Source organism: Erwinia mallotivora (assembly GCF_000590885.1).
Classification (GTDB): Bacteria; Pseudomonadota; Gammaproteobacteria; order Enterobacterales; family Enterobacteriaceae; genus Erwinia; species Erwinia mallotivora.
Window position 1 is genome coordinate 173,015 of record NZ_JFHN01000053.1, and the last position, 57,671, is coordinate 230,685.

At 48.9% G+C, this 57,671-nt stretch carries 44 protein-coding genes, 3 tRNA genes and 1 pseudogene (2 of these 48 running past the window's edge); 13 read left to right on the forward strand and 35 right to left on the reverse strand.

Features of this window, described 5'->3' with window-relative positions:
* Positions 1–866 carry the 5' portion of a sensor histidine kinase gene (locus BG55_RS13310; RefSeq protein ID WP_034938378.1) on the reverse strand. The gene continues 562 nt to the left of window position 1, outside the view, so the window shows 866 of its 1,428 coding nt (coding positions 1–866); it begins with the start codon at positions 864–866; the stop codon falls past the left edge of the window.
* A gap of 688 nt (positions 867–1,554) precedes the next feature.
* The gene (gene purL, locus BG55_RS13315) at positions 1,555–5,442 is read right to left on the reverse strand and encodes a phosphoribosylformylglycinamidine synthase (protein WP_034938380.1); all 3,888 of its coding nucleotides are present in this window, start codon (positions 5,440–5,442) and stop codon (positions 1,555–1,557) included.
* A gap of 270 nt (positions 5,443–5,712) precedes the next feature.
* On the opposite strand from purL, the gene mltF reads away from it, so the two are divergent.
* Positions 5,713–7,173 (forward strand): membrane-bound lytic murein transglycosylase MltF, encoded by a 1,461-nt coding sequence (gene mltF, locus BG55_RS13320; protein ID WP_034938381.1) that lies wholly within the window; start codon positions 5,713–5,715, stop codon positions 7,171–7,173.
* An 8-nt stretch (positions 7,174–7,181) separates the two neighbouring features.
* Here the strand turns inward: mltF and tadA are convergent, their stop codons facing one another.
* From tadA to murQ, 3 genes are all read right to left on the reverse strand, one after another.
* On the reverse strand, positions 7,182–7,688 hold the full coding sequence (tadA, locus tag BG55_RS13325; protein WP_034938383.1) for a tRNA adenosine(34) deaminase TadA: 507 nt from the start codon (positions 7,686–7,688) through the stop codon (positions 7,182–7,184).
* A gap of 44 nt (positions 7,689–7,732) precedes the next feature.
* Positions 7,733–8,401, reverse strand: coding sequence for a phosphatidylglycerophosphatase C (gene yfhb, locus BG55_RS13330; protein WP_052018845.1), 669 nt, complete (start codon positions 8,399–8,401; stop codon positions 7,733–7,735).
* Between the two features lie 144 nt (positions 8,402–8,545).
* Entirely contained in the window at positions 8,546–9,445 is a 900-nt protein-coding gene (gene murQ, locus BG55_RS13335; protein ID WP_034938385.1) for an N-acetylmuramic acid 6-phosphate etherase, read from the reverse strand.
* Between the two features lie 353 nt (positions 9,446–9,798).
* Between murQ and BG55_RS13340 the strand changes: the two genes are divergently transcribed.
* On the forward strand, positions 9,799–10,638 hold the full coding sequence (locus BG55_RS13340; protein ID WP_034938387.1) for a MurR/RpiR family transcriptional regulator: 840 nt from the start codon (positions 9,799–9,801) through the stop codon (positions 10,636–10,638).
* Between the two features lie 218 nt (positions 10,639–10,856).
* Positions 10,857–12,143 (forward strand): O-antigen ligase family protein, encoded by a 1,287-nt coding sequence (locus tag BG55_RS13345; protein ID WP_034938389.1) that lies wholly within the window; start codon positions 10,857–10,859, stop codon positions 12,141–12,143.
* A gap of 144 nt (positions 12,144–12,287) precedes the next feature.
* On the opposite strand, the gene BG55_RS13350 is transcribed toward BG55_RS13345, so the two are convergent.
* The gene (locus BG55_RS13350; protein WP_034938395.1) at positions 12,288–12,611 is read right to left on the reverse strand and encodes a hypothetical protein; all 324 of its coding nucleotides are present in this window, start codon (positions 12,609–12,611) and stop codon (positions 12,288–12,290) included.
* Positions 12,612–12,974: 363 nt separating this feature from the next.
* Here BG55_RS13350 and BG55_RS13355 point away from each other — a divergent pair, with 363 nt between their 5' ends.
* A complete protein-coding gene (locus tag BG55_RS13355; RefSeq protein ID WP_034938397.1) occupies positions 12,975–13,232 on the forward strand; it encodes a YfhL family 4Fe-4S dicluster ferredoxin in 258 nt (85 codons plus the stop codon).
* A 37-nt stretch (positions 13,233–13,269) separates the two neighbouring features.
* Here the strand turns inward: BG55_RS13355 and acpS are convergent, their stop codons facing one another.
* From acpS to rpoE, 12 genes are all read right to left on the reverse strand, one after another.
* Entirely contained in the window at positions 13,270–13,650 is a 381-nt protein-coding gene (acpS, locus tag BG55_RS13360) for a holo-ACP synthase (RefSeq protein WP_034938398.1), read from the reverse strand.
* Positions 13,650–14,381 (reverse strand): pyridoxine 5'-phosphate synthase, encoded by a 732-nt coding sequence (gene pdxJ / locus BG55_RS13365; protein ID WP_034938400.1) that lies wholly within the window; start codon positions 14,379–14,381, stop codon positions 13,650–13,652. The genes acpS and pdxJ overlap by 1 nt, the downstream gene beginning before the upstream one ends.
* An 82-nt stretch (positions 14,382–14,463) precedes the next feature.
* Positions 14,464–15,198, reverse strand: coding sequence for a DNA repair protein RecO (gene recO / locus BG55_RS13370; RefSeq protein WP_034938401.1), 735 nt, complete (start codon positions 15,196–15,198; stop codon positions 14,464–14,466).
* A gap of 4 nt (positions 15,199–15,202) precedes the next feature.
* Positions 15,203–16,108 carry a GTPase Era gene (era, locus tag BG55_RS13375; RefSeq protein WP_034938403.1) on the reverse strand — a complete coding sequence of 302 codons (906 nt, stop codon included), beginning with the start codon at positions 16,106–16,108 and terminating at the stop codon, positions 15,203–15,205.
* Positions 16,105–16,785 carry a ribonuclease III gene (gene rnc, locus BG55_RS13380; RefSeq protein WP_034938404.1) on the reverse strand — a complete coding sequence of 227 codons (681 nt, stop codon included), beginning with the start codon at positions 16,783–16,785 and terminating at the stop codon, positions 16,105–16,107. The genes era and rnc overlap by 4 nt, the downstream gene beginning before the upstream one ends.
* Positions 16,786–16,907: 122 nt before the next feature.
* Entirely contained in the window at positions 16,908–17,861 is a 954-nt protein-coding gene (gene lepB, locus BG55_RS13385) for a signal peptidase I (RefSeq protein WP_034938405.1), read from the reverse strand.
* A 26-nt stretch (positions 17,862–17,887) separates the two neighbouring features.
* Entirely contained in the window at positions 17,888–19,687 is a 1,800-nt protein-coding gene (gene lepA, locus BG55_RS13390; RefSeq protein WP_034938406.1) for a translation elongation factor 4, read from the reverse strand.
* 302 nt (positions 19,688–19,989) lie between these two features.
* The gene (locus tag BG55_RS13395; protein WP_034938407.1) at positions 19,990–21,120 is read right to left on the reverse strand and encodes an ABC transporter substrate-binding protein; all 1,131 of its coding nucleotides are present in this window, start codon (positions 21,118–21,120) and stop codon (positions 19,990–19,992) included.
* Between the two features lie 275 nt (positions 21,121–21,395).
* A complete protein-coding gene (gene rseC, locus BG55_RS13400; protein ID WP_034938408.1) occupies positions 21,396–21,854 on the reverse strand; it encodes a SoxR-reducing system protein RseC in 459 nt (152 codons plus the stop codon).
* Positions 21,851–22,804 (reverse strand): sigma-E factor regulatory protein RseB, encoded by a 954-nt coding sequence (gene rseB, locus BG55_RS13405; RefSeq protein ID WP_034938409.1) that lies wholly within the window; start codon positions 22,802–22,804, stop codon positions 21,851–21,853. The genes rseC and rseB overlap by 4 nt, the downstream gene beginning before the upstream one ends.
* Entirely contained in the window at positions 22,804–23,454 is a 651-nt protein-coding gene (gene rseA, locus BG55_RS13410; protein ID WP_034938410.1) for an anti-sigma-E factor RseA, read from the reverse strand. Before rseA ends, rseB begins: the two co-directional genes overlap by 1 nt.
* A gap of 30 nt (positions 23,455–23,484) precedes the next feature.
* The gene (gene rpoE / locus BG55_RS13415; protein WP_034938411.1) at positions 23,485–24,060 is read right to left on the reverse strand and encodes an RNA polymerase sigma factor RpoE; all 576 of its coding nucleotides are present in this window, start codon (positions 24,058–24,060) and stop codon (positions 23,485–23,487) included.
* A gap of 483 nt (positions 24,061–24,543) precedes the next feature.
* On the opposite strand from rpoE, the pseudogene nadB reads away from it, so the two are divergent.
* A pseudogene (gene nadB / locus BG55_RS13420) lies at positions 24,544–26,145 on the forward strand (L-aspartate oxidase).
* On the opposite strand, the gene trmN reads toward nadB, so the two are convergent.
* Entirely contained in the window at positions 26,146–26,883 is a 738-nt protein-coding gene (trmN, locus tag BG55_RS13425; protein ID WP_034938412.1) for a tRNA(1)(Val) (adenine(37)-N(6))-methyltransferase TrmN, read from the reverse strand.
* A 132-nt stretch (positions 26,884–27,015) separates the two neighbouring features.
* Between trmN and srmB the strand changes: the two genes are divergently transcribed.
* Positions 27,016–28,347 (forward strand): ATP-dependent RNA helicase SrmB, encoded by a 1,332-nt coding sequence (srmB, locus tag BG55_RS13430; protein ID WP_034938413.1) that lies wholly within the window; start codon positions 27,016–27,018, stop codon positions 28,345–28,347.
* A gap of 128 nt (positions 28,348–28,475) precedes the next feature.
* Here srmB and tyrA read toward each other — a convergent pair whose 3' ends face one another.
* The gene (tyrA, locus tag BG55_RS13435) at positions 28,476–29,597 is read right to left on the reverse strand and encodes a bifunctional chorismate mutase/prephenate dehydrogenase (protein WP_034938414.1); all 1,122 of its coding nucleotides are present in this window, start codon (positions 29,595–29,597) and stop codon (positions 28,476–28,478) included.
* 2 nt (positions 29,598–29,599) lie between these two features.
* Positions 29,600–30,679, reverse strand: a complete 1,080-nt coding sequence (locus BG55_RS13440; RefSeq protein WP_034938416.1) for a 3-deoxy-7-phosphoheptulonate synthase — start codon at positions 30,677–30,679, stop codon at positions 29,600–29,602.
* A gap of 748 nt (positions 30,680–31,427) precedes the next feature.
* Here BG55_RS13440 and BG55_RS13445 point away from each other — a divergent pair.
* The 5 genes from BG55_RS13445 (at position 31,428) to BG55_RS13465 (ending at position 44,570) form a co-directional block, all read left to right on the forward strand.
* Entirely contained in the window at positions 31,428–37,871 is a 6,444-nt protein-coding gene (locus BG55_RS13445; protein WP_034938417.1) for a cysteine--tRNA ligase, read from the forward strand.
* Positions 37,872–37,928: 57 nt separating this feature from the next.
* On the forward strand, positions 37,929–38,924 hold the full coding sequence (locus BG55_RS22600) for a hypothetical protein (RefSeq protein ID WP_152542774.1): 996 nt from the start codon (positions 37,929–37,931) through the stop codon (positions 38,922–38,924).
* Between the two features lie 462 nt (positions 38,925–39,386).
* Positions 39,387–39,902 (forward strand): GNAT family N-acetyltransferase, encoded by a 516-nt coding sequence (locus BG55_RS13455; protein ID WP_034938420.1) that lies wholly within the window; start codon positions 39,387–39,389, stop codon positions 39,900–39,902.
* Between the two features lie 539 nt (positions 39,903–40,441).
* Positions 40,442–43,774 carry a M66 family metalloprotease gene (locus BG55_RS21465; protein ID WP_071995020.1) on the forward strand — a complete coding sequence of 1,111 codons (3,333 nt, stop codon included), beginning with the start codon at positions 40,442–40,444 and terminating at the stop codon, positions 43,772–43,774.
* Between the two features lie 103 nt (positions 43,775–43,877).
* Positions 43,878–44,570 (forward strand): CTP synthase C-terminal region-related (seleno)protein, encoded by a 693-nt coding sequence (locus tag BG55_RS13465; RefSeq protein WP_034938422.1) that lies wholly within the window; start codon positions 43,878–43,880, stop codon positions 44,568–44,570.
* 94 nt (positions 44,571–44,664) lie between these two features.
* On the opposite strand, the gene rplS is transcribed toward BG55_RS13465, so the two are convergent.
* From rplS to ffh, 5 genes are all read right to left on the reverse strand, one after another.
* Positions 44,665–45,027 carry a 50S ribosomal protein L19 gene (gene rplS, locus BG55_RS13470; RefSeq protein ID WP_034938423.1) on the reverse strand — a complete coding sequence of 121 codons (363 nt, stop codon included), beginning with the start codon at positions 45,025–45,027 and terminating at the stop codon, positions 44,665–44,667.
* Between the two features lie 45 nt (positions 45,028–45,072).
* Positions 45,073–45,843, reverse strand: a complete 771-nt coding sequence (trmD, locus tag BG55_RS13475; protein WP_052018847.1) for a tRNA (guanosine(37)-N1)-methyltransferase TrmD — start codon at positions 45,841–45,843, stop codon at positions 45,073–45,075.
* 35 nt (positions 45,844–45,878) lie between these two features.
* Positions 45,879–46,427: a ribosome maturation factor RimM gene (gene rimM, locus BG55_RS13480; protein WP_034938427.1), complete on the reverse strand. Its 549-nt coding sequence runs from the start codon at positions 46,425–46,427 to the stop codon at positions 45,879–45,881.
* A gap of 18 nt (positions 46,428–46,445) precedes the next feature.
* Positions 46,446–46,694, reverse strand: coding sequence for a 30S ribosomal protein S16 (gene rpsP / locus BG55_RS13485; RefSeq protein WP_034938428.1), 249 nt, complete (start codon positions 46,692–46,694; stop codon positions 46,446–46,448).
* Positions 46,695–46,829: 135 nt separating this feature from the next.
* Complete coding sequence (gene ffh / locus BG55_RS13490; protein ID WP_034938430.1) at positions 46,830–48,191, reverse strand: signal recognition particle protein; 1,362 nt, start codon at positions 48,189–48,191, stop codon at positions 46,830–46,832.
* A 160-nt stretch (positions 48,192–48,351) separates the two neighbouring features.
* On the opposite strand from ffh, the gene BG55_RS13495 reads away from it, so the two are divergent.
* The gene (locus BG55_RS13495) at positions 48,352–49,143 is read left to right on the forward strand and encodes a cytochrome C assembly family protein (RefSeq protein WP_034938431.1); all 792 of its coding nucleotides are present in this window, start codon (positions 48,352–48,354) and stop codon (positions 49,141–49,143) included.
* Between the two features lie 25 nt (positions 49,144–49,168).
* Entirely contained in the window at positions 49,169–50,461 is a 1,293-nt protein-coding gene (locus BG55_RS13500) for an HlyC/CorC family transporter (protein ID WP_034938433.1), read from the forward strand.
* A gap of 55 nt (positions 50,462–50,516) precedes the next feature.
* On the opposite strand, the gene luxS is transcribed toward BG55_RS13500, so the two are convergent.
* The 9 genes from luxS to alaS all read right to left on the reverse strand — a co-directional run.
* Positions 50,517–51,032: an S-ribosylhomocysteine lyase gene (gene luxS, locus BG55_RS13505; protein ID WP_034938434.1), complete on the reverse strand. Its 516-nt coding sequence runs from the start codon at positions 51,030–51,032 to the stop codon at positions 50,517–50,519.
* A 158-nt stretch (positions 51,033–51,190) separates the two neighbouring features.
* Entirely contained in the window at positions 51,191–52,747 is a 1,557-nt protein-coding gene (gshA, locus tag BG55_RS13510; protein ID WP_034938436.1) for a glutamate--cysteine ligase, read from the reverse strand.
* Between the two features lie 72 nt (positions 52,748–52,819).
* Positions 52,820–53,221, reverse strand: a complete 402-nt coding sequence (locus tag BG55_RS13515) for a YqaA family protein (RefSeq protein WP_034938437.1) — start codon at positions 53,219–53,221, stop codon at positions 52,820–52,822.
* A 23-nt stretch (positions 53,222–53,244) separates the two neighbouring features.
* Complete coding sequence (yqaB, locus tag BG55_RS13520; protein ID WP_034938439.1) at positions 53,245–53,811, reverse strand: fructose-1-phosphate/6-phosphogluconate phosphatase; 567 nt, start codon at positions 53,809–53,811, stop codon at positions 53,245–53,247.
* Positions 53,812–54,100: 289 nt separating this feature from the next.
* A tRNA-Arg gene (locus BG55_RS13525) sits at positions 54,101–54,177 on the reverse strand.
* Positions 54,178–54,391: 214 nt separating this feature from the next.
* A tRNA-Arg gene (locus BG55_RS13530) sits at positions 54,392–54,468 on the reverse strand.
* Positions 54,469–54,471: 3 nt separating this feature from the next.
* A tRNA-Ser gene (locus tag BG55_RS13535) sits at positions 54,472–54,564 on the reverse strand.
* 319 nt (positions 54,565–54,883) lie between these two features.
* Complete coding sequence (gene csrA, locus BG55_RS13540) at positions 54,884–55,069, reverse strand: carbon storage regulator CsrA (protein WP_004155916.1); 186 nt, start codon at positions 55,067–55,069, stop codon at positions 54,884–54,886.
* A 249-nt stretch (positions 55,070–55,318) separates the two neighbouring features.
* On the reverse strand, positions 55,319–57,671 hold the 3' portion of the coding sequence (alaS, locus tag BG55_RS13545) for an alanine--tRNA ligase (RefSeq protein ID WP_034938440.1). Its footprint extends 275 nt past the window's final position; only the last 2,353 of its 2,628 coding nucleotides appear in the window; the start codon falls outside the window, past its right edge — the gene reads right to left on this strand; its stop codon occupies positions 55,319–55,321.

The following is a 57,671-nucleotide window of genomic DNA, read 5'->3' on the forward strand; positions in this document are numbered from 1 at the left end:
TCATGCTGGTCGGCGGTTAAGGGACCAACCACCTCATCTGCCAGCAGGGCCGTACCTTCTCGCATACTTGCCAGCGGGGTTTTCAGCTCGTGGGAGAGATGACGCAAAAATTCATGGCGCTGAGATTCCAGCCAGGCAAGGCGCTCACTCAGCCACAGGATCCGCTGCCCCAGCGATCGCAGTTCACGCGGGCCTTTAAAAGCCAGGCTGTGATTAAGCGACCGCCCTTCTCCCAGACGGTTAATCATTCGCTCCACGGCTTTCACCGGCCCGATAATCATCCGGGTGAACAACAAAACCAGCCCAAGGCTGAGCAGAAAGAGTATCAGGGCCTGCCAGCCAAAATACTGACCACGTTCAGCGATTTCACGCTGTAACTGAAGCCCTCTGGAAAAAACCACCTCGCGCGTGGACTGTACCAGCTGAGCATTCGCGGCAGAAAATGCTTCCAGCGTGTCAGAAGCCGCCTTAACCGGATTGTTGTTGTCACAGGTCATTTTATTTAACTGCATCAGCGACTGACGCAATGAATCATAAATATGGGCGTCCGGCAGCACTGAAGCCTGGGCATCCAGCAACTGGGAATATTTGTTGCGCTGAGTCTGATAAAGGCTGGCCAGCATGGGGTCATCCAGCACGCAATACTGCCGGTAGCTGCGTTCCAGTTCCAGTGCGGTACGGGCCATCACCTCGCTGCGACGAACGTCAGTCAGGGTCGTCCGGTTGGTATCGGCCGCGCGATCGCTCAACGCCGACAGGCTTTCCCACGCCTGCCAGGCCAGGACCAGCAGCGGCAATAACACCAGCAGAAACGCCATCAGCACCAGCTGACGCAGGGAACGGGGGAAGATACGCCATGTTTTCAATCAACACTCTCCTCAACACTCTTTCGTCATGCTAACGGAGTACATCCGGGGAAGAAAGTGCTGGCGTTAAAACGAAAAATGGCAGATTCGCGGAATCTGCCATTCTGCTGTAACGGGATAAATCATTACAGTAAATGAGGTGGTGCCTGGCTCAACGTTGCGTCCGATGCTTGATAAAGCCACTGAAGGTCTGTTATCGGTTTTTTTGGACGGCAGGCACCGTTTTGTGCGTCATTCGGGTTGTTAAGAAGCACTTGACCGCTTTCGCAGGGCTGTCTTAACCAGGTGAATGAGCCACTGCGAACATTTAAGCAAAAAATATGCCATAATTCAAAAAATATTTTATCCCACTGTTTTTACTCATAAAAATAATCCTGCCATCCCTCGTATACGCCCGCATCGCTTTAATGCTGTCTGTAAACGTCGTCAGAAGGAAACAGTAAATGGGCATGAGAGGCATATTCTTTTAAATCAATAAATTAAATGTCACCTTTTAACGACATACTGACCAGGAAAATGTCGTGAAATTGCAACATCCACACTAATCCTCTGATAAGAAAAGTTTTTAACCAGCACTAAAAAGACAACCCCAAAGGGTTGCCTTTTGCACTGACGTGCTATCAGGCTGACATTAATCTCACCACCCGGTCTGCGCTGACATTATCGCCGTGCGAGACCCGTGAGAGCATCAGCCCAGCTGCCTGCGGGCGTTACGGAAAATCCGCATCCACGGGCTGTCCTCCCCCCACTCTGCCGGATGCCAGGAGTGACTTACCGTGCGGAAGACACGCTCAGGATGCGGCATCATAATGGTGACGCGACCGCTTTCATTGCTGACGGCAGTGATGCCGTTTGGCGAACCGTTCGGGTTTGCCGGATACGCCTGCGTCACCTTACCGAAGTTATCAACAAAGCGCAGAGCCACCAGCCCTTTCTGTTCCAGTGTCGCCAGGTGCGCGTCGTCGCGAACTTCGACAAAACCTTCGCCATGCGATACCGCAATCGGCATTCTCGACCCGACCATCCCCTCCAGTAGCAGTGACGGACTGGCGGCCACTTCCACCAGGCTGAATCGGGCTTCGAAACGTTCAGACTGATTGCGAACAAAACGCGGCCAGGCCTCACTGCCTGGAATCAGCTCACGCAGATTGGACATCATCTGACAGCCGTTACAAACGCCCAGTGCCAGCGTCTGCGGACGATGGAAAAAGGTCTCGAACTCATCACGGACACGGTTGTTGAACAGGATCGATTTCGCCCAGCCCTCACCCGCCCCCAGCACATCGCCATAGGAGAAGCCACCGCAGGCCACCAGCGTCTGGAATTGATCCAGGCCAGAACGTCCTGCTAACAGATCGCTCATATGAACATCGATGGCATCAAAACCGGCACGGTGGAAGGCGGCCGCCATTTCAACATGGGAGTTGACGCCCTGCTCACGCAGGATGGCAACTTTGGGACGAGTACCGGTGGCAATGAATGGTGCGGCAATATCTTCCTGTGGCTGGAAGGTCAGCGCGACATTCAGGCCAGGATCGGCATCGTTTTTCTTCGCGTCATGTTCCTGATCGGCGCACTGTGGGTTATCGCGTAACCGCTGCATTTGCCAGGTGGTTTCTGCCCACCAGGTGCGCAGGGTGGTCCGGCTTTCACTGTACAGCGTCGAACCGTCAGCGGTGACCACAAAGCGATCGCCTGGCTGAGCACTGCCCAGGTAATGAACACAGCCCGACAGACCGTGATCGGCTAACAGTTGCTCCACCGCCGCACGTTCGCTGGCAGCCACCTGAATCACCGCGCCCAGCTCTTCATTAAACAGCGCGGCCAGGGCATCACTGCCCAACGCGGAGATATCCGCTGTCAGGCCGCAGTGACCGGTGAAGGCCATTTCCGCCAGAGTAACCAGCAGACCACCATCGGAACGATCGTGGTAGGCCAGCAGTCGCCCGTCAGCCACCAGTGCCTGGATGGCGTTAAAGAAGCCCGCCAGTTGCTGTGCATCGCGCACGTCTGCCGGTTTGTCGCCCAGCTGGCGATAAACCTGAGACAACGCGGTTGCCCCCAGGGCGTTAACACCCTGCCCCAGGTCGATCAGCAGCAGGGCGTTGTCCTGTTGCGGCTGCAACTGAGGCGTCACCGTGCGCCGGACATCTTCCACTCTGGCAAACGCAGTGATCACCAGCGATAACGGCGAGGTCATTTCGCGTTGTTCACTGCCCTGCTGCCAGCGGGTTTTCATCGACATCGAATCTTTACCCACCGGGATAGTGATCCCCAGCGCCGGACAGAGCTCTTCGCCCACCGCTTTCACCGCCGCATACAGGCCGGCATCCTCGCCGGGGTGACCGGCAGCAGCCATCCAGTTTGCGGAGAGTTTGACACGTTTCAGTGAGCCAATTTGCGTCGCGGCAATATTGGTGAGCGCTTCCCCGACGGCGAGACGCCCGGAGGCGGCAAAATCCAGCAGCGCCACCGGCGCGCGTTCCCCCAGCGCCATCGCTTCACCATAGTAGCTGTCAAGGCTGGCAGTGGTTACCGCACAGTTGGCCACCGGGATCTGCCACGGACCCACCATCTGATCGCGGGCAACCATGCCGGTCACTGAGCGATCGCCGATGGTGACCAGAAAGGTTTTTTCCGCCACGGCGGGCAGGTGCAACACACGACTGACCGCGTCAGCCAGGGTTATCGCCTCACGCGCCAGCGGCTCACCTTTGGCCTGCAACGAGGTGACGTCACGGGTCATTTTGGGGGTTTTGCCCAGCAGCACGTCCAGCGGCATATCGATCGGCTTGTTGTCGAAATGGCTGTCAGTCAGCGACAGATGCAGTTCTTCGGTGGCTTCACCAATCACCGCATAGGGCGCGCGCTCGCGTTTACACAGTGCATCAAACTGCGCCAGCTTCGAGGGTGCCACGGCCAGCACATAGCGCTCCTGCGATTCGTTACACCATATCTCCAGCGGACTCATGCCTGGCTCATCGCTGAGAATGTCACGCAGGTTAAAACGACCGCCGCGCTCGCCATCGCTGACCAGCTCCGGCATCGCATTCGACAGGCCGCCTGCGCCGACGTCATGGATAAAGAGGATGGGATTATCTGCGCCCAGCTGCCAGCAGCGATCGATAACTTCCTGACAGCGACGCTCCATTTCCGGGTTATCGCGTTGCACCGACGCAAAATCCAGATCGGCATCCGACTGTCCTGACGCCATTGAGGAGGCCGCGCCGCCGCCCAGACCGATATTCATTGCCGGGCCGCCCAGTACGATCAGTTTGGCTCCGACGCTGATTTCCCCTTTCTTCACATGGTCAGCACGGATGTTGCCGATGCCGCCCGCCAGCATCACCGGCTTGTGATAACCGCGCAGCTCAGTGCCGTTATGGCTGGTTACCCGCTCTTCATAAGTGCGGAAGTAGCCATTCAGCGCCGGACGACCGAATTCATTATTGAATGCTGCGCCGCCCAGCGGGCCTTCCAGCATAATATCCAGCGCGTTAACAATCCGTTCCGGCTTACCAAAATCTTCTTCCCACGGCTGCTCAAAGCCCGGAATACGCAGATTGGATACGGAGAATCCCACCAGCCCGGCCTTCGGTTTAGCGCCTCTTCCGGTGGCGCCTTCATCACGGATTTCGCCGCCTGAGCCGGTCGCCGCACCCGGCCACGGCGAGATGGCCGTCGGATGGTTGTGGGTCTCCACCTTCATCAGAATGTGCGTATCTTCGTGGTGGAAATCATACTGCCCCTGGCTGTCAGCATAGAAACGCCCCACCTGTGAGCCTTCCATAACGGCAGCATTATCTTTGTAAGCGGAAAGAACGTGGTCAGGCGTCTGCTCAAAGGTATTTTTGATCATTTTAAACAGCGACTTCGGCTGCGCCTTGCCGTCGATGACCCAGTCGGCATTGAAAATCTTGTGACGACAGTGTTCGGAGTTAGCCTGAGCGAACATATACAGTTCAATATCATTCGGGTTGCGCCCCAGTTTTTCGAACGCCGCCAGCAGATAATCAATTTCATCGTCGGCCAGCGCCAGGCCCAGCCTGCGGTTGGCCTGATCCAGCGCAGAGCGTCCTTCACCCAGGACATCAACACTCTCCAGCGGGGCCGGTTGATGATGGGCAAACAGCTGTTCAGCCTGCGACATCTCACTGAGCACCACTTCCATCATCCGGTCATGCAGCAGCGTCGCCAGCTGGGTCCACTGTGTCTCGTTTAGCTGTGGCGCCTTAATGTAGAAGGCGAGCCCGCGCTCAAGGCGCAGCACCTGCGGCAGGTCACAGTTATGGGCAATATCAGTGGCTTTAGAAGACCAGGGAGAGAGGGTTCCCGGACGTGGCGTTACCAGCATCAGCCGGCCTTCCGGAGCATGTCCGGTGAGAGAAGGACCGTACTGCAACAGGCGGGCGAGGCGCGCTTTTTCATCAGCAGAGAGCGGCGCGCTGACCTCGGCAAAATGGACGTACTCGGCGTAAATGTCACTCACCGGCAGGTGAGCGTCCTGAAAGCGGGCCAGCAGTTTGTTAATACGAAATGCCGACAAAGCGGGCGAACCACGCAGTATTTCCATCATCAAAGATCTCTCGTCTTCGAAGCGCCGGACGACGCTTCTTTGGGCGCAACAGGGAAAACGGGCGGTATTATAAAGAATCCCACCCCGTTACGAAACCGTTTGCGCATGATTTATCAGAACAGGAAATTGCCTGAAAATTACCCAATCCCGGATGAATTTAGTTGCGCAGGGCAATTGAGTTGCGCAAAATGCCCCACGCTCAGGGCGCATTACAGACTACAAATACTGCCGGTACAGACAGAACCCTGAGAGCAATCGAGAGATAACTATTTGAAACGCCTCAAACTTAACTATCTGTTTATCGGGCTAATCACCGTGCTGCTGGCGCTGGCACTGTGGCCGTCGATTCCCTGGTATGGGGGCGCTCAGAACCGCACAGAACAGATAAAGTCGCGAGGAGTACTGCGTGTCAGCACGCTGGCCTCCCCGCTGACCTACTACAGCGTAAACAACGCACCGGCCGGAATGGATTATGAGCTGGCAAAGCGTTTTGCCGATTATCTGAACGTCAGACTGCAAATAACGGTCCGCCAGAACCTCAGTGAGCTGTTTAACGATCTGGCCGACGATAAAGCGGACATGCTGGCTGCCGGGCTGATCTACAACAGTGAACGGCAGTCCCATTTTCGCACCGGTCCTGCTTATTATTCCGTCTCTCAGCAGTTGGTTTACCGACTGGGCAAACCCCGGCCGCAGAACCTCGGCGAGCTGAAAGGCCGACTGACGGTTGCCTCTGACTCTGCTTATCTCTCCACCCTGCGCAACATCCGGCAAAGCCAGTACCCTGACCTGGACTGGGCCATCTCCGCCGATCAAAGCCCCAATGCTCTGCTGGAAGCGGTTGCCGATGGCAAACTGGATTACACGGTGGGCGATTCGGTGTCGATTGCCCTGTTACAACGTATCCACCCTCAGCTGAGCGTCGCTTTTGATATCACTGAGGAAGAACCTGTGACCTGGTACATGCCCCGCGACAATCACGATGACAGCTTTGAAGCAGCGATGCTCGACTTCTTCAACCGGATGAGTGAAGAAGGCACACTGGCCAGGCTGGAGGAAAAATACCTTGGGCACATCGGCACTTTTGATTACGTTGACACCAGCACCTTTCTGCGTGCGATAGACAGTACGCTGCCGGGCATCAAGCCTCTGTTTCAAAAATATGCCAGTGAAATTGACTGGCGGCTGCTGGCCGCTATCTCCTGGCAGGAGTCGCACTGGAATCCACAGGCCACCTCCCCTACCGGCGTGCGGGGAATGATGATGCTGACCCGCAACACGGCGGAGAGCCTGAGCGTTAACGATCGTACCGATCCGGAGCAAAGCATTCGCGGCGGCAGTGAATATCTGGTGCGGATGATGGCGAAAGTGCCACCGGGTATTCCGGAGGATGAGCGGATCTGGTTTGCGCTGGCGGCTTATAACATGGGCTACGCGCATATGCTCGATGCCTGCAAGCTCACCGAAAAACAGCAGGGTAACCCTGACAGCTGGGCCGATGTGAAACTGCGTCTGCCAATGCTCAGCCAGAAGCGTTATTACAGTCAGACCACCTACGGCTATGCCCGTGGACAGGAAGCCTATAATTACGTCGAAAATATCCGCATTTATCAGTTAAGTCTGGTGGGATATTTACAGGAACAGGAACGCAGAATCGCGCTACAGGCGGCAAAAGAGGCCGAACTGGGCAAAGGCTATCCGGCGGTAGCTGCGGATATTGCGCTGCACTGACAGCGCACTCATTCGGCCTTCAGTGACCCGGCGCGGAGGCTGTCACGCAGCGCCCGTTTCTCTGCCCGTCGCTGACGGAAAAAATCGCTCAGCATCGCCGCACACTCTGCTGCCAGCACCCCCTGCACGACATTGACCTGATGGTTCATTCCGGGGTGCCCCAACACATCCAGCAGCGAACCGGCGGCCCCGGTTTTTTCATCATTTGCGCCATACACCAACCGCCCAATTCTGGCATGAACCATCGCACCGGCGCACATCACGCAGGGTTCAAGGGTGACGTAGAGTGTGGTGTCTGACAACCGATAGTTACTGAGGACTTTGCCACCCTGACGCAGCGCCATAATCTCAGCATGGGCAGTAGGGTCATGGTGACCAATCGGGCGATTCCAGCCTTCGCCAATAACCCGCTCCCCCTGCACCAGCACGGCCCCTACCGGCACTTCGCCTTCATCCCAGGCCCGGCGGGCCAGCGTCAGGGCGTGCCGCATCCAGAATTGATCATTTGCCATCATGCTTACCTGAGTCCCGAGCTAACAACGGCGCGCAGTATACCTGTTTACTCAAGCTGTTGCAGTTCTCCCTGAGGGGTGACACGCCAGCGATGCTGGCAGAAGAACAGCAGTGGATTATCCTGCTTGCTGTCGCTGTAGCCGCTGTAAAGTTGCAGAGGCGTACCCAGTTGCTCCTCCAGCTGCGCCACTTTTTCATGACCGAGACAGCGCATGGCAAGTACCTGCCCCCCATAACGACGCTCCATCTGACTGCCGATGAGTTTCACCCTGGGCAAAAATGGCGCATCGGCATAGACCTGCTCCACCAGCCGCTGCGGCGATCCGGTGATTAACCAGACATCAGCGTCAGCACTGTTCAGGTAGTCCGTCAGTCGTTGCTGAACCACGGGAAAGGCGATAACCCGCTGGCGAAACCACTGAACAAAATGTTGTTCTTTTCTTTTCAGGTGGTTTTCACTGTGACCAAAGGTGATTGCCCAGAGCAGCAGGCTCATTGGCCCACGGGATGCCCGGCCTTTCAGCAACAGCCAGACCGCAACAATCGGTAACGTGGGTATAACCAGCAGCAGATTCAGTGGCTGCCGCCAGAGCAGATAGCGCACAAAGGTGCCAAACATATCCTGCTGGTGCAAAGTGCCGTCGAGATCAAAAAACACCACGCGTCGTTCCTGGCCAGTGATCAAACATAACTCCTCAGGATGATGGCATCCCATCAAACGGGTAAACCCCAAAAATCATTAAGTGATACAGCGTAGCTATCAGTGTAGTCACTGGCACAACCATGGCCCGCTAAATCGATGGTCTTCGCCTGCAACGAGCAGGACTTTTCAGGCCACCACGACCCTGTTACTGCCCCTTTATTGTTGATCCTGAAGAGCCGCGCGCAGAAAGCCTTTATGCCTGATTAACCGGGCATCTGCCTGTTCAGCGGTCAGATCGGCGAGGATCATCAGAATGGCCGTTTTCACCGCATAGCCGCTCTGCTGCAACGCGGCCTCAGCCTCCTGACGCTCACAGCCCGTGGCCTGGCAAACCATCCGGCTGGCACGATCCACCAGTTTGATATTGGTGGCCTGCATATCCACCATCAGGTTCTGATAAACCTTGCCGCTTTTCACCATTGCCCCGGTGGAGAGCATATTCAGTATCAGCTTCTGCGCAGTGCCAGATTTCAGCCGGGTGGAGCCGGTAAGGGCTTCCGGCCCCACTACCGGAGAGATGGCAATTTCGGCCTCAACAGCGACAGGGGAATCCGGATTACAGGATATTGCCGCAGTGCGGCACCCCCGTTGCCGGGCGAAGCGTAAAGCCCCGATGACATATGGCGTCCGGCCGGAAGCGGCAAGCCCTACCACCATATCCTTTGCGGTCAGTGCCAGCGCGGCCAGATCGCTGACGCCCAGTTGTGGGTCGTCCTCCGCACCTTCGACGGCTTTCAGCAGCGCCCCGGGACCACCGGCAATCAGGCCGATAACCACCCCCTGAGCAACGCCAAAAGTAGGTGGGCACTCTGAAGCATCCAGCCCCCCCAGTCGCCCGCTGGTCCCGGCACCGACATAGATCAGGCGTCCCCCTTCAGCCAGAGATGCGGCCGCCGCATCAACGGCACGAGCGACATCAGGCAGCGTTTTACGCACCGCCTCAGCGACGGTAGCATCCTGCTGATTGAATTTACTGACCATGTCGAGCGTGGAAAGAGTGTCCAGATCCATGGTGTCAGCGTTACGTGTTTCAGAAACCAGTGCAGCAAGATTCATGCTATCCTCACCTGAATTTTTAATTCTTAAACCAGATAAACTTCCGAATATTATATTCACAAGCACCAGCTGATTGCCCGATTTTACGCAGAGTTACCGCGTTGCCAGAGCATAAACTACGAGCCTGTCCCACCAGGCGTTATAGTTGCAGCCAGTCTGAACACGGACAGCGCGCAGAAACCGGAGCGTACACGGACCCGGTGAGGATTTCGAGCACTGCCCGGGTTTAAAATGGCAGGTAAACCAGCCCTGTTGGGCCAGGCGCTGAGCGGCAGGCGCTGCTGATATCTCAGGACCTCACTTTGCTTACGCTACCTCAGCGTGCAGGCAGCTGTTTCAGGAGATTTAAATTAATGAGTTCGTTATTACGGATCCGACAGCTTTATCCGACGCTGGCTCAGAATGAACGCCGTCTGGCAGATTTTCTGCTGACACAGCCAGAGCGGGCTCGTCATCTCAGCTCTCAGCAACTGGCGGAAGAGTCAGGCGTCAGCCAGTCCAGCGTGGTGAAATTCGCGCAAAAGCTGGGCTACAAAGGTTTCCCGGCGCTGAAGCTGGCATTGAGCGACTCGCTGGCTGCGAAAGATGCTATCACCGTACACAATCTGATCCTCAGTGATGACCCGCTTAAGACCGTCGGCGAGAAGCTGCTGGCAGAGAAACAATCCGCTATCAGGGCCACGCTGAATATTAACAGTGAAGAGATGCTGCTGGAGACGTTGCGGCTGCTGAAAGGCGCGCGGCGGATCGTACTGGTCGGTATCGGTACATCGGGTCTGGTGGCAAAGGACTTTTCATGGAAGCTGATGAAAATTGGCATCAACGCCGTGGCGGAACAGGACATGCATGCCCTGCTGGCGAGCGTACAGGCACTGGCGGTTAATGATGTGCTGCTGGCGATCTCTTATACCGGCGAGCGACGTGAAATTAATCTGGCCGCGCAGGAAGCACAGCGGTTAGGGGCCAACGTGCTGGCCTTTACCGGCTTCAGTCCCAATACGCTCCAGCAATCCGCCACCCACTGCTTATATACCGTCGCTGAAGAACAGACCACCCGCAGCGCGGCGATTTCCTCAACGGCCGCACAATTTATGCTGACAGATTTACTGTTTATGGCACTGGTACAGCGCGATCCGGAACGGGCCTCCAGCCACATTCGCCACAGCGATGCGCTGGTGAAAAAGCTGGTGTGAGCTGCGCCAGCCGATCCCCTGATAACTGGATGCCCGCTTTGATTTTTTGTCACGAATAAGCTATAAACAAGCGTCCCGACAGGGCCGGAAATTCTTTATTTATTTAAATAGTTACAGGAAAGACTTAATGACAAGCATTATAAAAAACCAATAACAGCATGAGAAGCAACGATAATAACCCATGCAATTATAATGTTCTTGTACCAGGAAACAGCATAATGTCATACCTGAATGTCTTTAAAAGTTATTCTGCACATCAACGCCTGACCCGTTCTACATTTATTCTCTCTTTTTTCCTCCTTCTCTTAATTCTGCCACTTGGCTTTGCCAGTGAGAAATCCGGCCGCATCGCTTTTTACTTTTGCAGTTATTTAAGTGCACTGGGTATTTTAATCAATGTGCGCAGTTGTCGTGAGATGTTTTTTTCATCTAAAATAGTTATTCCATTTCTGTTGCTGGCAGCAATGTATTCGGTATGGTCTCTGATTGCTGCACATTATGCCATCCACGGTATGGATAATGGCTTATTGTTCACCCCGGCCAAACGCTGGCTTCTTGCTGCTCTTATATCCATGTATATTCTGTGGGGCATCCGCAGGGATTTCATCAGCAAAAAATTACTTTTTAAACTGACATGGTTGTCATTGTCTTTCGCCTTCCTGCTGGCCAGCGTCGAAGGTCTGTGGCAGCACTTGCACCATATTGACAGAATTACATTAGGTATTAATCGTGCAACCATGACCGCTTATGCTTACAGCGCAATGGCGCTTGCATTAATGATTTTGCTTAACCAGATTCGCTCTGTCGTTATCAGACATATCGCCATAATCTTAACCTGCCTGATCTCTGTTTATATTATCTTTCTGACCGAAACGCGCTCGGCGATGTTTATCCATATTCTGCTGGGTATCGTGCTGATTATCAATGGATTATGGCGCAGCAAATCATTCAGAATCTTTCCGGTGGCTGCCATTATTCTGGCTTTTATCGCCGTTGCTATCCTGGGTAAAAATATAATCGAGTCTCGTTATGACACCACCAGACAGGAAATTTCCCGTTTTAATAATGGCGATGACCATACTTCACTGGGATCGCGATTTACCATGTGGAAATCAGGGATGGTGGCTATTGCAGAAAATCCACTGGGTGAAACGCAGATAACCCGAAATAAGATCATCCATGACTGGTTAATTTCATCCCACAATTCTGATTCCTTTGCCCTGGATTATATCGACGTACATTTGCATAATGAATTCATTCAGTATGCATCGCTTTTCGGTATTTTTGGTGCGATGATCCTGCTGTTCTTTTTCGTGAGATTATTATTTGACAATGGCTTAGCCGGTTTTTTGAATAATCCGGTGTCGATAATTACACTTTCCGCCCTCCTTTACGGTATGACAGATGTACTGCTGACCTCCGTAGAATATGTCGTCGTATTTTCAACGCTGATATTATTAGTGAATGCAAATCTCTGGCATCACACATCAGCGGACAAGCGCTGAATTACGTTACAGCCTGTTATGGATAACAGGCTGTAAAATCTGCCGGCGTTTCTTATCTTTCTTTAAAATATACACGCTTTCCGCTTTTTCCATCATCGGGTGGTGATAATTGTTAAAAGCTCCACCCCGCATTAAATAATCCTTTTATTCCTGATTCCATTCGCTTTCATCCAGTTCAATTACGATATGCTCATCTTCAATCTTGTACTTAAAATTCCATGTAACGGAAAATGTTTCGTTCTGATCGCTACAGCCTGCAAAAAAATTGACATCACAGCGGTATTCAGCAAAATTTTCAGAGATGATGTTAATTCGTAGAGATCCCCTGACGAATGAATATCTCATATCGTCGCCATAGACAGAAAGTACTGATTTCTCAAAAATCGACTCGTTTTTTTCCAGTAATTCGCGAATTTCTTCAGGACTGGCACCGTTCAAAGCCAGGGTATAAAGCTGTGATTTTTTCATAAAATTATTCCTTCTTTTATTCTGACTCATAACAAATTCTCTTTTGACTGCCGCAGCTCAACGCTGCGCCTGAAGCAGTCAACGGCAACGTAGCAGACCTGAAGCCCGGGCCAGCAGGTTTGCGGCCATTAAAGGTCAGAAAAGTTTCTGCTGCGATTAAAACCCATCGTTATTGGGGGAAATCGCTGTTTATGTTACATTGCGCGCCACTATGAACTTTTTGGCTTTATGCCAGGCTGACAGCAGCGACCGATATCTTAAGCTTCAGTGTAATCGAAAACCACCGCATCGCCGTTGAGTGTTACATATCGGTTAACACGACTCACTCACTGATAATAACGTTTTCAAAAGGCAACTTATCCAATGGCTTTATTAATTACAAAGCGCTGTATTAATTGCGATATGTGCGAGCCGGAATGCCCTAACCAGGCGATTTCAATGGGCGACAGCATCTATCAGATTGATGTCAACCGTTGTACAGAATGCATCGGGCATTACGATACCCCTACCTGTCAGCAGGTTTGCCCTATCGTGAATACCATTATTATCGATCCGCAACATACTGAAAGTAATGACGCATTGTGGGAGAAATTTGTCCTGATGCACCACGCCGCATCCTGACTGGCGTCGGGGCGAAATGGTTTTCGCCCCTGGAGAGTTAACTTTCGATTATCACCGTTGCACAGGCGTAGCAACGCTCATCTGACAGGCTGACATGAACGTGATTAATGCCAAGTTTCTTCGCCAGTTCAGCGGCTTGCTGTAAAAAACGCATCTCTGGTTTGCCCATCTGATTATTACCGACTTCAAACTGGTTAAAGGCCAGACCGTCACGTATACCGGTGCCAAACGCTTTAGCTGCGGCCTCTTTGGCGGCAAAACGCCTGGCGAGGAAACGTGCTGGCTGCTGGTGCGCCTGATACTGTAACCACTCATTGTCGCTCAGTACCCGTCTTGCCAGCCTGTCGCCGGAACGGGAAATCACCCCTTCAATACGGGCAATTTCCACAATGTCAGTGCCAAGACCCAGTATAGCCATCAGCTACGTGCTTCCCGCATCAGCTGTTTCATCTGCCGGACGGCCTCTTCCAGACCACTCATTACTGCCCGACCAATGATGGCATGTCCGATGTTCAGTTCATGCATCTGCGGTAGTGCTGCAATTGGCTGCACATTGTGATAGGTCAGTCCATGACCGGCATTGACCTTCAATCCTTTGCCATCGGCATAGGCGGCAGCATCTCTGATCCGCCTGAACTCAGCATCACGCTCCCGCCCCTCAGCCGCCTCAGCATAAGCACCGGTATTAATTTCAATATAAGGCGCACCGGAAGCCATAGCCGCATCGATTTGCTGGTGGTCCGCGTCAATAAACAACGAAACCAGAATCCCCGCTTCCGTCAGACGCGATACTGCCACCGTGATTTTATCCAACTGCCCGGCAACATCCAGCCCACCTTCGGTAGTCACTTCCTCGCGCTTTTCCGGCACCAGACAGCAAAAGTGCGGTTTGATTTCACAGGCGATATCCAGCATTTCATCCGTTACCGCCATTTCCAGGTTCATACGGGTCTGGATCGTCTGGCGCAGAATGCGCACATCGCGATCGGTGATATGACGGCGGTCCTCACGAAGATGAACCGTAATACCATCCGCCCCGGCCTGTTCTGCAACAAACGCGGCCTGCACCGGATCAGGATAATTTGTGCCCCGCGCATTACGCACGGTGGCGATATGATCAATATTGACGCCCAACAGTAATTCGGCCATGACAGTCCTCAAATTAAAAAACTCAGGTTGCAGCAGTGTACATCGTTCCGTTTCGCGCTGCGCGCCCTGCCATCCCCTGGCCCTACTCTGACGATGAGGAGGGGTCTGCACGTTTTTTCGGCACAAACTGACGAAACAGCTGCTGGCTTTTCAACGGCTTTCCCCCCAGCCAGGGTTTAAGCGCCATACGGGTGAATCTCTTAGCCGCACGCAGTGTATCTGCATCAGGGAAATCACGTTCGTAAAGTGCCCGTAACTGACGACCGGTAAAAGACCTGTTATTTATCACCATGCTGGCAATAAACCCTTTTTCTTCCCGGTAGCTGTATGTCATCTCATCGCTGACGGCAACGCCGCTGCCGGCACAATGCAAAAAATCCACGCCATACCCCAGGTGTCCAAGCATCGCCAGCTCGAAACGCCGCAGGGCAGGCTCCGGCGACCCGGTTGCCGCAGCCAGCGCCTGGATACAGTGCAGATAATCAAAAAAAAGTTCGGTGAAAGCAGTTTCATGCTCCAGTACCCTCGCCAGCAGTTCATTAACATACAGACCGCAATAGAGGGTAATACCGGTGAGAGGTAAAGCTAATGAGATGGGTTCGGCACCCCGCAGTGTTTTAACTTCACCACGGCCACCCCAGCGAACTAACAGCGGAGTGAATGGTTGCAGAGCGCCTTTCAGACTGGAACGTTTGCCCCGTGCGCCTTTGGCAAGGACGCGAATACGACCATAATTTTCGGAAAAAAGATCAAGCAGAAGGCTGGTTTCGCTGTAAGGGCGTCCATGCAGGACAAATGCGCGCTGCCAGCCTTCCATCAGACTACAGGTCGTCTACATAGCCCAGACTACGCAGAGCGCGTTCATCATCTGCCCAGCCGGACTTCACTTTCACCCATAGTTCAAGATGCACTTTAGCTTCGAACATCTCTTCCATATCTTTACGTGCTTCAATACCAATGGTTTTGATTTTTGCGCCTTTATTACCGATAACCATTTTTTTCTGGCCTTCACGCTCTACCAGAATCAGACCGTGGATGTCATAGCCGCCACGTTCATTGGTCACAAACTGTTCGATTTCAACAGTAACGGAATAGGGTAACTCGGCCCCCAGGAAGCGCATCAGCTTTTCGCGAATGATTTCAGAGGCCATAAAGCGTTGGGAACGGTCAGTCACATAATCTTCGGGGAAATGGTGCTCCGCTTCCGGAAGACGGTTGCGCACAATAGTGGCAATGGAGTCGACATTTTTACCGCTTTCCGCTGAAATCGGCACCACATCGATAAAATTCATTTGCTGACTGAGGAACTGGATATGCGGCAGCAGAATGCTTTTATCGCTGATGTTATCCACCTTATTGATCGCCAGCATGACCGGTACTTTATTGTCCTTCAGTTTGCTCAGTACCATCTCATCGTCGGCGGTCCAGCGGGTGCCTTCCACCACAAAGATCACCAACTCGACATCACCAATTGAGCTGCTGGCAGCGCGATTCATCAATCGGTTAATCGCCCTCTTCTCTTCCATGTGCAGGCCCGGCGTATCGACATAAATCGCCTGGTATTCACCCTCAGTATGGATGCCCATAATACGATGACGGGTGGTTTGCGGTTTGCGCGAGGTGATGGAAACTTTCTGCCCCAGCAACTGATTCAGCAGCGTTGATTTTCCAACGTTCGGGCGGCCAACGATTGCAATAAAGCCGCAGTGGGTGGTTTGTTCGTTCATTCAAGCCCCAGCTTCATGAGTGCCTGTTCGGCAGCTGCCTGCTCAGCTTTACGACGGCTTGATCCCGTACCTACAACCGGGTCCGCCATACCGCTGACCATGCAGTGGATAGTAAATTCCTGATCGTGTGCCTCACCGCGCACCTGCACCACCAGATAGGACGGCAAAGGCAGATGACGCCCCTGTAAGTACTCTTGCAGACGCGTTTTTGGATCTTTTTGTTTATCACCAGGACTGATCTGCTCAAGGCGGCTGGCGTACCAGTTCAGGATCAACTGCTCGACTGTGCGGATATCACTGTCGAGAAAAACACCGCCTATCAGCGCTTCGACCGTGTCGGCAAGGATTGATTCACGGCGAAAACCACCGCTTTTCAGCTCGCCAGGTCCTAGACGTAAACATTCGCCCAGATCAAATTCACGGGCCATCTCGGCCAGGGTATTGCCCCGAACCAGGGTGGCTCGCATACGGCTCATATCGCCTTCATCGACACGCGGAAAACGATGATAAAGCGCGTTGGCAATGACATAGCTGAGGATGGAGTCACCCAGAAATTCGAGTCTTTCATTGTGTTTGCTGCTGGCACTACGGTGAGTTAACGCCTGCTGCAACAGCTCCTGCTGGCTAAAAGTGTAGCCCAACTTGCGTTGTAGCTTGTTAATTACGATGGGATTCATGTGTTACCAGTATCTGAATGCGTCAATTGTACTGCATACGGAACAGGGCTGGACTCGCCAACACGAAACTGTTTCGTGTGCAGTGGCTTCCCGCAGGAAGCCAACCTGTTTAGGCAGAAGGATTAGTGGATGCCGCCGATACGACTCAGGCGAACCCCTGTCGGCCATTGTCCTTCCTGCTTTTCAAAACTCATCCAGATGGCCGTTGCTTTGCCAACCAGATTTTTCTCCGGGACGAACCCCCAGTAGCGACTGTCTGCACTGTTATCACGGTTATCACCCATCATGAAGTACATGCCTTCAGGCACCACCCAGCTCGACTGCGGCTGGCCCGGCTGCTGATAATAAGAGCTGGCCTGATTTTGCGCCTGGGTTACCAGTAAAATTCGGTGAGTAACCTTATCCAGCGTTTCGTTACGGGTCGCCAGACGTAATCCACCCTGCATAGACTCACCCTGCGGCACCTGGTAGAAGCCATTCCCCACTTCGTTACCATCAAAACCACTGAAGGTCTGGATAAAGTCGCTGGGTTTGACATCAGAATAGGTGACGGCCAGAGCCGTGTCACAGGTTTGTCCTGCCGTGCAGGATGGGTTGATAGTCACTGTTTTGCTTTGTGGATTATAGGTCACCCGATCGCCCGGCAGACCTATAACACGTTTAATATAGTCTACGCTGGGATCTTTAGGGTATTTGAACACCGCGATATCCCCACGTTTGGGATGACCAGTAGGGATTAATGTTGTCTGGGTAATCGGGTCTTTAATACCGTAAGCAAATTTCTCTACCAGGATAAAATCACCAATCAACAGCGTCGGCATCATCGATCCGGACGGGATCTGAAAAGGTTCATAGATAAAAGAACGCACAACGAATACCAGCAGCAGAACCGGAAAAACCGAGGCGGCGGTTTCAATCCAGCCGGGCTGTTTCGCTGTACCTTTCCCTGCGCTACCCGTCTCAACGCTGCTATTTTTGATCCTGCGAGCGGGCGCCCACTTAATTTTATCCACGCACCAGATAATACCGGTTATCAATGTTGCTATCGCCAGAATCAGGGCGAACATATTAGCCATTCCAGTTCCCTCGTAGCCCTCAGGCTTTATTTACTGTCTTTACCGACATGGAGAATAGCAAGGAACGCTTCCTGAGGTAGCTCTACATTGCCGACCTGCTTCATACGTTTCTTACCGTCTTTCTGTTTCTGTAACAGCTTTTTCTTACGGCTGACGTCGCCGCCATAGCATTTCGCCAGTACGTTTTTACGCAGCTGTTTCACGGTAGAACGGGCAATGATGTGGTTACCAATCGCTGCCTGAATCGCAATATCAAACTGCTGGCGCGGGATCAGATCCTTCATTTTTTCCACCAGATCACGCCCACGGTATTGCGAGTTGTCCCGGTGAGTGATCAGAGCCAGTGCATCAACACGCTCGCTGTTGATCAACACGTCTACCCGCACCATGTCAGATGCCTGGAAGCGCTTGAAGTTATAGTCCAGCGATGCGTAGCCACGCGAAGTGGATTTCAACCGGTCAAAGAAGTCCAGAACCACTTCTGCCATTGGGATTTCGTAAGTCAGCGCCACCTGATTGCCGTGATAAACCATATTGGTCTGCACACCACGTTTTTCGATGCACAGCGTAATCACGTTGCCCAGGTACTCCTGCGGTAGCAGCATATGGCATTCCGCTATCGGCTCGCGCAGTTCTTCAATGTTGTTCAGCGGCGGCAGCTTGGCCGGACTGTCAACGTACAGCGTCTCACGGGAGGTGGTCAGTACTTCATAAACAACCGTGGGCGCCGTGGTAATCAGGTCCAGATCGTATTCACGTTCAAGGCGTTCCTGAATAATCTCCATATGCAGCAGGCCAAGGAACCCGCAACGGAAACCAAAACCCAGCGCGGTAGAACTTTCTGGTTCGTAAAAAAGCGAGGCATCGTTGAGGCTGAGTTTGCCCAGCGCATCACGGAAGGCTTCATAATCGTCAGAACTGATGGGGAAAAGCCCGGCATAAACCTGCGGCTTCACTTTTTTGAAACCCGGTAGGGCTTTTTCCGCCGGATTACGCGCCAGAGTAAGAGTATCCCCGACCGGCGCGCCCAGGATGTCTTTGATGGCACAAACCAGCCAGCCTACTTCACCACAATTCAGCACGTCGCGGTCAACACGTTTAGGCGTGAAAATCCCCAGGCGATCGGCATTGTAGGTCTGCCCGGTGCTCATCACTTTGACCTTATCGCCTTTACGAAGAGAGCCGTTTTTAATACGTACCAGTGAAACCACGCCAAGATAGTTATCGAACCAGGAGTCGATAATCAGGGCCTGCAATGGCCCCTGCGGATCACCCTCCGGGGGCGGAATATCACGAACCAGTCGTTCCAGCACATCAGGTACACCGATACCGGTTTTCGCTGAGCAACGCACCGCGTCGGTGGCATCAATGCCAACGATATCTTCTATTTCCTGGGAAACGCGGTCAGGATCGGCTGCCGGAAGGTCAATCTTATTCAACACCGGTACCACTTCCAGATCCATTTCCATCGCGGTATAGCAGTTCGCCAGCGTTTGCGCTTCCACGCCCTGCCCGGCATCAACTACCAGCAGTGCGCCTTCACAGGCCGCCAGCGAACGGGAAACTTCATAGGAGAAGTCCACGTGGCCCGGCGTATCGATAAAATTGAGCTGGTAAGTTTCACCGTCTGGCGCATGGTAATCGAGCGTTACGCTTTGCGCTTTAATGGTAATACCGCGTTCGCGCTCCAAATCCATTGAATCCAGAACCTGAGCGGCCATTTCGCGTTCGGTAAGACCACCACAAATCTGAATCAGACGATCGGAAAGCGTCGATTTACCGTGGTCAATGTGAGCAATGATAGAGAAGTTTCTTATGTGCTTCATTTATATGAATTTTTTCGCTTAAACGTACGGTTCGATTCCCGCGGTCGGGACAAGCATTAACCTTAGCTTCTGCCCACCCGCCTTCAATGAGCACGCATCTTACACTGTTAGCCCCCATCACGAAAGAATTCACATAGATCTGAAAGTGTCAGATTCTGTGATATTGCCAGAAAGGGTGGAAGAACATGTTCAACGACAGGTTACCTGAATGGTTAAATGAAAAAGGGCTCCAGTCGCAGGCGTAAAAAAGGCTGCCGGAGCAGCCTTTAACTCGTCAGAGCCTGTGCATTCTGCCAACAGAATTAGTGCGTAGCAGGCAATGTTACCCAATAACCAGGCTGGTAACTGAGCGGCAAAAAGCGCTGATGAAATTCACGGAAGGTCGCGTCCGGATCAATATCGGCAAAAAGATCGGGATGTAACCATTTCGCCATAACCTGAATCGCAACGAAGTTATACGGGCTGTCATAGAACTGATGCCAGATGGCATGCGCATTACCATTGGTGGCGACCGGTAATGTTCTGAACGCAGGACGGGCCATCAATGCAGTCAGGCGTTGTTTCGCCACGGTCAGATCGGCACCCGGGCCAACACCCACCCAGCCGTTTGCCGTGTTGTAATTTTTCCAGTTTGCGCCAGTCACAATCACCACGTCGGGCCGGGCACTGATTATCTGCTCCGGATTGAGGGTGCCGAAAGTACCGGGGATCAGGTTTTTCGCAATGTTACTCCCCCCGGCCACTTCCACCATCCGACCAAAGTTTTCATCGCCAAATGACATGCAGCACTCGTCTGTGTAGCCGCCTGCACGATCGATCATCACCGTTGGACGTTTGCCGTGATAATTTTTGAGTCGGTCCTGCACAATCGCTATCTGTTTGTTACGAAATGCAATTATTTCTTCAGCGCGCTGCGGATTTCCAACCAGCTGGCCCATAATCCTGATGCTTTTTTCCGCATTTTCGAAGGGTTTTTCACGAAAATCGATAAAGACCACCGGGATACCCAATTGATCAAGTTTTTCAATAAGTTTGCCTTCGTCTGTTGCCGCTTTGGACTCAAGATTCATCAGCACCAGATCAGGATGGAGGGTCAGCGCCTGTTCAACGTTGAAGGTGCCCTCTTTTGCCCCACCAAAGGTGGGTAATTTCACGATTTGCGGATATTTATTTTTGTAATTCTGGTAGCTGTCGAAATCGGCTTTGGGGAGATCGTCACGCCAGCCCACCACACGTTTGAAGGGGTCCTGAGTGTCAAATGCTGCCAGCAGGAAAATCTGCCGGCCTTCGCCAAGAATAACCCGTTTAACTTCTGATTTAATTTCTACCTTGCGCCCACTAACGTCTTCCACCACGAACGGTGCAGCTAACACCTTGCCAGCCATCAGCAGACCGGCTAAAACAACACCACACCTTTTCAAAAACAATGACATAACACCCCCGCAGTCAACCCTAATGATAATCATTTTCAATAAACAGCCAGCATGCTACGATGTTGTTAAAATTAAAACAATATGTGTCAGAAAATTTCATATATTTTCAGGAAAATATCCCAGCATTCAAACTGAGTGTGAATTTTGCGCAGCGGTCGAAATAGGCTGTGGGCTGTGGGCTGTGGGCTGTGGGCTGTGGGCTGTGGGCAGGTATTTTAAATCAGAAGAAAGGAAAATCCCTGGCTGGCGCTTTTACGACAGCCAGGAAATAAGCATTATGACTGAACGTGCAGTACATCGGGCGGTAAAGAGACGCTCAAAATTACCGGCTTAAATGAGCTGGATTTACTCAACCATACAGAGATACCTTTAGCCACGATAAAGCCGCCAACACCGCCCAGTAGGGCACCAAATGCTGCGGCAGTGTCGGTGTGAAAAAGCATCTGAAACAACCCTGCACAGAGAAATAATCCAAGTAAAGGGGTCATATAAACCAGCAGTGCTGAACTGAGTAAACTTTTTTCTTCAATACCCAGTTCAATGCGCTGGCCGGGTATCAGCGGCTCAGCGCTGGCTATTTTCATCACGTGGGCATTTTTTGGCCCCAGCTTATTCAGCATCTGGCTGCCACATCCTTTACGCGCCGAGCAACTGTTGCAGGACGTTTTCATTTCGCTGTGCAGCGTTGCAATGCCGTCCTGCCACGAAACCACCGTGGCCCATTCTCTCATCATGGTGTCGACCTCAGGTCAATACTGCCCGCAATACGTCTGGCGGTTGATGGCGGCAATTCGCCCACCACCGTGATTTCAGTATTATTACGTACTTCCGTCTGAACCGTTCGACGTCCGGTGCGTAACAGCTGAGAACCGCTATTTTTATCAGCGGCGGTTACATTTATTGAGAAGCTGAACAGCCCGTCTGAATACAGCCGTGATTCGACAGGTTTATTAAGCGATGGGATCTGTCTGCGACTCTGCATAACTTCCTTCATGCCATCCGGCAGCCAACCCGGAGTCCAGTTGAAAACAGCATTCGTACTGACAGGTACTGAGAGTGACGGCGGTAAATTTGCTTTTTCCAGCCCCTGCATCATCTTTTGCACGCCATTATCCACTGCAAAGCTGATGACCCGGTACTGTTCCAGCGTTTCGCCATCACGATCCAGCAGATCAATACGCAGCGGTAAGCGGGTGTCGCTGTCCAGCCAGACAATATAGCTGTAACGAGTGCCATCACGCGCCACGATACGAATAACTTCACAGATTTGATCGGCAATGCGTGTTCGACCTACCGGTACAAAATCATAAGAAGCCGCAAGCTTAGGGAAATCGGCATAAACCAATGAGGGAAGTGCATCAACAATATGCTCTCCGCTCAGAGTGAAAGGGGCCAGTCCTGGCTCAAAATAGCTGACTTCGTTGCCCCGCTGGATAATCTCGCGACGCGGCCCGTCCATCTGCAACAGTTGCGCATAGACTTTGTTGCTCAAAACAGCATGTCGGTAACGTAACGATTCAATGCCAAGTCTCGATACATTGATATAGGCAAGTTCATAACTTAGCGACTGGCTGGCCTGCTCCATTTGCTGCAACAACGCCCCGGGGGTTGTTTCCGCCGGGGCGACAGGAGAGTAAATCAGGCTGCCAGCAATAAGGCCGACGGCGTACCAGAGTTGCTTCATTACTGCTGTTGCATTCCCAACGACTGATTACCCGGAACCTGAACAGCAGCCTGTTGAGCAGGATTCTGATCGAAATGCAGTTGGTCAGAATGTAAACGGCGCTGCAATTCATAATCCTGAAGCATGGCATTAACGCGACGGCGCTGTTCCTGCACCTGCTGCGGCGCATTACTGTTTATCGCGCTGTCAGACGGTACGCCAAGACTAACCGGTGAAGCCTGGCCCATCATTGGCAACGTATTGAATACCGGAGAATCAGACTGCGACTGCCCGTTTTGCGGCTGATTATAATGCTGGACGCCGACGATTACCGCCAGAGAAACACAGGCAGCAACGCCAACCTGGGTAATTTGCGCAGCCCACGGGCGCATCTTCTGCCAGAACGGCATCCTGCTGTAACGCTGGGGAGTCGGTTGCGGTTCAGGAATCAACCGGGTGGTTTTGTTTAACGGCTCATTTTCGATCGCTGCCGCCACACGAGCTGAGATATCAAAATGAATAACCTGTCCGATATCGCCACGCAACGTATCCCGGATAAGATGATAGCTCTCCCAGTTTTGCTGCAACACGACATCTTTAGACAATGCGGACAAAACTTCGTTATCCAAAGTTTCGCCGTCCATTAAAGCGGAAAGTTGTTCTTTCTGCATGCCTCAATACCCTTCCTGTATCCGCTATCGCTAGCGTTGGATAAGTGGTTGAATTTTATTATCTATAGCTTCGCGGGCACGGAAGATTCGTGATCGAACCGTGCCAACCGGACAATCCATAATAGCGGCTATCTCTTCATAGCTCAGACCATCCAGCTCCCGCAGAGTAATTGCCATACGGAGATCCTCAGGCAATGTCTCAATGGTGCGAAAAACCATTTGTTTCAGCTCTTCCGACAACATTAAGTTCTCAGGGTTCGAAATTTCTTTCAGCCCACCAGCACTTTCGAAGTTTTCGGCATCAATAGCGTCAACATCACTGGAAGGCGGTCGGCGTCCCTGAGCAACCAGATAATTTTTCGCCGTGTTAACGGCAATTCGATAGAGCCAGGTATAAAAGGCGCTATCTCCACGGAATGATTCAAGTGCACGATAAGCCTTGATGAATGATTCCTGTACTATATCAGGCACATCTCCTGAGGGAACATAGCGGGAAACCAGGCTCGCCACTTTATGCTGGTAACGCACAACCAGTAAATTGAATGACCTCTGATCTCCCTTCTGGACTCGCTCTACGAGTACCTGATCCGTTAACTGCTCGCTCATCCGAGGTAATGTCTCCCCAAATATTTTTCCACGCGACGCCGAAAACCCCGCAATAACTCGTATGTTTTGAGCAAGCATGCGCTTAGAGTGATTATCATATGTGAAGTTCCGTTGCGCCGTTCTGTTTCTGGTGTCGATGCCGGATAAGGTTAAATCCACGACCATTTTTATGATTTTGACGGATTGTGCGCCCCCAGCTTTTTAACTCTGGTTGTCTGCTGGTTCGTCTTACGCTGGCATGCAGCATCCTGTCAACGCCGCAGATTAACCCATGAAGACTGTTTTTTCATCTTTAAATCACACAGATTCACACCTGTTCGCAATATTAAACCTTCTTTTACTCAAAAATGAGAAAATGCTCAGACATCTGGCCATTTTCCCTGGCATCAGTGCCTGCCCGGAGGGAAAAAACGTAAAAAGGCTTTTAAATGAACAATGCTGAATGCTATGCTCTGCAAAATTTTGTTTAGTAAATTAAACACCATGAAACCTCTCTGCAATCACAGTTGTGACATATTGATTATCGGTAGCGGGGCAGCCGGTCTTTCTCTTGCGCTGCGGCTGGCTTAAAAACATCAGGTTACGGTACTGAGCAAAGGGCCGGTCAGTGAGGGCTCAACATTTTATGCTCAGGGCGGCATTGCGGCGGTGTTTGATGAAAATGACAGTATCGGGTCGCACATTGCAGACACGCTCACTGCCGGAGATGGTCTTTGCGATCGCCAGACTGTTTCTTTTATTGCCAGTAATGCCCGGCACTGCGTGCAGTGGTTGATTGATTACGGGATGTCATTTGACAGAGAAAGCCCGGAGTGTAATCAAAGCGCATGGCACCTGACCCGTGAAGGTGGACACAGCCATCGTCGTATTTTGCACAGTGCCGATGCAACCGGGCGTGCCGTTGAAAATACGCTGGTAAGTCAGGCGCTCCGTCACCCCAATATCCGTCTGATTGAACGTAGCAATGCCGTTGATTTGATTGTCTCCGATAAAATGGGTCTGTCCGGCGAACGGCGGGTTGTTGGCGCTTATATCTGGAATCGTGAACGCGAAAAGGTAGAGACCTGCAACGCGCGTGCAGTGGTACTGGCCACCGGTGGCGCAGCCAAAGTTTATCAATACACCACTAATCCCGATGTTGCGTCAGGAGATGGTATTGCTATGGCGTGGCGCGCCGGATGCCGGGTGGCAAATCTTGAATTCAATCAGTTTCATCCCACCTGCCTGTTTCATCCTGATGCGCGCAATTTTTTGCTGACTGAAGCCCTGCGTGGAGAAGGCGCGTACCTCAGACGTCCTGACGGTTCACGTTTTATGCCGGATTTTGATTCACGCGCGGAGCTGGCTCCCCGCGATATCGTCGCACGAGCCATCGATCATGAGATGAAACGGCTGGGTGCCGATTGCATGTATCTGGATATCAGCCATAAACCAGCGGATTTCATCCGTGCACATTTCCCGACGATCACCGAAAAACTACTCACGCTGGGAATTGACCTGACTAAAGAACCGGTTCCCATCGTACCGGCAGCCCACTACACCTGCGGCGGGGTAATGGTGGACCAGCATGGGCGGACGGATGTCAGCGGTCTTTATGCCATCGGAGAGGTCAGCTATACCGGCCTGCATGGCGCAAACCGTCTGGCCTCTAACTCACTGCTGGAGTGTCTGGTGTATGGCTGGTCAGCGGCAGAAGATCTCCAGCACTACCTGAAGACAGTGACTGCGCTACATCCGCTGCCCACATGGGATGAAAGCCGGGTGGATGATTCTGATGAGCGAGTGGTCATCCAACATAACTGGCACGAACTACGCCTTTTTATGTGGGATTATGTCGGCATCGTCCGCACCACCCGACGCCTGGAACGCGCTTTGCGTCGCATTACCATGCTGCAACAGGAAATCGACGAATATTACGCGCACTTTCGCATATCAAATAATTTGCTGGAACTGCGCAATCTGGTTCAGGTGGCTGAATTGATGGTCCGCTGCGCGATGGCCAGAAAAGAGAGTCGCGGATTACATTTCACGCTGGACTACCCTCACCACTTACCTGAAGCAACACCCACGATACTGGTGCCCTGATCAACGAAACAGGTAAAAATCGCGGGTCAGGCTGCAATGTGCCTCTGAATAACGTTGGTCCGGCCCGCGAATCGTCATGCGGTCGGTAAAGGGTTCGCCGGGTTTGGGCGATAACGCCAGTAAAACGCGATTAGGTGGTCGCCGATCATTGTCAGCAATATCTGTGCGCAAATGCAGGTACCAGCCCCGTTGTTGTGCCAGCGCGACCAGCTCGTTGCCGGCAGCTTCCGGCAGAATGACCGCGAAATAGCCCTCTTCGGCAATCAGTGCTTCAGCACATTCCAGCAGCGCGTGATGGGTCAAACCAGTGGTGTAGCGCGCCGCAGCACGTTGAGGGGTGGCACAGTCGACGCCCGCAGCAAAATAAGGTGGGTTACTGACAATCAGTGAGTATCGGTGGCTGCATGTTTGAGTCCAGGACAAAATATCGGCCTGGCAGACGTTAATCCGCTGTGCCCAGGGAGACGCGGCAGCATTTTCCCGCGCCTGTCCGGCAGCCTGTTCGTCCAGTTCAACAGCATCGATGATCGTTTCCTCGCAGGTTCTCTGTGCCAGCATCAACGCGATAAGACCGCTGCCAGTACCGATATCCAACACCCGCTCAGCTCCCGCAACCGGTGCCCACGCCCCCAGTAGCACACCGTCAGTGCCGACTTTCATGGCACATCGGTCATGGGCAACAAAAAATTGTTTGAAGGTAAAACCATTGGTGCGAAGCGCAACTTTCTGTTGAGACATTTATCTGGCCTGTAGAGTAAACCGCGCCAGCATAGAACAACTGGTCGCCGGGGAAAAGTTATTCAGAACACACAAACAGATGAAGATCCTGTCCATTCTGTCTATAATCAGCGCCCCAAGCTGAGGTAGACCATGACTGTAACCACTTTTTCCGAACTCGAACTTGATGAAAGCCTGCTGGCTGCATTGCAGGAGAAGGGCTTCACCCGCCCTACTGCTATCCAGGCCACAGCTATCCCGCCAGCGCTGGAGGGTCGTGACGTTCTCGGTTCGGCACCAACCGGTACTGGCAAAACGGCCGCCTATCTGCTGCCGGTTCTACAACACTTACTTGATTTCCCACGTAAAAAATCAGGTCCTCCACGCATTCTGATCCTGACGCCAACCCGTGAACTGGCGATGCAGGTCGCCGATCATGCTCGTGAACTGGCCAGGCATACGCATCTGGATATCGCCACCATTACCGGTGGCGTGGCGTACATGAATCATGCTGAAGTCTTCAGCGAAAATCAGGACGTGGTGGTCGCCACTACCGGCCGTCTGTTGCAGTACATTAAAGAAGAGAATTTTGACTGCCGGGCGGTTGAAACGCTGATCCTTGATGAAGCAGATCGCATGCTGGACATGGGTTTTGCGCAAGATATTGAAACCATTGCGGCAGAAACCCGCTGGCGTAAACAGACGCTGCTGTTCTCTGCCACGCTGGAAGGCGATGCAATCAAAGATTTCTCTGAACGCCTGCTGAATGATCCGGTGGAAGTTGAGTCGGATCCGGCACGTCGTGAACGCAAAAAAATCCAGCAATGGTATTACCGTGCTGATGATGTCACGCATAAAACCGCCCTGCTGCTCCACCTGCTGAAGCAGCCTGAAGTCACCCGTTCAGTGATTTTTGTTCGCAAGCGCGAACGGGTACATGAGCTGTGCGGGTGGCTGCGTGAAGCCGGCATCAACACCAGCTATCTGGAAGGCGAACTGGAACAGTACAAGCGCAATGAGGCCATTAAGCGGGTGGTCGATGGCCGCGTAAACGTGCTGGTTGCAACCGACGTTGCCGCACGTGGCATCGATATTGACGATGTCAGCCACGTGTTCAATTTTGATCTGCCGCGCACGGCCGATACTTATCTGCACCGCATTGGCCGCACCGGACGTGCAGGTAAGAAAGGCACGGCAATTTCGTTGGTGGAAGCTCATGACCATATGCTGCTGGGTAAAATCAGTCGCTACATCAATGAGCCGATGAAAGCACGAGTGATTGACGAACTGCGTCCCACCACCCGCGCGCCCAGTGAAAAGCAAAATGGAAAGCCATCGAAGAAAGCGCTGGCAAAACGCAAAGAGAAGAAAGAAAAGGATAGTGAAGCAGCAAAACCCAGGGTGAAAAAGCGCCATCGTGATACCAAAAATATCGGTAAGCGTCGTAAACCCAGTGGAACAGGTAACACCGGAAGCGCCGAATAACTATTCGTGGCGGCCAGCATCCTTCCTGCATGGCAACTGACACTAAAAAGCTCCCACTTGCGGGAGCTTTTTTTTTGGTCAGAGCGCAACGAAAAGAATAGCCTCTGAAGTGCACGCCAGCGATCTTATTACTGGCGGCTGTCGTTAGCCTGGCGTAACAGCGTCCGACTTTCCAACATGAAGCGTTGAGCATAGTCTCCAAACCAGTGCTCGACCTTGCGAAAACTGTCGATAAACGCCTGTTTATCCCCTTTCTCCAGTAAGGCTATCGCCTCACCAAATCGCTGATAATAACGTTTGATTAATGCCAGATTGTTCTCTGAAGACATAATAATGTCGGCGTACAACTGTGGATCCTGCGCGAACAACCTTCCCACCATTGCCAGTTCAAGACGATAGATCGGCGAAGAGAGTGCCAGAAGTTGCTCAAGCTGAACGTTTTCCTCAGCCAGATGCAGACCATAGGCAAAAGTGGCAAAGTGACGAAGCGCCTGGATAAAAGCCATATTCTGGTCATGCTCGACCGCACTGATACGATGTAGTCTGGCACCCCACACCTGAATCTGCTCAAGGAACCACTGGTAGGCTTCCGGTTGTCGTCCGTCGCACCACACCACCACCTGCTTCGCCAGACTGCCGCTGTCCGGCCCGAACATGGGATGCAGTCCAAGCACCGGCCCGCCGTGTGCAGCTAACATTGCCTGTAATGGCGCGTTTTTTACCGACGCCAGATCGACCAGAATACAGTCATCAGGTAGCGGCGGCAGCGCAGCAATCACCTCTTCTGTCAGATGAATCGGTACGCTGATAATCACCATACCGGCATCCGCCAACAGTTTGTCACCTTGCGCCCAGTCCTCTTTATCCAGTATTTTCACCTGATATCCGGACAGGGTAAGCATCTTTTCGAACAGACGCCCCATCTGACCTTTGCCCCCGACGATAACCACCGGACGCAGCTCAGGACAGAGAGTCTTAAAGCCTTTATCATTTTCGCTGGAATAGGATTCGCGCATGACCCGGCGCAACACGTACTCGATCAAATCCGGCGGCACCCCCAGCAACTCAGCCTCCCTGCGCCGGGAAGCAAGCATTGAGGCTTCACGTTCAGGTACGTAAATCGGTAAACCGTAGCGGCTTTTCACCTCACCCACTTCGGCAACCAGCTGTAATCGTCTGGCCAGCAGATCAAGCAGCGCTTTATCAACCTCATCAATTTGATCGCGTAGCGCGGTAAGTTCAGCCACCATAATTAACCCTCTTGCGACAAGCGCGCCGCCAGCACTCCATTCAGATCCTGATAGATTTCACGCAGCAGATTCTCAGTCGTTTCCCAGTTGATGCAAGCATCAGTAACGGAAACGCCGTAACGCATTTCGCTGCGCGGTTGCTCGGAAGACTGATTGCCTTCATTAAGATGGCTTTCCAGCATCAGGCTAATAACTGAACGGTTGCCATCTTTAATCTGCGCAACGGCAGATTCAGCGACACCAGACTGGCGACGGAAGTCTTTGTTAGAATTGCCGTGGCTGCAATCTATCATCAAGGAAGGACGGAGTCCCGCCTGACTCATCTCTTTTTCACACAGAGCAACGTCTTCCGGCCCGTAATTTGGCTGCTTTCCTCCACGCAGGATCACATGACCATCCGGATTACCCTGTGTCTGCAACAGACAAACCTGCCCACTCTGATTAATACCTACAAACCGATGCGGCATCGCCGCTGCGCGCATGGCATTAATTGCAGTGCCCAGGCTACCGTCTGTACCGTTTTTAAAGCCCACCGGCATGGACAGACCTGAGGCCATTTCACGGTGGGTCTGAGATTCTGTTGTGCGGGCACCAATCGCCGACCAGCTGAACAGATCGCCAAGATATTGTGGGCTGTTAGGATCGAGCGCCTCGGTTGCCAGCGGCAGTCCCATATCAACCAGATCTAACAGCAGACGACGGGCGATATGCAGACCCGCCTCCATATCGAATGAGTTATCCATGTAGGGATCGTTGATCAATCCTTTCCAGCCCACAGTGGTACGCGGTTTTTCAAAATAGACACGCATGACGATATACAACTGATCCTGCAACTGGTCTGAGAGCGCTTTAAGGTGACGGGCATAATCCAGTGCGGCTTCGGTATCGTGAATAGAACAGGGACCGCAAACCACCAACAAACGATGATCTTTTCTACTAATGATGTTGGAAATTACCTGCCGTGAAGCGGCAATTTGCCCGGCCTGTGCGGCACTTAATGGGAACTGTTTTTTCAGTTCCTCCGGAGTAATCAGTATCTGTTCATCAGCGATATGTACGTTATTCAGTGCGTCTTTTTGCATGGTGGTCATCCTGTTGCCGTCGTTATGCCCTTTAGCGTGGTGAGCAATGTATCAGAATGAGTACAAAACACAATGTCGATGTGTACATTTTTATTACCAAAAAAAATGATTACCTCATTTTAAAAAAATAAACACATAAATTACAATAAGTTAAATGAAAAAAACGAAAAATTATCGTAAACTTAAGTTTACACAAACCTAGTGAGAACACGTTGAGCGGTGTAAGAAAATGACAGTGAACTCAATGGTAAGAATATTTTATCAACCAGAAGTATTGACAAGGTAATAATGCTTGAGAGGCGAGAGATATCAGGGGGATTGATTATATTGTCAGAAATTATCTCAGTGACTGACAGATTTCAGAACCACTTAAGCCTGTTCTTAAATTTCTACTGATGCGGGCGGGAAACTGTATACAATCCGACCATATTAAAATGATTAAACACCATTCAGCTGGTAACTGTTTTACCGGAAGACAAAATGTTTGCCAGATGAATATGATTTACAGCATGTTATTTTTCAAAAAATTTACAGCCGCAATCAATCACACAGACTGATATTTTATTTATTATGTTTTTTAAATACATGGATTTTTATTAATCACAATAAAGAATATAGTAATTTAATTAATCCAGAAAACATCCCATATTTATAAAAATCGCCAACTTTTTCGGTACTTCTTTGCATATTTAAAAAAAAATGATAATTTTTTCGCTCAATCGTTCTAACTATGAAAAGGATAAAATTAATGTACACTAGCAGTAATTGTACTATTGCCAACGCAAGCAGTACGTCAACTGGAATATCTACAGAGAAATTATCATCTCCGCATTCCCTGATACAAAGTCTCTCTCAAATTGTCAATATGCCACTTGACATAACTTCTTTAAAAGACGGCACTGTAACAGTGCCTCATCAGGAAATAAAAACTGCGAACGCGACAAGTGATATTGATTCGGCGCTATCAGAATTTTCAGATCAGACTGCATTAATTTCAGATATTGAAGCAAACAACTGCGTATCGGAATCAAGTTCGTTACCAACACTCGCTGAAAAAAAGGCGCTTTATAATGAATTTATGTATTACAAACAGTCTTTCGAAAACCCTCAGAAAATGTTAGATGAACTGAGCAGCAGACTATCATCCGAAGCCATGAAAGATATTCATTATGTAAAAGAATTAAAGGAGTTATTACCAGTATTGAAAGCGCTGGCCGGATCAATTCTGACAGTAGAGGGCAGAAAAAAACTCAAAAAATCAACATTAGAAGAAATTAATAAAAAAGAAGAAAACATAAGAGAAATCATAACCATATCCACTATACTATCTGAAATATTGTACAATACTGACAGCAAAACGATTAGCAAAAATCTAATTGAAAGAAAAAAAATACTGTCAGGTGAACTGATTAAACGTGTTATGCAAAAATTATCAGTTTCTTCAGAAAAAAGAAGTGAAGAACAACAAAAAAAATTTAAAAACGATATTGAAACCATCATCAATACCAGACCACAAACAATATTAATTCAGGAACGGCTTGATCACTATTTTTCTTCTGCATTTAAAATAATACATGATTCCATACAGAAAAATCTGAGAGATGACATAAAGAAAATAAACAAATTAGCCCGTGGTGTCTACAGTGACATAATCGAGCCAGAGGAGAGTATCAATACCATTTTAACAGCGGCAGGTAACAGAATTCTTCCATCACCATTTGTCCTTACAGTTAAACAGATAACAGATAAGATCGATAAGATTCTTACAACATTAGATTCCAATATTGAAGGGGTATCTCAAATACTGCCCCCCTTCAATAAACCATATAATGAGCCTGGCCAGGTATTTTATTCCGATGGAGTGCATCTGTCAGCTTTCACGGACAGGATAACCGAAAGTGCATTGAATTTATTTCGTTATGCAGGCAATACTTTAACCGATTTTTACCATAAAAAAATCAACAGAGAAAATTTAACCCCGTTTTTACACTCTCCTCTGAGGTCATTTTCTACTATACAACCATCTGATAAAAAAAGATATTTAGTATTAAAAAGCAGGGCTGAATCACTTCATGCAGATGCAAATCAATTATGCACCGCAACAAAACAGCTCAAATCAGCAGTAAAGTTAGCAATTAGTTCCGGATTTCAGACAATACCAGAATATAAAACAGCCAAAGAGGCGTTGTTAGATGAACTCAATCCACACGCGAAAAATTTACCGCAAGCCAAGTTATTCGATGCTGTACAGACTGTAAAAATTGTAGCTGACAATATTATTTATCGAAACTATGACAGCCCATTTTCAATTACACCATCTTCACTGACTGTCGAACAGAAGGATAAAGAAAATAAACTTTCAGCTATTTTTAAAGAGACATCTGGCTCACTGGATGATGCTGCAAATTGTATAATAAAAGTTGTTGAGTTATTGCAGAGTCCCGTTCATCCGGGCAGCTATGCTTCGTGGTTAAACAGCATTAAACTTAATATTGAGAGGGTATTAACAATTACCGTTCAGGCTCCGGATATTATATGGAGTGGTTTTGACTCTACTATTGGAATTCGTCGTCACAGCAAGTATGAATATCCGCTTAAAATAAAAAGAAATTTTCAGCAGAACTTTCACGATATCTCACTCCTGCCAAAAAAAGCGTACCGCCCATATTATGTTACTCCAAATAAAACTCGCAAGAGTAAAGAGAAAATAGCACATTTTAGCCAGATTCATCAGTCTGTTATGCCGCTCTTGAATGAAACAGAAAAGATGATCGTTCTGGTGCGTCAGTTAGATGCAGCATTAATAATCTGGAGAAAAAATAACGCAGAGGGGAAAAACATTCTGGAAGGTTTAGCTGAAAAATGTCAAAGTGTTAATCTGGATAATATCAACCAGTTCTGGCTTGCTGCCGGGTCGGTTATTAGAAAAAATGACATTGCTGTTTATCAGACTGGTGATGAACGGCGAACATACAAAGCCACACTGAGCTCTGTACTCCACAAGCAGACAGAAAATATTATTGTAGCCGCAAAGAGATTGCATGATGCATCATGGCAAGCTCTGTGGGAACCCGAAGGAAATAAAATTCAGGCAACTCTCACCGATCTCAGCGGCCAGTTAGCTAATATCAAGGCAGGAATAAAAGGTGTTTTGGAAGCTGCAACAGGAGTTCGGATTGATAATAATCCGCCAGAAGGAATGGTAGCCAAAGATGCTGGAGAATGGCTGACAAAACTGAAAAAAAAATATCGCTCCATTGGTATTCCTGAAGGAGATATTGAAAATATGGTAGAAGATATTTTATGTTACTTCAGCCACACCTTTACCACAAAGGATGACCCCAAAGGAGTATTATTTCGTCGCAGAGCAGAGTTAGCTATGCAAGACGAAGAAAATGGAATTATCCCCTGGCCTGCCAGCGCTGAAGAGCATCTGGCAAAAACAAAAACCCGGCAACAATATTTGCAGTCCTGGGCAGAAAAAAGGATAACCTTCGGAATAGAAACTGAACTCTTGTTAAATCATTCTCTGGGAAAATTGTTTTCCCCGGTTAAGCACTCTTTAATCGCTCCCCTGCGTTTACTGAAGTTGATGCTAACACCTTTAAGAATAGAAATGACGCGAAGGCAAATGGAAAAAGTCAGGCCTGGGCATGCTGTTCCTTCATCACTCATTTCTGAATACAGATCGCGAGAATATTTTCAAAACTCTTTTCGTTTGCTCTCTATGCTATTACCTCAATTACCGAAGACAATTTTCGCCTCAGCACTTCTCGGCTACAACCTTAATGAGGACAAAGTATTCAGAAATCACTTTATGGATCGCTGGCTCTCAAGATTACCGGGTGATGCTTTCTGGATAACCTTTTTTGCTGCATGGCAACAAGCTACTGTTTTATCAGTAACATCCGGCAACAGTCTGACAGCAGAAAAATTATTCGAATTGCAGCATAATTTTGAATCTGAATTAAATACATGGATGAAATATAATGAAAATAACAAATCAGCATCTTTCATTGATAAAAACCATATATCTTTGGACAACCTTCCCCTTCTCCGGAAAATTAAAAAAAGTCGTTTTACCAGGTCTCTGAAGAATGAAAACCTGTCATTACACGTCAACTTTGATGAAAATAATGCTATTTTCGATCAATTTTTAGAAAAACATTATAATGAATCAAACGATATAGATATTGAAAAATATTTCTTTGCAGCAGAGGATGTATATAGTAACAATTTTGAAAGTAAGACTATCTTTCTTGAAAAAGAAAAAAAATACCTTGAACAACGTTTGGAACGTCTTTTGAGTGAAAAAGATGCATTTTACGAAAAAAAAATAGCTAATTATGTTTACCCTGATTCTCGGAGAAGATCCTCTTTCCCACCCATACTTTTAGACGATACCTATGAAAATACCTACATGCCTTTTCCTGAACCAAAATTACCAGAAAATTTTACTGACGTTATAGAATCAAGAGAAAAAAGGATTAAATCAGTACAAGATGAATTGGAAAACGTCAATAAACAACTTGAGGAATTAAAAAGACACAGTACTGGTGAAAATAGTGAAGATTTAAAGTATGTAGCCGCCATTCATAAAATTGAAGAAGAAATTAATATTGAACCATCTTATTTAGAATTCAAAATAAATAAATTATTAGAAATTAAGGAATATCAGATACGCACTCTTTCATCTGATCCTGTAAAAAACAAAGATGAAATTGAAATATTGCATATTTCAATTGAACACTTGAAAAACAGACAGCTTATAAATATTTTAAGAAATGCAGTTGTCCAATCATATAGGCAGGATGCAATTAGAAACAAATTTGAACCCCAAAAGAGCTACTGGGATATATTTCAGGCTAAAATAAACACTGCAAAAATCATTGCTCAACATGATAATATTGATATAAAAAACATGAACGATGAATCATTAATTGATATTTATGATAAAAAAATAGCTAAAGAAGATGCCGAGGCTGCTGAATTTGAATATCTCTCTATGCTCATATTGTGGCTATCCAACGGACAATTCAGAGAAATCTATGATTCCGATCCATATAATGTTTTTTTGAATTATTATCATTTAAAAAATAAATATGTTAAGGACTTGTTTTCTTTTCAAAATGAAAGACCCTCAACATATATCCATCAGGAAGATATGAGAAAAGATTTCGAGTGTGAGAACAGGGTAGAATATACAACGCAGTACAATGATTATATTGATAAAGGATCGAGCAAATTTGATACCGAGAATCAGACACCTTTTTTCTTGTTATCTCTGAACTTATCGGAAAAAGAGCTGATTTACCCGCCGAAATCAATAAATGTTTATGAGCCAATATATATTTCAGAAAGTGAAGAATCATCTGGGACCAATTATGTATATCATCGCCCTGGATATCTGACATATATTGAATTATTTGATGGTGGTATTGTGATGATCAGTTCGATGAACGGAGAGTTTCATAACATCAAACTATCCAGCGCTGAATTAGACAATCTCACAAAAAATTTAGGAATGGGAAAAGATGATCCTAACTTTTTCTCCAGATATTGCACTCATAATGGAATAGAAATCACACACAACATGTCACACCTTACTCATATCAAAGAAATTCATGCGGATAATATTCGCAACGGTTTGTCAACCGTTTTAAAAATTGAAAATGATAAAATGATGGAGTCAAGAAAATTAGCCGAGGAAAGTAGTAGCGTAACATTCAGTATAATGTCTTTTATTTTACCTTTTTACAGAGAGATATATTATGGCGCAACAGATTCTCATCATACTTATGATCTGCAAAGTCTTGTACTTGATAGCGCAGAAGTAACAATGTCGTTAATCAGTTTGGGAATTAAAATGAGTAGTATATCGGCCAAGGCAGCTTCATCGATAGCAAAATTCATTATAAATAATAGATTGGCAGGATTTCCTCGCAAAGAAATGATTAAAATGCTTATACACGAACTGCCAAAATTAGGGATTAATGTAGCTAAGTCAACAGGAAAAGCCATATTAAGTGAGACAATACAAATTCTCGAACCCATTCCTGTTAGCCGAATATATAAACCATTAAAAAATCACATAAAAAACAAAGCAGGCACTAAATTTTCCACTCACCAGGCCAACACAGAAAGTATTGGTGACAATATAGAATTCGATAAAACAACCTCTTTACATACCAGCCATAACAATACTACTGCAAAAAATAATATTCACAATGAGAGTATTATTAATCAAAAAAATTCTAAATACAGATATTATAAAACAAAACAAAAAAATGCAAAACTGAAGTTTGAATCTGCATTGAAAGAAAAAAACATTAATATACTATCATCATCAGAGGAAAAGCCAATTGCGGATGTATTTTTAGCTCTTAAAGAAAAGGACTACGATCCAAAAATAACAACCTTTATTACCCTTGATAACGAAAAAGCTGTTGATATCAGCCAGGTTGTCACTGTCGAAATTGATGAGGTTACTTTTTTTATTGATAATAACTTTAGTAAAATAAAACCCGACTCTCTTCAAAAATCTATTTTATTAACTGAGTCAGAATGGTTAGCTTTTTATAATGAAAAGTTCCAGTCAACCAGAAATATAATATTAAAAAAGACATCATTTAATCTTTCTAAAACAAAGCAATATTTAGACAAAGTAAATATAAATAAAAATTATTCACTGCAATACTTAAATGAAATAGATGACAAAATGAGCTTTGTAAAAATATCTACTCAAAGGCTGAAACTAATTGAAAACCAATCCGCTGCAAAGCAGATGCTTACTACTGCTATTACCCAGGACAAAATAACAGATAACGCCAGGCTAGCTCCTTTTTCAGAAATCGAAATTCGAAGTAAACTGGGGAATAATCCATCATCATTTAGCCCGGGATATTTCACATCACTCCCCGATGAATACGGCATTCTTCATGGCATAGATGGAAAACAATATCTCCGTTTTAATGAAAATTTTTATCATTTTTCACCAATTGAAAGTAATTTCAAGAAAGGTACATTATTAGTTGGAAATAATAAAATTGATGTAATCTACCTGAAGGATAGTTGGGTTTCGGATGATATGAGTTTTTCTGGAAAATGGCCTGTTCATACCGATATAACTATGCCCAATATCGAAAGGGTCAATAATATTTCTTATACAACGTGTGACGAAAAATACATATAAAATTTATCTAAGAATTTTACACCCGCCAAAATTGATGTTCTTAAAGAAGCTAAAATTTTGAAATTATCAAGTGACGATGCTTTCAAAGAGGCTATGAATTCAATTGCAGAAAACATAAAAAGCGAATTACCCGTCACTGAAACTCATCACATTATGAATATTCCTTCTCTTAAAAAATCATCACTAACTGTTGATTATGGAGAGGGACCAGTTTCACTATCTTCCCTGGGCGATAATCTATGGAATGGAATTTTAAAAAAGAAAGAATCATTAGATATTACGCTAACAAGATTTAGCACTTCATCCGGACAACAATACTTTCGCTCATATTTAAAGGTTGCTTTTCCATCTATAACGGAACAGGATATCAACAATATAATTAACAAGCTTTATTTAGAGATAAAAAGCATGTCTAACCGGATTGATTTCGCCTTGAAAAATGAAGGAAAAATTATTTTTGGTTATATTAGTAAAAAAAACACTCATGTTGATAATAAAGATCTGGCATTTGTTGTAACCGGAGATGTTGATGAGAGGATTTTTTTTAATTTAAATGCTATAGAGTCCGGGGAGTCTTTAGCAAATTCAAATTTTTTTTCAGAAACCATTAACCATGAACTTTCACATCAAATATCTAATACCTTAGATTCAAAATACATCACTTTATCAGATAACAAAAACATGCTCCCCAATCTCAAAGAAGCTATTATCGAGTATGATTGTGACATCATGAAAGACATACCATCAGATAAAGAATTTTTTATTCGCAGCGTATATGGCATGGATGAAAGTTATATATTTCCTGACAATGAAAAATTTATTGATATATCATTAATGCACGCTAAAAAAACGTACATCCAACATAAAGATGCGCTCATGCCAACCCTCATTCTCAGCAATGCAGATACACATGCTATCATCACAAGAGATATTGAATCATCATATATGCCTGATCATAGAACCATAATCAAACGTGAAATAGCAGGCAATACTTATAATCAATATCGCTTTGATCTGGAACTTATCAAAGCTCTGCTCAAACAAATACATTAAGATATCAAAGAAGAATGGCATGAGACGCTTTTATTGTTAAAATGACTGTATCTTATCACTAAAAGGTAGATATTAAAAAATAGCTCCTGGAGAAAATGACACTATTTATCCAGGAGAACATACCTGGCCATCTGTTGAATGAGTAGCCATAATAATATTTTTCCTCAGAAACTGCATCGAAATCACCCAAATTTTTCGCCATGACGATTTCCGTTTTCTCACCGCCAACTATTTTGATATTGCATATGTAATATTCGAGCCAAATTAATGCAGATAGACTGAATAAAATACTAATAATTTTAACATACGCATCCAGAGTTTAATACAATCAGAATTTAATTCCACTGAACACAGTTCATATAGTCAGCTTATTTTCCATCTACTTTTGTTGTGATAATTTCTTTATCACTCCCAGAACAATTGTTAGTCTGGCTGAAAAGTCATATATGAGGAAAAGTCCGGATGAAAATTGTTTATCGTCCTTATCAGGAGCAGGATGCTGAGGCTTTTGCAGCGGCGGTTAATCAGTCACTGGATACCCTTACCCCCTGGCTGGCCTGGGCCCATGAAGGTTTTACCACCCTGGAGGCCCGCCAGTGGTTTGCCACTACGCATACACTGAGAGAAAGTGGCAACGCGAATGAAATGGGGCTTTTTGCCAGTGATGGCCGTTTACTCGGAAGTGCTGGCCTGCGCTATTCCGCCAGTCCGGACAATCACTGCTCAATTGGTTACTGGATACGCAGCAGCGAGCAGCGCCAGGGAATAGCTACCAGGGCAGTACGCTACCTTGTGGAGATGGCCTGGCAGAGTCCGCAACGCGATACCGTTGAAATTCTCGCCGCAGAAGAAAATATTGCCAGCCGGCGGGTGGCGTTAAAATGCGGAGCTGATTTTATCGGCATTCAGTATGGATTGATTGTGTTAAATACTGGCCCGGTAAATACCGCCATCTACCATATACGTCGCCCGCAGTGACGAAATGTTGATTAACTGGCATGATAAAATCCGCCTTAAGGGCGGTTATGATTAATTCATTTTTAGCTTATAGCAATATTTTCAGGCTAAAAATGGAATTATTTTTTTCGTTAAGATTATAATTTATTTCTTATACAGACGTTTTTTACTAAGATGTCAGGAAATATCATTACAGATATCTCCCCCATAAAAACCCACACATCAACCCGTATCTGGCCCGCACAATAAGATATTAATCAAGATCGTCATCAAAAAAACATCCTTAATAGCTAATGATGCCTCATAAAATACTGCATATTTTCTCTGTCGGGCAGAAATAAAATGCGAAAATACCCCTCACAATAATCCAGAAAACATTACAACAGTTATTTCAGAAAATTCATAGAGATGCTAATTTTTAAAACAAACCACGAATTATTAAAGTTGCACATCTCTTAGCAACAATCCACTGTGAGTGAGTCCAAAAAAAAAACACTTAAACCATTAAATTACACTCACGTCATTTTAATAAAAACAATGACATTACTATGGATTAAATTATGACCGATTATGTGAAAAGACCAGAAAATGTCTTTAAAGTAAATACTGAGCTACAGGTGTTTAATGAAAGCGATAATGGTAATGACCTGAAAGGAACATTACAGGCTAATGTTAAATTTGTTCAAAGTCAGATTATTCCCGCGCATCCAAAATCTGGCGATCAACAACCACACCTGATTGCAGGACGCAAAACACTGCTTCTGGTAAAACCACAAGGCCATTTCAGCCAGTTACATGTCTCGCTTTACGATCAATCTGGTAACTGCTCTGGCAAACTCTCCCTTCTGCCACCAGAACAACTGCCAAAGAGCGCTTACTACGTTAACAATGTTCCTGACGATATTACTTTTTCTCCTTTACCCGGCAGCACCCTGTCGGTAAATACCAGCGCCCAGTTAACTCTGCTTAGTGATCCCACAGCCGCTTTTTTACTGTCCCAGTTGCAGAATCATTCTGTTGTCGAGATCAGAACAGCAGATGGTCGCTGGACAAGAAATATATTTTTACCGGAAAACGGCGTTTCGGAAGGAAAATTAATCCGTGTCATTTCTAACGCTGGTTACACGTCAACAATTACATTCAGTGGCCGAACAACCATAATATCCAGGGGGGATACTTTCCATTTTAAATATATTTCCGGCCAGTGGATTCTCGATACTGAACTGGCAAACCAGGGGATTACCTATGCATTAAATACCTGGAGCCTGAACATTCCCGGACGCTGGATTAAACCGGGCATATCGCTGAACCTGGAGGCGGATCGGTTATCAGGGCAACTTGATAATATTAATGTCGGAGCACCAACAGAATTACTGATCCACACCATTGATATAGGTATGCTGATAACGCCACGCCATCAATTCTCTTTTGCCGATGATGCTGAAGCGCACAGAGAGTATTTCCAGACCGCCCCCATATCAAGAATGATCGTCAGTAATTACGAGTCCATTCATTTGACCGAAGTAAGGTTACCTGACGGTCGGCTGTTGACTGATTTCGATCCCAGTCAGGGCGGTATTTATGACGGCACAATGCGCCAGCGAATCGGTAAAGAATTAATCTCGTTAGGAATAAATAATGCTAATTACGGCATCAATTCATCAGAAGGTGAAGGTGAATGGAGCCCTTATCTCACCGCTCAACTTACCGCCCATAACAGTCGCGGTAATTACGCGAATGGTGTAGTGATCCACGGCCTGTCTGGCGGCGGCGGTATAGTTACGCTCGAAGATTCGCTTGGAAATGAATTCAGTCATGAGGTTGGACATAATTATGGCCTGGGGCATTACCCCGGTGGCTTTGACGGCTCAGTACACCAGTCAGCCGACTCAATCAATTCCACCTGGGGCTGGGACAGCGATCGTAATTATTTCCTGCCAAACTTCTCAACAAAAATCACCCAACGCCCATCATGCTATGGCGATCGATGCCAGCCCCCTTTTTATGGGCGCTCATACGGATTTGATCCCATGGCCGGTGGTGCACCAATGGCCCCCATTAACCGATTCACGCTTTATACCCCTTACACTGCGGCAATTATCCAGCAATTCATGGAGAGTAAGCTGGTGTTTTCACCCGACTCTGTCACCGGATTCAGAAAATGGGATGCAACGACTCAGCGGATGCAGCCCTGCGAGCACAGAATAAACGTTGTCAGCCCGGTAACCATATCAAACCGGGAATTGAGTGAGCAGACTTTTACATCGCTGCTTAACCATCACCAGGTAGTCAAAGTCTACATGGCTGATGGCAACTGGGCGCAGAACATCCCTGTTCCACCAGCCAGCGCGTTGAACAGGCACAAAATAATCACCGTTGAACATCACGCCAGCTGGAACAGCCAGCTTCACCTGAATGGCAAAACGATTCTGGTCACCAAAGGATTTAGCCAGAGCTATCGTTCGGAAGAAGCTGGCTGGACAGCATGCATCCTGGTAGATGCGGATACACGCCGTATTTATGCCGGTCATAATCAACTGGGTGCGCAACAACTGAGCGATCTGCTGGCCCGCTATCAGCTGGTCACCCTTTCACCCGATGATAAGTTCAAGCAAGAAGAGATTCATCTACCCGCTGCATCCCGGGAGAATGCCGGCAAAACTATTCGTGTGGAAAATTCTACAAGCCATATGCTCACCCTGGTGGCTGACGGTCAGTCTGTTAAAACCGGACCTGGTGAAGAAAGACACTTTTTTTCAGATGGTGGAAAATGGCTTGATAACCTGACTTACCAGGATAACAGCGTTGCTGTTAAGCCAGTCTCTTTTGGTGTGCCAGTCACCACCCTGGTCGGTTATTACGATCCCGAAGGCAAGTTGCCTGCATCTGTTTTTCCAGCGCTACATGGCGCTTATGGTTATCTGTATCAGGAGCCCCCCTCGCAGTTAACTGATGCTGACTGCCAGCTGATTGTTGAGTCTGAAAATCAGGTGCTCCGTTTCAGACTGGAGAACAAACGGTTGAGAAGTGGAGTAATGAATAAATTCCATATCAACGTTGCAGAATCACAGCAATCCCGCACGGTTAAGCTGATGTGCAATGGCAAGGTGGTCTGTAGCAGAGTTATTCAGCCAGCCCGTACGGCGCTGAATTACACCATCAATGGGGAAGCCACGCCAGACATCCCGATGCCAGACGGACTTGTGGTTACAGAAACCACGGCTGATTCCGTATCTCTGACATGGAACAGGTGGGATGAGGCTACGGAATACGTTGTCTACCGTAATGATGGTCTGCTGGCATCCGTCTCTCTGCCCGGCTATACCGATGCCGGTCTTGAGGAAAACACAGAGTACCGCTACCGGTTTGGCGCAGTTTATGGCGACGGGAGCCACACTGCATTAAGTGATGAAATCATAGCAATCACTAAAGTCACATCGAATTTACCCCCTGCGCCACCTGTTAACCTGCGCTCTGTGTCGGCAACGGAAAACAGTATCAGCCTGGTATGGGATATGCCGGTCGCCACCGCGCCGCTGGCATTTTTCAACCTGTATCGCGGCGAAAATAACGGCATTATCAGCGCGCTGGCCCGCGTGCCTGCCTCGCGCTCTGACTATCACGATACCGGGCTGAGTGCCAGCACCCGCTATCGCTATTTCGTTACCGCCAGCGACATTAACGACAGCACCTCGACGCCGGGTAATACGCTGGAAGTCACCACGGCGGCGGCGAGTAGCCTGCCTCAGTGGGTACTCGGCGGCACCTGGCAGGCGGGCGAAAAAGTCAGCTATCAAAACAGGGAGTGGATTTGTATCCAGACGCACACCGCCTGGGTTATCAGCTGGGCTCCGGGTACTGCCGATTCCGTGGCCCTGTGGCAACCAGCCTGACTGAATACGATGCCGGTGGGAGCCGGCATTTTTATTACCGTGCCAGATTGCTAACCTGCATAACACGCTGTAGCATCCTGTTTTACCTGCACAGGAAGTCATGATGAAAACCTTAACCCGAATTGCACTGGTCGGTGATTTCTGTTCTGACATCGTTGCCCACCAGGCGATCCCACACTCCCTTCAACTTGCCGCCAACGCTCTCAACACCGAAGTGACCGCAGAATGGCTACCTACAGAGTCTGTTACCTCTACCGCCGTTTTAGCCCCTTTCGATGCAATCTGGGTAGTCCCCGGAAGCCCATATCTGAATGATGACGGTGCATTTCTGGCCATCACTTACGCACGGGAAAATAACGTCCCCTTTCTTGGTTCGTGCGCCGGATTTCAGTATGCCGTAGTGGAATATGCACGAAATGTGATGGGCTGGCGTGATGCGGCTCATGCTGAAACTGAGACAACGGGCAGGATAGTGATCAGTCCATTAAGCTGCTCACTGGTGGAGCAAACCGGGGATATTATTATCGATCCTGACACGGTTATCGCCCGGGCTTATGGACGTCTTACAACGCATGAAGGCTATCACTGCAACTTTGGGATGAATGCGGATTTCATCGCTGAACTGCGTGATTTTCCGCTGGTTATCAGTGCATGGGATTCTGAAGGTGATGTCCGCGGCATTGAGTTACCGCAACACAAATATTTTGTCGCCACACTATTTCAGTCCGAACGTGCAGCCCTGCGCAACGAGCTTTCCCCACTGGTAGTTGAACTGATCAAAGCCGCACAGGGTTAATCATTCTGACGTTGAATCACTCTGCTTACCGGCAATAAAACAGAGATAAAAAAAAGGGCCGACCTTGCGGTCAGCCCCTTATTTCACTATTAACTCAGGATGCTGCTTTAGCGCCCAGACGTTCTTTAATACGTGCAGACTTACCAGTACGCTCACGCAGGTAGTACAGTTTGGCCTTACGTACGGCACCACGGCGTTTAACAGTAATGCTGTCAACTACAGGTGAGTGAGTCTGGAATACACGCTCAACACCTTCGCCGTTAGAAATTTTACGAACAGTGAATGCAGAGTGCAGACCGCGGTTACGAATAGCAATAACCACGCCCTCGAATGCCTGCAGACGTTTCTTTGAACCTTCAACGACCCATACTTTCACTTCCACGGAATCACCCGGGCGGAATGAAGGTACGTCCTGTTTCAACTGCTCTTGTTCGATTTGCTTGATAATGTTGCTCATAATTTTGTCTCTTATCCTGGGTAAACTGATATTCAGACATCGCGGCTAACGCCGGGACTGTCCATCATCGTTATATTGCTGGCTGAATTCACAACGGAATTCGTTCAGCAACTTTGCTTGCTCTTCAGTCAGAGCCAGGTTTTCCAGAAGTTCAGGTCTTCTAAGCCAGGTACGACCCAGCGACTGTTTCAAACGCCAGCGGCGAATTTCAGCATGGTTTCCCGACAGCAGAACTGGCGGAACCTCCATCCCTTCTAACACTTCAGGTCGGGTATAGTGTGGGCAATCCAGCAAGCCGTCGGAAAACGAATCTTCCTCGGCCGACGCCTGTTTACCCAGCACACCAGGTATAAACCGGGCAACTGAGTCAATCAACGTCATTGCGGGTAGCTCCCCACCACTGAGAACGTAATCACCGATCGACCATTCTTCATCGATTTCAGTTTTGATTACGCGCTCATCAATCCCTTCGTAACGACCACATACCAGAATCAACTTCTGGTTGGTCGCCAGTTCACAAACCCCATGTTGATCGAGTTTGCGACCCTGAGGTGAAAGATAAATCACCCTGGCGCCTTCTCCTGCCGCCGCTTTTGCTGCATGGATAGCATCCCGTAGGGGCTGCACCATCATCAACATCCCTGGACCACCACCATATGGACGTTCGTCCACGGTACGGTGCCGGTCATGAGTAAAGTCACGAGGACTCCAGCTCTGGATGCTGAGCAGGCCGTTTTTTACTGCCCGACCAGTCACTCCGTAATCAGTAATCGCGCTGAACATCTCAGGGAACAGGCTGATTATGCCTATCCACATCGACTGCACTGCTGTCTTACCGCTTTGAACGGAGCTCAAAAACCAGGATCCCAATCGACTTCAATAGAGCCGGTCGTGAGATCGACATTCTTGATAACCTGTCCATCAAGGAACGGAATCAGCCGCTCCTTCGCACCAAATGCATCCTTCAGGTTTGCCTTTACGACGAGTACGTCGTTTGAACCGGTTTCCATCAGCTCTGTGACTTTGCCAAGCTCATAGCCCTGAGTGGTGACTACCTGGCAGCCAATAAGGTCTTTCCAGTAGTAATCGCCATTTTCCAGCGCTGGCAACTGCTTCGAATCCACGACAATTTCACAATTTGTCAGCAGACCAGCAGTATCACGATCGTCAAAACCTTTGATTTTGATAATCATGTCCTGATTGTGGCGCTTCCAGCTCTCCAGCTCGATAAGCTGCCATTGACCCGCCCGCTGGATAAACCACGGCTGGTAGTCAAAAATGCTTTCGGCATCTTCGGTGGAGGAAAACACTTTGAGCCAACCACGGATACCGTAAGCCGATCCCATCTTTCCCAACACTAATGGGTTAGCGGGGGACGACGCGGTGAGTTGCTTGCTCATGTTGACCACCGTGACAGATTAAGCTGCTTTCTTAGCTTCTTTGATCAGCGTACCAACGCGATCAGAGAGAGTAGCGCCCTGGCCAACCCAGTGCTCAATGCGGTCCAGGTCCAGACGCAGTGCTTCAGCCTGACCAGATGCCAGCGGGTTGAAGAAACCAACGCGCTCGATGAAACGACCGTTGCGAGCATTACGGCTGTCAGTAACGACTACCTGATAGAACGGACGCTTTTTAGCGCCGTGACGTGCCAAACGAATTGTTACCATAACATCCTCTTTAGTGAATAAAACAACCGGGCCCCATTGAGGGAACGGGGCCCGGATGCAATATAAAAAGCCCGAAAATTTTACTCATTTTGGCGTAAAAAGCAATCTAAATCGCCTCGGTGAATTCCGATGGGGTTAACGGCCAGGGAAGCCCGGCGGCATCATGCCTTTCATGCCACGCATCATCTTCGCCATTCCACCCTTCTTCATTTTTTTCATCATGCGTTGCATATCGTCAAACTGCTTCAGCAGGCGGTTAACGTCCTGCACCTGCATTCCGGAGCCGGTAGCGATACGACGCTTACGGGAACCTTTGATAATTTCTGGTTTCTCGCGCTCTTTGCGGGTCATGGAGTTAATCATCGCTTCCATCCGCACCAGCACTTTGTCATCCATCTGGGATTTGACGTTATCCGGCAACTGCCCCATGCCCGGCAGTTTGCCCATCAGACTGGCCATACCGCCCATATTGCGCATCTGCTTCAGTTGCTCAAGAAAGTCGTTCAGGTCAAAACCATCGCCTTTTTTCAGCTTACTGGCGAGTTTCTCGGCCTGCGCGCGGTCAACCTTACTTTCGATGTCCTCAATCAGTGACAGCACGTCTCCCATACCGAGGATACGAGAGGCGATACGGTCCGGATAGAAAGGCTCCAGCGCTTCGGTTTTTTCGCCTACACCCATAAACTTTATGGGTTTTCCGGTAATATGCCGGATGGAGAGTGCCGCACCACCACGCGCATCACCATCAACTTTGGTCAGGACGACCCCGGTCAACGGCAGCGCTTCGTTAAATGCTTTCGCGGTGTTGGCCGCATCCTGGCCGGTCATCGCATCGACCACAAACAGGGTTTCTACCGGATTAATGGCGGCGTGGACCTGTTTGATCTCGTCCATCATCGCTTCATCAACGTGAAGACGACCGGCGGTATCGACCAGCAGCACGTCATAAAACTTCAGCTTCGCCTGCTGTAATGCATTTTTGACGATATCAACCGGTTTCTGACTCAGATCGGATGGACAGAAATCCACCCCAACCTGCTCTGCTAAGGTTTCCAGCTGCCGGATTGCCGCCGGGCGGTACACGTCGGCAGAAACCACCAGCACTTTTTTCTTATGTTTTTCGCGCAGGAATTTACTCAGTTTGCCCACGCTGGTGGTCTTACCTGCCCCCTGCAAACCGGCCATCAACACGACAGCCGGAGGCTGTGCAGCCAGATTGAGCGTGTTGTTTTCCGCACCCATTGCGGCAACCAGCTCATTCTGAACAATTTTGACAAACTCCTGACCCGGCGTCAGGCTCTTGTTGACATCCTGCCCCACCGCACGCTCTTTGACGCGGTTGATAAACTCCCGCACCACTGGCAGCGCAACATCTGCCTCAAGTAATGCCATACGCACTTCACGCAGCGTGTCTTTAATGTTGTCTTCTGTCAGCCGTCCACGGCCGCTGATATTGCGCAGGGTCTGCGACAATCTGTCGGTTAAATTATCAAACATCGTCTCTCGCTCAACGTAATCAGAGGTCGCCAGGCGACACAATGGTGCGAATGATAGCATGAAGACATGGCGATCTCAGCCTTCTGCGTTGAGATCGTTTGGAGCCGACCGCCGCTGGCGTTATACTGCTTTTTTGCTTACCGGTACCAGACAACTTTTTATGTCCGTATTTGCGATTCTGGCGCTGCTCGCCTATTCCTTCAGTCTTGCTCTGATCATCCCCAGTCTGCTGCGTAAGCAGAGTACCTGGCGGCGACTGGCGGTGATTTCTGCCACCGCAGCGCTGGTTTTTCACGCAGTAGCGCTACATCAGCGCATTTTTGCTCTGGGCAGCGGCCTTAATCTTAGCCTGCTGAATATTGGTTCACTGGTCAGCCTGCTGATCTGCGTCATCATGACCATTGTGGCCTCACGCAATCGTGGCTGGATACTGTTACCCATTGTTTACAGCTTTGCGCTGATTAATCTGGCGTTTGCCACCTTTGTACCCAATGCTTTTATTACCCATCTGGAAACCACACCGGGCATGTTGGTACACATCGGTTTAGCGCTCTTTGCCTATGTCACACTGATCATTGCCGCACTTTATGCCCTGCAACTGGCATGGATCGACTGGCTGCTGAAAAACAAAAAGCTGGCGCTCAGCAATGATATTCCGCCGTTAATGACGATTGAGCGCAAGATGTTTCACATCACCCAGGTGGGTGTGGTGCTGTTGACGTTGGTGCTCTGTACCGGATTGTTCTATATGCATAATCTGTTCAGCCGTGAAAATGTCGACAAAGCGGTGTTGTCGATCCTTGCCTGGTTCACTTATATCGTTTTGCTCTGGGGCCACTATCATGAAGGCTGGCGGGGACGACGTGTCGCCTGGTTCAATTTTGCCGGCGCGCTTCTGCTCACCATGGCCTATTTCGGCAGCCGTATGTTGCAGCATTTTCTGACTGCCTGATCCTCAACTACAAGGAATTGCCTCGTTGGAACAAGTTTCAACTTCGACCCTGATTGTCATTCTGGTGATTATGGTTCTGGTTTCCGCCTGGTTTGCCGGGTCTGAAACCGGCATGATGACGCTCAATCGCTACAAATTACGTCATCAGGCTAAAAACGGTAACCGTGCTGCCCGCCGGGTAGAAAAACTGTTACGCCGTCCAGACCGGCTGCTCAGTCTGGTGTTGATAGGCAATAACCTGGTAAATATTCTGGCTTCTGCGCTGGCCACCATTGTCGGAATGCGGATTCATGGCGATGAAGGCGTGGCAATCGCTACCGGCATTCTGACCTTCTGCGTTCTGGTTTTTGCCGAGGTTCTGCCGAAAACCATTGCAGCCCTGTATCCTGAAAAGGTGGCTTTTCCCAGCAGTCTGCTGCTGGGGCCGCTGCAACTGCTGATGATGCCGCTGGTCTGGCTGCTGAATACCATTACCCGCATCATGATGCGTCTGGTTGGGATGAAAACGGAAGGCGCTGTCAACTCTGCACTCAGCAAGGAGGAGCTTCGGACAATCGTTTATGAGTCACGTTCACTGATGTCCCGCCGTAATCAGGATATGTTGCTGTCGGTGCTGGATCTGGAAAAAGTTAACGTTGACGACATCATGGTGCCACGCAACGAAATCGTCGGCATTAACATCAACGATGACTGGAAATCGATTGTTCGCCAGCTGACCCACACGCCACATGGCCGTATCGTGCTGTACCGTGATTCTCTTGATGACACCATCAGCATGCTGCGAGTGCGCGAAGCCTACCGCCTGATGACCGAGAAAAAAGAGTTCACTAAAGAGGTGATGCTACGTTCCGCTGACGAGATTTACTATGTCCCGGAGGGGACACCGCTGAATATTCAGCTGGTGAAGTTTCAGCGCAATAAGAAGAAAGTCGGCCTGGTTGTGGACGAATATGGTGATATCAAAGGGCTGGTGACCATTGAGGACATTCTTGAAGAGATTGTCGGGGATTTCACCACCTCAATGTCACCCACACTGGCCGAAGAGGTTTTGCCACAGAATGACGGTTCCGTATTAATTGAGGGCAGTGCTAACGTGCGGGAACTGAACAAAGCGTTTAACTGGAAACTGCCTGAAGAGGAAGCGCGGACCGTTAACGGCATGATTCTGGAAGCCATTGAGGATATCCCGTTGCCCAATACCACAGTGCATATCGGCAATTACTCAATTGATATTCTCGACGTGCAGGAAAATATGATTAAACAGGTGCGCATTACGCCGAAAAAATCACTCAAGGAGTCAGTGGGATCCACGACGTAAGTCGATAAGAATTTACCGTCCCACCCTCCGGGACGGTAAAAGAGCGAGCACAAAACTAAATGTGCAGTTCCTGTAGTTTTTCTTTTGGTAACGCCAGTTCGTCGTTGTGGTTAACGCGGATGTCGTTATCAATGATATGGCGGGCAATCTCCTGCGCTTCATCTAAAGAGTGCATTTCAAAAGTGCCGCACTGGTACTCATTCAGCTCAGGGATTTTACGCTGGTCAGACACTTTCAACACATCCTGCATCGCGCCCTTCCAGGCCTGTGCCACCCGCTGCTCATCTGGTGTACCGATCAGGCTCATATAGAAACCGGTGCGGCATCCCATTGGCGAGATGTCGATGATTTCAACCCCTTCACCATTCAGGTGATTACGCATAAAGCCAGCAAACAGATGCTCCAGAGTATGGATACCGCGTTCTGGCATCACCTCTTTGTTTGGCTTACAAAAACGCAGGTCAAACACGGTAATGGTGTCACCATGAGGCGTTTTCATGGTCTTGGCTACACGAACCGCAGGGGCCGCCATGATGGTGTGATCGACGGTGAAACTATCCAGCAATGGCATATTGTTACCTCAACTGATGAATTTATTTTTGCAACGATGAAACTTTCTTTGTCGTGCAGAGTCTGAATATATGAAAGACGCGCATTTTGTTATCATCATCCCTGACAACAGAGATGTTAATTTGGCCACAGTGATGTGGCCTTTTTCTTTTGTATCAATCAGCTTCTGCTTTTGAGAAAATCTTCAAAGCCAAGCGTATCACTTTCTTCGATTTCCCGCTGTTTAAGCTTTGAACGAACCGCTTCCTGCTCAAATTGCTGGTCCGTCAGGATTTCAAATGACTCTTCAGCCAGTTGATGGCGATACTGCTGAGATAACGCCAGCCCTGTTCCCACGATCCCCTTTTCTTTTAGCAGATCCAGGAAACGGGCTGAAAAGGTCAGAGAAGGATCGTCGAAAGAGGCTTCCAGGCGATCACACATCTGCTGGTAGTGGTGGTTACTGTGCTGGCTGTCCAGCGTTTCGGCCACGCGGCGTAAATCCCTGAATAACGTTTTACCAACGTCCCGGAGCGGATGCTGAGCCTCGCCACAACCCATACCCAGCATCAGTCCCGGCTTACGACCTTCGAGTATCACTCGATTCCAGTTGGTACGGGTGCATGCAAGCTCTTCGCTACTCATTTCCGGCGCATCGGCTAACGTGCACCAGATGAGGAAAAGATCGAGGAAACGCACCTGATTTTCATCAATGCCAACAGGGGAGAATGGATTAATATCCAGCGAGCGCACCTCAATGTACTCTATGCCTCCCCGCAGCAATGCATCAGAAGGATTCTCTCCCGGACGAGTGACACGCTTTGGACGAACAGGCGCATAAAGCTCATTTTCAATCTGCAACACATTGGTGTTAAGTTGCAGCCAGTTGCCCTGCGTATCTTTAACGCCGAGCTTCGCATAGTCTGCTGATGGCGTTTTAATCGCTGCTTTCAGTGCCCGTACATAGTCTGGCAAATTGTTAAAAGTAATACCAAGGCCACTTTGTGACTTATTGGTATAACCTAAGTCGCTTAAACGCAAAGAGGTAGCATAAGGTAGCCAGAGCATACCGTTGTCAGTCCGCTCAAACGGCAGAGCGGTTTCTTTGCCCTGTAGAAATGAGGAACAAATCGCGGGCGAAGCCCCAAACAGATAAGGAATTATCCAGCCAAAGCGATAGTAGTTGCGAATCAGCCGCAGATAGCCATCAGAGATGGCATCCTGAATATGCACTGCATCATTACCAGTCCACGCCTGCCAGAAGGACATGGGTAGTGAGAAGTTATAGTGAACACCCGATATTACCTGCATCAGCGCACCATAACGATTTTTCAGCCCTTCACGATACAGCGTTTTCATCCTGCCGATATTAGAACTGCCATACTGAGCCAGTTCAATATGCTGCGAGGCCTCAATCAGGCAGGGCATGCTCATCGGCCACATCAGCTCATCACCCAGTTCGCGAGCAACGTGACGATGGATATCGCGCAGGAATGCCAGCAGATGCTCAATGTTGTCATCAACTGGCGTAATAAATTCGAGCAGCGTTTCAGCAAAGTCAGTGGTGATCCACTTATGGGTCAGCGCTGAGCCAAACAGTTCAGGGTGTCTGGTGGTGGCCAGATGACCGTCAGAATTGACACGCAGCGTTTCGCGTTCAATACCACGACCAATACCTTTCATTGCGTCAGGGTGCGCCTCCAGCCAGGAAAGCGCCTGTGATACATCCGGGATCAAATTGACCTCCCGCTCGGGGAAAATTTATTATTGTTCAGCATAATGTTAATCGCAGCACCGATTATTCGCGAATCAGTGCCACCACTCCATGCCCTGTAATGTTACAAAAGCCAGCACAACATAGCGAAGCGTCTTACCGGCGGCGAGAAAGCACACCACCGGAAACCAGGGAAAACGCAGCCAGCCAGCCACAACACAAAGCAGATCGCCGATGAGCGGTAACCAGCTGAGCAGTAGCGCAGCGGGTCCCCAGCGGTGCAGCCACGCGCGGGCTGTGTTGTGCCACCGTCCCTGCTTCCTGAGGGGCAGACAGCGACCAATGATAATATTTGTCAGGCCGCCCAGCGTGTTCGCAAGTGCGGCGGTGAAAACAATGCCAGGCACAGAAACTTTATCGGCTACCAGCAGGCCAACCAGCAAAAGTTCCGAACTACCCGGCAACAGCGTGGCGCTGAGAAAGCTGCTGACAAACATTGCGCCATATTCAGGCCATCCACTCACAGCTGGCGAACATCAACAACATCCATACCTGCGGCCTGCGCAGCACGGATGCCAAAATCAGCATCTTCAAACACCACGCAACGCGCGGGTGCAACGTTCATCAGTTCAGCGCAACGCAGAAAAGTATCCGGTTCAGGTTTATGGCGCATAACGTCATCAGCACCAACAATGGCGTCAAAACAGTCCAGTATTCCAACATGCCGTAACAGCGCCTCTGCCATTGCGTGTTCACTACCGGTCCCCACCGCCATTGGACGACGACCTGCGTATGCTTTTACGACCTCCACTAATGGCAGCGGCTTTACCGTATCAAACAGTATCTCTTTCAGAAGAGCTGTTTTCTCCGCCGCCAGAGCATGGGGATCCAGCTGACAGTGGCTGGCATTAATAATGATTTGTGCAATATGCCACGTAGGGGAACCATTCAGCCCAATGACCAGCTGTGGATCAAAATTAATATCATAACGGGCCAGCACGGTACGCCAGGCTTTGCGATGTGTCGGCTCAGTGTCGAGGATAGTACCGTCCATATCGAATATCAGACCGTCATAGCCGTCGTACATAGTTTTTTCCATCCTTGCAGCAGTGAACAAATACTGTAGCGCAAAGCACACTTTTTGTCGCTGTTGATACAGGCGCAAAAATCCTTTGAATTGACAGAGTTTTTTGATTATCAGAATTTGGCAGAAGCAGAAAATGTTGGGCTCAGCAACAGATAATTCGCTGTTTGCAAGCCAGCTTTACTTTCAAAATTACGGAATGAAACAGGGATAATAAAACAAAGCCTGAAGCGGGCTGAAACAGGTTACCAATTGTATTGCGTAAGAGCAGAAGTAATCAGAAAGGAGAGTATGGTGCATCCGGGAGGATTCGAACCTCCGACCGCTCGGTTCGTAGCCGAGTACTCTATCCAGCTGAGCTACGGATGCATGACAAAGCTTTTTTACAACGTGGATGTGAGAGACATCCCCTGACGCAAGTTGTTAGCACCGTGTTGATATGCATATCGCACGTGCTGACTACTTACACTCTGCATCAGACAAATTCGCTAACTACGTTTACCTGGCCTAATCAGTCATCGCATTGATCACTGAAACTCTTAACCTGCGCCAGCTAACAAGTTGCAACCAGCCTGACAAAATATGGTGCATCCGGGAGGATTCGAACCTCCGACCGCTCGGTTCGTAGCCGAGTACTCTATCCAGCTGAGCTACGGATGCAAATGGCGGTGAGGCGGGGATTCGAACCCCGGATGCAGCTTTTGACCGCATACTCCCTTAGCAGGGGAGCGCCTTCAGCCTCTCGGCCACCTCACCATACGCACTCTGACGAGTTGTGCTGCTGAACTTTGTTTCTGCTCATCGGCACTGCGTGGCGCACATATTACTTTCCCGGACTTATAAGTCAAACAATTTTTCCCACTACGCAGCTGTTTGCACACTTCACACTCAATACGGATATTTTGGCGGCAAAAAGAGTGAATTATCAACAGATACTGGCACAGCCAGATGCAGCAAGTGATAAGCAGTTATGCCTGTAGCAGCGAATGGAAAGTGAGAAAATCAGAAGATCAGAACAGAAAGGGAGAGGTGAAAGCCGGTGGTGCCTCGCCAGATTGGCGAGGCACCTGATCCGTTAGTAACTCGTTTGCTGAGTTTTTTCGGCCTGAATGCGCTGATAGATCTCTTCGCGATGAACCGAAACTTCTTTTGGAGCGTTCACACCGATGCGAACCTGGTTCCCTTTCACTCCCAGCACCGTTACAGTCACCTCATCACCGATCATGAGGGTTTCACCAACTCGACGAGTTAGAATAAGCATTCTTTGCTCCTTGAAAGATTAAAAGAGTCGGGTTAACTGTATCTCCCGGCATTATCCATCATACAACGCTAAATGTAGACTATGACAAATACACTACAAGTGCATCCTCATACCAATACATTCTGCTGATACTTAGTTTAGCCGAAATACACACCAGCAACCTGACTTTATGTTTTATTGGGATTACACCTGGCCGGGAAACGCCGTGGAACCCTTCCACAGCGCCCTCTGAGATGCTTATCTTAAATGTTACAGTTTTGCAACAACCCAGGCTTCGACGCCAGCCAGTGCCCCAGGCAATGCCTGAACATCGCTGCCTCCGGCCTGAGCCATATCCGGGCGTCCCCCGCCCTTACCACCAATCTGCTGGGCCAACTGCCCCACCAGCTCTCCAGCTTTCACGCGATCGGTCACATCTTTAGTGACGCCAGCAATCAGCGATATCTTGCCTTCCTCCACCGTCGCCAGCACGATAATTGCGGACTTCAGTTGATTTTTCAGGTCATCGACCATGGTGCGCAGCATTTTCGGCTCAACGTTAGTGAGCTCACTCACCAGAAGCTTCACACCCTTAATATCAAGCGCCTGACTGCTCAGTGAAGCACTTTCCTGCGCCGCCTGCTGATCTTTTAGTTGCTGTAACTCTTTTTCCAGCCCTCGAACGCTTTCCAGCATTGCCCTCACTTTCTCATGAAGGTTGCCATGGTTAGCTTTCAGCAACTGGGCGATGTCCTGCAACTGTTCGCTCTGTACATGCACCTGCTTCAGAGCGCCCTCACCTGTCAAAGCTTCGATACGACGCACACCTGCGGCAGTTCCTGACTCAGAAATAATCCGGAACAAACCAATGTCACCAGTGCGCTCTGCATGGGTTCCACCACAAAGCTCGGTAGAAAAATCGCCCATTGTCAGCACGCGCACATGATCATCGTATTTTTCGCCGAACAGCGCCATCGCCCCCAGCGCTTTTGCTGCATCCAGCTCCATAATTTGGGTGTCAACGGCAAGATTCCGGCGGATTTGTGCGTTAACAATATCCTCTACCTGGCGAATTTCCTGCGGTTTCATCGCTTCGAAATGGGAGAAGTCAAATCGCAGGTATCGATCGTTAACCAGCGATCCTTTCTGCGCCACATGGTGACCTAACACCTGACGTAATGCGGCATGCAGTAAATGTGTCGCAGAGTGGTTCAGGCGGATGCGGCCACGGCGTAATTCATCAACCTGTGCCGCCAGGTGTTCCCCAACCCGCAGATGGCCCGATGCCAGTTTGCCGGTATGACCAATCGCCTGACCATATTTTTGTGTGTCAGTAACGGTAAACACGGCATGACTGTTTTTCAGTTCGCCGGTATCACCCACCTGACCGCCCGACTCACCATAGAATGGCGTTTCATTGAGGACAATGACGCCCTCCTGACCTGCGGTGATTTGTTTAGCGGGTTGGCCGTCAACAAAAATAGCGGTCACTGATGCCGTCAGTTCGAGTTGCTCATAGCCTTTGAACGTTGAAGCCGCGTCAACACGAATAGTATTGTTGTAATCAGTACCAAAGCCGCTGGCATCGCGAGCGCGCTGACGCTGCTGTTCCATCGCCCGCTCAAAACCGGGTTCATCTATTTTCAGATTACGCTCACGACACACATCTGCCGTCAGGTCTACCGGAAAGCCGAAGGTATCATACAGGCGGAACACGGTTTCCCCATCCAGGGTATCGCCCTGTAATTTCGCCAGTTCCTCATCCAGCAGCGCCAGACCACGCTCCAGCGTTTTGGCAAACTGCTCTTCCTCGGTCTTTAACACCTGCTCGACCTGAGACTGCTGATTTTTTAAATCGTCACCAGCCGCGCCCATGACCTCAATCAACGGGCCGACCAGCTTCCAGAAGAAGGTGCCTTGTGCGCCCAGCATGTTGCCATGACGAATGGCACGTCGAATGATACGACGCAGTACGTAACCCCGGTTTTCATTTGAAGGGATCACCCCATCGGCAATCAGGAATGCACAGGAACGAATATGATCAGCAATCACGCGCAGTGATTTGCTGTTCAGGTCCTGGGCAGCGGTTACCGCAGCTACGGATTTAATCAATTTCTGAAACAAATCGATTTCGTAGTTAGAATTTACGTGCTGCAACACCGCCGAAATACGCTCCAGTCCCATGCCGGTATCAACCGAAGGCTTTGGTAGCGGCAGCATTGTGCCGTCAGACTGGCGGTTAAACTGCATGAAGACCAGGTTCCAGATCTCAATGTAGCGATCCCCATCCTCTTCCGGGCTGCCCGGAGGTCCACCCCAGATATGATCGCCGTGATCGAAAAATATTTCGGTACAGGGGCCACACGGACCGGTATCGCCCATCTGCCAGAAATTATCAGATGCAAAGGCACCGCCCTTATTATCACCGATGCGGATGATGCGCTCACGGGGTACACCAATATGGTCGGCCCAGATGTCATAAGCCTCATCATCAGTTTCGTATACGGTGACCCACAATCTCTCTTTCGGCAGACTGAACCATTGCGCGCTGGTCAGTAGCTCCCAGGCATATTCAATCGCTTCACGCTTGAAGTAATCACCGAAGCTGAAATTGCCCAGCATT

What these genes read in the sequence shown, in the direction of transcription:
- purL (WP_034938380.1), bottom strand. Translation starts at nt 5,442, where the DNA reads ATGATGGAAATACTGCGTGGTTCGCCCGCTTTGTCGGCATTTCGTATT.
- tadA (WP_034938383.1), bottom strand. Translation starts at nt 7,688, where the DNA reads ATGATGGCAAATGATCAATTCTGGATGCGGCACGCCCTGACGCTGGCC.
- yfhb (WP_052018845.1), bottom strand. Translation starts at nt 8,401, where the DNA reads ATGGGATGCCATCATCCTGAGGAGTTATGTTTGATCACTGGCCAGGAA.
- murQ (WP_034938385.1), bottom strand. Translation starts at nt 9,445, where the DNA reads ATGAATCTTGCTGCACTGGTTTCTGAAACACGTAACGCTGACACCATG.
- BG55_RS13340 (WP_034938387.1), top strand. Translation starts at nt 9,799, where the DNA reads ATGAGTTCGTTATTACGGATCCGACAGCTTTATCCGACGCTGGCTCAG.
- BG55_RS13345 (WP_034938389.1), top strand. Translation starts at nt 10,857, where the DNA reads ATGTCATACCTGAATGTCTTTAAAAGTTATTCTGCACATCAACGCCTG.
- BG55_RS13350 (WP_034938395.1), bottom strand. Translation starts at nt 12,611, where the DNA reads ATGAAAAAATCACAGCTTTATACCCTGGCTTTGAACGGTGCCAGTCCT.
- BG55_RS13355 (WP_034938397.1), top strand. Translation starts at nt 12,975, where the DNA reads ATGGCTTTATTAATTACAAAGCGCTGTATTAATTGCGATATGTGCGAG.
- acpS (WP_034938398.1), bottom strand. Translation starts at nt 13,650, where the DNA reads ATGGCTATACTGGGTCTTGGCACTGACATTGTGGAAATTGCCCGTATT.
- pdxJ (WP_034938400.1), bottom strand. Translation starts at nt 14,381, where the DNA reads ATGGCCGAATTACTGTTGGGCGTCAATATTGATCATATCGCCACCGTG.
- recO (WP_034938401.1), bottom strand. Translation starts at nt 15,198, where the DNA reads ATGGAAGGCTGGCAGCGCGCATTTGTCCTGCATGGACGCCCTTACAGC.
- era (WP_034938403.1), bottom strand. Translation starts at nt 16,108, where the DNA reads ATGAACGAACAAACCACCCACTGCGGCTTTATTGCAATCGTTGGCCGC.
- rnc (WP_034938404.1), bottom strand. Translation starts at nt 16,785, where the DNA reads ATGAATCCCATCGTAATTAACAAGCTACAACGCAAGTTGGGCTACACT.
- lepB (WP_034938405.1), bottom strand. Translation starts at nt 17,861, where the DNA reads ATGGCTAATATGTTCGCCCTGATTCTGGCGATAGCAACATTGATAACC.
- lepA (WP_034938406.1), bottom strand. Translation starts at nt 19,687, where the DNA reads ATGAAGCACATAAGAAACTTCTCTATCATTGCTCACATTGACCACGGT.
- BG55_RS13395 (WP_034938407.1), bottom strand. Translation starts at nt 21,120, where the DNA reads ATGTCATTGTTTTTGAAAAGGTGTGGTGTTGTTTTAGCCGGTCTGCTG.
- rseC (WP_034938408.1), bottom strand. Translation starts at nt 21,854, where the DNA reads ATGATGAGAGAATGGGCCACGGTGGTTTCGTGGCAGGACGGCATTGCA.
- rseB (WP_034938409.1), bottom strand. Translation starts at nt 22,804, where the DNA reads ATGAAGCAACTCTGGTACGCCGTCGGCCTTATTGCTGGCAGCCTGATT.
- rseA (WP_034938410.1), bottom strand. Translation starts at nt 23,454, where the DNA reads ATGCAGAAAGAACAACTTTCCGCTTTAATGGACGGCGAAACTTTGGAT.
- rpoE (WP_034938411.1), bottom strand. Translation starts at nt 24,060, where the DNA reads ATGAGCGAGCAGTTAACGGATCAGGTACTCGTAGAGCGAGTCCAGAAG.
- trmN (WP_034938412.1), bottom strand. Translation starts at nt 26,883, where the DNA reads ATGTCTCAACAGAAAGTTGCGCTTCGCACCAATGGTTTTACCTTCAAA.
- srmB (WP_034938413.1), top strand. Translation starts at nt 27,016, where the DNA reads ATGACTGTAACCACTTTTTCCGAACTCGAACTTGATGAAAGCCTGCTG.
- tyrA (WP_034938414.1), bottom strand. Translation starts at nt 29,597, where the DNA reads ATGGTGGCTGAACTTACCGCGCTACGCGATCAAATTGATGAGGTTGAT.
- BG55_RS13440 (WP_034938416.1), bottom strand. Translation starts at nt 30,679, where the DNA reads ATGCAAAAAGACGCACTGAATAACGTACATATCGCTGATGAACAGATA.
- BG55_RS13445 (WP_034938417.1), top strand. Translation starts at nt 31,428, where the DNA reads ATGTACACTAGCAGTAATTGTACTATTGCCAACGCAAGCAGTACGTCA.
- BG55_RS13455 (WP_034938420.1), top strand. Translation starts at nt 39,387, where the DNA reads ATGAAAATTGTTTATCGTCCTTATCAGGAGCAGGATGCTGAGGCTTTT.
- BG55_RS21465 (WP_071995020.1), top strand. Translation starts at nt 40,442, where the DNA reads ATGACCGATTATGTGAAAAGACCAGAAAATGTCTTTAAAGTAAATACT.
- BG55_RS13465 (WP_034938422.1), top strand. Translation starts at nt 43,878, where the DNA reads ATGAAAACCTTAACCCGAATTGCACTGGTCGGTGATTTCTGTTCTGAC.
- rplS (WP_034938423.1), bottom strand. Translation starts at nt 45,027, where the DNA reads ATGAGCAACATTATCAAGCAAATCGAACAAGAGCAGTTGAAACAGGAC.
- trmD (WP_052018847.1), bottom strand. Translation starts at nt 45,843, where the DNA reads ATGTGGATAGGCATAATCAGCCTGTTCCCTGAGATGTTCAGCGCGATT.
- rimM (WP_034938427.1), bottom strand. Translation starts at nt 46,427, where the DNA reads ATGAGCAAGCAACTCACCGCGTCGTCCCCCGCTAACCCATTAGTGTTG.
- rpsP (WP_034938428.1), bottom strand. Translation starts at nt 46,694, where the DNA reads ATGGTAACAATTCGTTTGGCACGTCACGGCGCTAAAAAGCGTCCGTTC.
- ffh (WP_034938430.1), bottom strand. Translation starts at nt 48,191, where the DNA reads ATGTTTGATAATTTAACCGACAGATTGTCGCAGACCCTGCGCAATATC.
- BG55_RS13495 (WP_034938431.1), top strand. Translation starts at nt 48,352, where the DNA reads ATGTCCGTATTTGCGATTCTGGCGCTGCTCGCCTATTCCTTCAGTCTT.
- luxS (WP_034938434.1), bottom strand. Translation starts at nt 51,032, where the DNA reads ATGCCATTGCTGGATAGTTTCACCGTCGATCACACCATCATGGCGGCC.
- BG55_RS13515 (WP_034938437.1), bottom strand. Translation starts at nt 53,221, where the DNA reads ATGTTTGTCAGCAGCTTTCTCAGCGCCACGCTGTTGCCGGGTAGTTCG.
- yqaB (WP_034938439.1), bottom strand. Translation starts at nt 53,811, where the DNA reads ATGTACGACGGCTATGACGGTCTGATATTCGATATGGACGGTACTATC.
- csrA (WP_004155916.1), bottom strand. Translation starts at nt 55,069, where the DNA reads ATGCTTATTCTAACTCGTCGAGTTGGTGAAACCCTCATGATCGGTGAT.